Below are 47,827 nucleotides of genomic sequence, written 5' to 3'. Positions count from 1 at the left end.
TAACACCCGCAATCAGTCCCAAGTGGTCCAAGTTCTCGATCTGCAAGGGGGCGATCCTAACTCGTCTCCCTCAGCTTATCCCCACTCCCTTTAATTCCCAGAGCAACCTGCGGAATGTCGGCTGAACGCCATCCGAGCCCATCGGAAGCGACCCTCGATAGCCAAAGCGTCAAGAGTGCAGCAGGCGTCCATCAGCAGGTTGGCTTTGATGGGGGCAAACTGCTGACAGGACGCAAACGATTTTTAACGGTAGATACGTTGGGGCTGGTTTTGCGAGTGTTTGTGAGTGCGGCAACCTTGGGGGAACGCGAAGGGGGAAAACGTGTCCTCAAACGAGTCAAACGCATGGGGAAAAAGGTTTCCCGCTTAACCACCCTCTGGGTAGACGGAGGGTTCGATGGCGCACCGTTCCTGATGTGGGTGATGAATGTTTGTCGTTGGATTGTGCAAGTGGTCCTGCGGCCTGAGCAAACCAAAGGCTTTACGTTACTCAAAAAGAGATGGGTGGTCGAACGAACGTTCGGTTGGCTGATGGGATGTAGGCGCTTGGTCAGAGACTATGAATTATTGCCAGAGACATCAGAAACCTTGATTTACCTTGCCATGATCCGCATTATGGTCAGGCGACTGGCATAAAATTTGACGCCTCACATCTTTTCAAACACCCTCTTAGAGCTACACCTGATAAATGTTCGTGTAGAACCAAATAGCCAAATTCATAGATAATAAGTCTACTCAACGGACAGTCCATTAATCTGCTCAATCACCAACATACCAGTGATAGATAGCTTTATGAGTATTATCACTCAATTCTCAACAGTTAGTTAGGAAGCTGGAAAGACATGCTTAAAGCTTCATATTGTTTGGCTCAAATTTCGGCTAGTCCTACCCTCATGAACGCCTTAAATTGCTAAGGCCTACTAACGATACAGTGTCTGGGGCGGGGTGTGTGGAGGGCACTGCTTGGTATAGCCTATGTTTACCCGGAATACGTTAGGGTTGACCAACCGCTGAACCGATGAAGACGGCAGAGGCGATCGCTTAAGAACAAGGAGGGAGATTTGAAAGCAATAATATCTCACTGTCTAAATGGGCAGTTTGGCTGGCCATTCTGGTATATATCTAAATGGCACTCAAATTCAAATTTATCTATACCTTCTAAGATTAAATCCTCTTCTAGAGAATGCCAGAAGAATATGTTTTCCTCTTGCCAAGCTTCAATCTGACGAACTAGCTGATCATCTGGAAATCCCTCAGATTTGAGAAACCCTTGAAGTAAAAGTTTGTTATCTTTCCCCCTACCTACGATTTTATTTAGAGTAGAGACTGAGCTCTTTGATTTGATATCAAGCACATCTTCTTGATCTGTGTCTGGATCCATACCTGGTTCAAATTTCCGATTACGAAACAGCAGCCTTGAACTTTGAGAGCTATCAACGAGGAATTTGTCTAAAAGTGCTGTGGACATGCCGCCTCTTAGAGAGCTTACTTCGTGAAAATACTCCAACATTGCTTGAACAATTATGGTCAGTTTTTCTAATGGAGTAGATATCAACTCACGCTCCTCAAGATTCTCATAAAACGAAAATTGTAATTCATCTCTTTTGGCGTGAAAAAGATTTGTTCTTGCTGTCTTATAAATTTCCGTGCATGTCTGTTTAACAAAATTGGCAGAACTACTATCAAAATAATGATTAAGTAGTTCAGAGACTTTTGTCTCGTTCATCAATCTCGTGAACCCTCGCGTAATCCAATCAAACTCCGATTCTCGGCGCTCCTTTCCGTCTTTTTCGATTTTTTCTCTTGGATAGTGCAAACTTAGCAAGTACTCAAAAGCTAGATACATATTTCGATAAGCATCAAATAAATCATCTGTAGCTTTTGAAAGCCGAAAGTATCGAAAAGCCTCAGCATATTTTATTGAGGCTTGAGGTGAATTTATTATTTCCCCCTCAACTAATTGAGAAGGCTCGGCATATATTGAAGTCGTCAAAATCTCCTTAAAGAAGAATTTAACAACTTGGCTGCCTTCATTACTTTTCCACCAAATCAGATAGTGACTTAGATCTTTAATTAATAAGTGGGCTCTACCCTCAACTGAAATAATATCTAAACCTCTTTGTATCTGCGCATAGCCCAAGCTAGGGAGCTTCCGTTTAGGCACATTTTCAGAGAGTTTGATCACAGCATAGCTACTATTCTCATTAAGCTCAAAAATCGAACCATTTTCAATCAAAACAGTCCTAGAAATCGGGCTTTTCTTATTCAGCAGAAACGCAGCACCAAAATTAAAACCACTCTCAATAATCTCAATTCCGCCAAGTGTTGCCATATGTATCCCTAAATTTAAAGCTTCTCAATTCTAAGCTCACAAAAGAGAGGCACAAAGTAAGTCGTTAAAATCCATAATCTTCCCAAATATTGAGAAATTTCTGAGGCTCGATAACTTCGTAAGCCATTAAGGCACTAAGTATTCGTGGTCAGGAGACTAACTAAACCGCACTAAAAACCCTCTGCACCCAGCACCACAATTTTGATTTTGGTGAGCTGCGTTCTGAGCTGCGCCCAATTCCTGAACACCTCCAATCGCCCACGTCTAAGGCGTTCTGCTCTGCGAGGTACTGGGGTGTACTCATGGAATCGGCCACAAACCGATAGTTGAGCCGCAAGATTTCATTTCGGAGCTGCGATCGCCGCCCAATCTCTTGAAAGCCTTGAAACTCTCGGCGGGTGCGCTCAAAGTCGAGAACCGATAGCAACACCTCTTCGCGCAAACGGTTCGCCATCTCTCCCCGCTGCCGCTCCACCTCGGCCACCTTGACCTGAAGATCTGCGATCGCAATGGAGCGCTGCTGAGCTGAATCTACCGCTCTACGTGCACGGGCTCCCACTTGGCAAACACAATTATTTCGTTATCGTGGGGCCATGCAGGCTCTTTGCCATCAGCTAATTCATGCCCCTCAATTGGCTCATGCTCATCAGCTGCGGTTACCTTTTCCCATACTTTCAGATGAACCAAACCACCCTCGGCTTCAGACACTGCGTATGCTACGTGCAAGCCTTGGTCGATCATCTGTCTTAGGTAAGCAAGGCCAAAGTCAAGTGCCCCTTGTTCTTTCCACGGATGCTCTGTATCTCCTTGTTCCATTTCCAACCAATATAGAATGCGCCATCGATAGGACGGCAAGTTACAGAATCGAAACTTTGTACCGCACCAGTCAAAGAACTGAGAAACACTTCTCACCGTTTAGCAAAGTGTTGATGCAAGACAAGTGATGGTGTCCATTGCGGTTGCCCTTGATCCGCGTTAGCTTGTTCCATGTGGCTATTTTAGGCGTTGGGGTTGGTTGATGTTGTGGGCGATCGCTCACTCATTAACAAGACCACAGAACTAGATGAAGTTATCTTTTTTTCTGCTCATTTCCTTAGCCTAGTTCTCCAACATACTCCAGACAATATACCCTCTCAAAACCTCCCATACAGCAGAAGACCAAAAAGACAAAAAGCTTTTCAGCAATATGAACTCAACAAATATCAAAATAATACTTACAGACAGAAAAATTGAGAGTTCTATTTTTCTAGAAAAATGCTTGGCAAGTGCTTTGGTTGCAGACAAGGTAAAGATTGGAAAGCAAATAAGTAAGTTCCTAGACATCGTGCTCATTGCCATCATTTTCTCAGCTGCTTCCGCCGATTTTGGTAGCTTGTCAGAGACAATCAACAGCGCATATCGATAGTGCTCAACCTCAAGATTAGGAGTTATTCCTAAATTTTTACTCATCAAGGAACGAACGAGTTCTATGTCTGGAAAGTCTCTTATTATGCCTTCTAGTACACCCTCTCCAAAGTAGTAATAAAGCGGATAGATAATCAGCCCTGACAATCTGTGAACAATGATTCCAAATACGTAAGACAGAATTAGAAATAGGGTAAGCATTCCGAGGCCAATTCTGTCATTATCCAGACTCAAGCTTTCGGGAGAAAACAAAAATAATAAAGATATGCCAATCAAAAACCCTGGAATTATGTAAACAAGCGTGTCATACAGATTTGAAGGTAAGAGGCTATTCACTTTTCTCAACCTGGAGGATTGCAAGGCTTCAAGCGAAAGTATAAGCCAACATCCTACTGAAACTCGCATCTACCATCTCTATTTTCACCTGGTGTAGAGTAGTTAAAATTTCGCAATCTTTATCAATACTTGTGAGGTCAATACCCTGCGGCTAGAGCAAAGCGATCGTACCCACCAAGCTAATTTACGATAAGGGGAAATTAGCTTTCATAACACTCAAACAAAGCTGCTGGGTTCAATAAATTCTGCGTTGTTCAAAGCTGGCAGGATGTCCGAGGATGGCAAGCAGAGCTTAAGTGAACCTGCTCAACCGATCGCCCAGTACACCTCCACAACCATCCACAACAAAAAAGGAGCTGCTCGTAGGCAACTCCTTATCAATCATTAGAACCTAAACTAAGTTTTAGCGGATGTATTCTTTCAGTACGCTATTGCGGTTGGGGTGGCGCAGTTTCCGCAGAGCCTTCGCTTCAATTTGGCGAATCCGCTCACGGGTAACGTTAAAGATCTGGCCAATTTCTTCCAGAGTCTTCATACGGCCATCATCCAGGCCATAGCGCAGGCGCAGCACATCGCGCTCACGAGGGCTCAGGGTGCTGAGCACACTCTCCAAATCTTCTCGCAGCAAGTTCTTAGAGACTTGATCTTCAGGAGTTTCACCGTCGGACTCAATGAAGTCTCCCAAACGAGAATCTTCTTCTTTACCAATTGGGGTTTCGAGGGAAATGGGCAACTGAGCCGACTTCGCAATAAACCGCAGCTTCTCGATGGTCATCTCCATCCGAGTTGCAATTTCTTCTTCAGTAGGCTTGCGTCCCATTTCTTGAGACAGAAGTTTGGTGGTCTTCTTGATGCGAGAAATGGTTTCGTAAAGGTGAACGGGGAGGCGAATCGTACGAGACTGGTCGGCGATCGCCCGAGTAATGGCCTGACGAATCCACCACGTCGCATAAGTCGAGAACTTATATCCCTTCTCGTGGTCAAACTTTTCAGCAGCGCGAATCAAACCCAAACTGCCTTCCTGAATCAAGTCCTGAAAGGACAGACCGCGGTTCATATATTTTTTGGCGATCGACACCACCAGTCGCAGGTTGGACTGCACCATTTTGTCTTTTGCGCGGCGACCCAGGTGCAGGCGATGGCGGAAAGCTGGCAGCGCCATGTTTACAGCTTCAGCCCATTCACTATCGTGGGGATCACGAGCCAACTGATTGGATAGCTTTTCGCGAATCCGCTCTAGCTCGAGCAAATCGGCAATTTTTCGGGCCAGTTCAATCTCTTCATCCGCCCGCAAAAGGCGAATGCGGCCAATTTCTTGAAGATAAAGACGGATGGAGTCTTCTGTATAGTGCTTCTTTTTGGTTTGGGTTCGACGGCGAGAAGCACGACCTTTTGTCGCCTTGCCATCCTCTTCATCCTCTTCTTCAGGCTGAAAATCGAACATATCGTCTCGATCATCATTCGCCTCATCAAGAAGTTCAAATTCGCTCTCAACTGGCTCTATGGTCTCGAGTACGTCATTAGCCTGGGTCATGCCGCGCTCCTCATGCTCCTTCAAAATGAAAGTTAAACGTTCCGAACTAGTTCGGATGGCAATGGGTTGATCTGCTAGCCGACGCTTTGCAAGGAGATGATGTGGCCTTTTAAGGAACATCAATCCACTGCTTTGAGAGGCAGAAGCACCAATTATTTTAGGAGCCGCTATGCGTTCCGTTGGCTTGGTGCAGCGTCAGAAATGCTAGAAGCTCTCTAGAAGTCTCCCCGATTGTAGCCTTTCTGACAAAAACAAGGTGTCTAGATTCGGCTGATAATTTCAATCTGGCTGTTCTGATCGCGTTCTGCAGTTCAGCATCAAACGATCAGAATAATACTTTAGCCATTCTTTTGGGAGATCGCCACAGGTTCTTTGCAACTGAAAAACATCCCCCTCAATTTCGGTAGCCCCGTATGGGGGAATTACAAATAATTCAGTAACTGTCGCTACCTGCTATAGCCTAGCGAGCCCCTGAGGAAAAGCAGTCTAGAAAAATGGCTTAAGAAAAATAAGCCATCTTGCGGAATCTAAATTTTGGCTATTTGTGCAGAACGCAAAAATAACAAGGGCTGGGGTCGCTGAGTGGACTTCGGTCACGTCATATCGTTAGCGGAGTGTTCTATCAGGGTTGAACAAAGGGAACCGTATGAATGGGCATGAGTTGAACAGACTGCCCCGATGGAAGATGCGTTTGACCAATGGGAATGATCGCAAGAGCGTTTGTCTGTGCCAAATTTATGAGGTTTCCAGAGCTATGGCTTCCACCAGCGGGATCAAACCAATAGCCATCGGGCGTGAGCTGAAGCTTGCCCCAAATGCAGCTCTCTCGCTTGCCATCGGAACGAAGATCTTGACGCGATCGCCCTATCACCCGAGTAGGATGCCACCCATGGGATAAGCCCGATCGTTTGCGAATTGCAGGCTGCACAAATCGCCAAAAGGTCACCAGGGCAGACACAGGATTGCCTGGCAAGCCAAAATAAAGACAGGATGTATTCGATTCTGGTTGGGCTGGAGATGGCTGGGGAGTCTGTGCATCAAAGGTTGCAACGGTTAAGGGCTTTCCAGGTTTGATTGCAACTGAACGAATGTGGATGGTACCACCCAACGACTCTAAGACTGGCTCCACATAGTCATAGTCCCCAACGGATACCCCACCCGAAGACAAAACAATATCCGCCGTTGTACGAGCATGGGCGATCGCCATCGCTAGAGCATCCGGATCATCTCGCACAATTCCCATACAAAGCGGTACGGCCCCTAACTGCATCACTGCCGCTGCCAGGGCATATTGGTTAGAATCCACAATTTGGCCGGACTGTAGAGGCTGCTCTGGCTCTACAAGCTCATTGCCAGTCGAAAGAATTGCAACCCGTACCCGTCGAAAGACCTGGACTGAAGCACATTGAGCCGCAGCAAGTACCGCAACTTCTGAGGCTCCCAGCAGCGTCCCCATTGATAGCAACTCATCGCCTGCCTGATGAAATTCGCCTCGCCGCCGCACAAACTGACGCGGCTGTGGCGCAGACAACACAAAAACGCGATCGCCCTCTCGGCGCGTCACCTCCTGCATGACAACCGTATCGGCTCCCGACGGCATCATCGATCCGGTCAGAATGCGGGCAGCTTGTCCCGCTTGTACTGTCTGCTGTGGGGGCACCCCAGCTGGGATCTCTTCTATAATTTGCAGCTCAATGGGCTGGGTCTCGCTACACATGGCAACATCCTCAGCCCGCACCGCGTAGCCGTCCATGGCTGAGTTGTCCCAATGGGGAAAATCCAAAGGGCTGACAATGGGCCTTGCCAGCACGCGATCGCTTGCAGTGCGCAGGTTCACCCATTCAGCGTCCAACTCTCCCGGGGGACAAACCAAATCTAGAATGATGCGCTCTGCTTTGTCAGGTTGGATCATAGCTTTCAGCTCAACAAAGAATCTAATGAATCGTCGTTCTACGATTTGTCGTATTCGTATCGGTTTCTGCCCCCAATTATTGTCTAGGACGATGGCAACAGGAACTAGCCCCAAAGGTTCGTTTGATCTGCATTTTGAGAGCGATCGCCCAGATCAACAGGCCTTCAAGCCGAGCGTTACAATACAGGCAAGCAACTGAAGATGGACTAGACCTGCGATGCGTCCACAATTGGCTTCTACCCGCCTTCCAAAAGTGCCGATTCGGCGTCGAGGCTATGCCCTAGGACTCGACATCTTAACCATTGGCATCCTCAGTGCCTTTTTCGGCGGTAGTTTTTGGGCACAGGCCTTCGTGTTTGCGCTGGGTTGGTGGATGATGCGCGTTGCCCTAGTAGCAAACAATAAAGGACAAAGTTTCGGGCGATGGGCATTCAACATGCGCATTATTGAACGGCGGCAGCGCATCACACCAACCCTGCTAGAGCTGACAAAGCGAGAAACCATCTTAGGCATATGCGCCTTTTTAGCTTTTTGGGGCGTGCTGCACCTCAGCCCAACCTCAGCCTGGGTTCTTTTGCTCATGGTGCCGCTGGGGTTGGATATCGCCTCAGCCTACGCGAACGTTGAGCAGGGTATTGCATTTCACGATCGCTATAGCGATGTATCAGTCGTTCCGTCACAGCGAGGGTACTCACTGGATGTAAAGATCCGCCAATTGGTTGCCGAAGTTCAGGATCGTGTGAAAAAATAAGAGTTTGTGTCGATTTCTCAAGTTGAGACTTTAGAGCTATGGCTGCCAAAGGCGCTCGAATCATTATCACGCTGGAATGTACAGAGTGTCGTACGAACCCCGACAAGCGCTCAGCTGGGGTTTCGCGATACACCACGACCAAGAACCGTCGTAACACGACCAATCGGATCGAACTCAACAAGTTCTGCACCCATTGCAACAAGCACACGGTTCACAAAGAGATTAAATAACGCTCTCTTTGCCACCTTCGAATGAATCAAGTAGCACGGTTCGCTGACCCTCTGACAAGTGGCAGATTAGGTGACGATCTCATCTGTTGGCTTCCCAGGTGACAGCAGGCTAGTGGCTGCTCAATTGTCCATTGATTTAACATTTCAACCGTAACCATGACTTACTATCGTCGTCGCGTTTCTCCGCTCAAGCCTTCTGAACCGATCGATTACAAAGATGTTGAACTGCTCCGCAAGTTCATCACCGAGCGAGGCAAGATTCTTCCCCGTCGTATTACTGGGTTGACGGCTAAACAGCAGCGGGATCTCACCCAAGCCATTAAGCGGGCTCGAATTCTGGCGTTGCTGCCGTTCATCAATAAAGAAGGGTAAATACCGCGCTCTGTCATTATCAAGGCCGCGCTCATATGCTATCTTCAAGCGCGATTGCGTAAAGCTATGACGTTGATGGCGGCCTTGTTTTTTGCAGATCTCTTCTTTGTTAGAGCTTTTCTTTGAGGGTTGTTCGATCAACTGCCGAACTCGCATTTGATACACTGCGGTTCAGGTGCGCTCTCCAGATAAAAGCTTTTTCGTGGCGGCTTGTTCACGTCTGATGACTTCTTCACTGTGATAAATAGATGAATATCGGTGTAGCCGTGTTCATGATTGGGTTTGTTTCTTCACCTTTAGATCTCGTGTAGACGCTGATGGAAAAGGGAACACTGGTTGAATTTCGGCTACATGGCGAGCGTCGTTTGGCAGTTGTCGATCGACCCGAGGGAAAGCGCGACTGGATTGTGATCGATGAGCGCGGAAATTCTCACAAGCTACATCCGCGTGAGGTTACGTTTTCTGCCGCAGGCCAAGCGTTTAAGCCAACCGATATTCCAGGTTTTTTGAAGCAAGTTCAGCCACTTTTAGATCCCTCTAGTTTGGAAATTGCCTGGGAACTCCTGGTCGAAGACGGAGAGGCAGCAACTCCTCAGTCTATGGCGCTGCTCCTGTTTTCCAATCAGGAAACCTCAATGTGCTACGCAGCTCATTGTTTACTCTCCGATGACAAACTTTACTTTAAGCAGAAGGGCGATCGCTACGAACCTCGCTCAGCAGCTCAAGTCGAAGAACTCAAACATCAGCTCACGGTTGCAACTCAGCGTCAACAAGAATGGCAAACGTTTTTGACCCGAGTTGAGCAAGCATTAGCGGGAGAAACTGTAGATTGGCAAAGTAGCGATCGCCCTCGCTTAGAGTCATTGGATCGGTTTGCTACCTTAGGAGAGGAAGCCAGCCACCGCGCACCGGCTTTAGAACTTTTGGCCGCGCTCAAGCGCCCCGAAACTCCACAAGGAGCCTTCAATCTTCTGGTTGATCTCCACATTTGGAGTCCTCACGAGAACTTATTTCTCCGGCGAAGTCAGCTTCCAGTTCAGTTCCCTAGCCGAGTTTTAGACGTGGCACAAAGCTTAATTACCAATCCACCACCCGATTCCAGCTCCGATCGGCTAGATCTGTCCCATCTCAAGGTCTACACCATTGACGATGAGAGCACCCGAGAAATTGACGACGGTTTAAGCGTTGAGTTCTTGGAAGACGGCACTCAGCGCATCTGGATTCATATTGCCGACCCGACTCGGTGGCTGGCCCCAGGCGATACCCTCGACCTAGAAGCTCGGCGTCGCTGCACGACGGTGTATCTACCCACTGGCATGATTCCCATGTTTCCGCCAGATCTGGCAACCGGGCCTATGAGCTTGGTGCAGGGGCGAATGTGCTGCGCTCTCAGCTTTGGAGTAATTTTAGATGCTGCAGGTTCAATTCAGGAATATGTCATTCGGCCTGCGCTAGTAAAGCCAACCTATCGCCTCACCTACGAAGATGTCGATGAGATTTTAGACTTGGGGGTACAGGCCGAGCCAGAGCTAGAAGCCCTGAACCAGTGGGCAAAACTGCGATTTGACCTGCGCCAATCGCAAGGGGCCATCAGCATTCGCATGCCCGAATCATCCATTAAGGTGGAGGACGATGAGATTACCATTGACGTGCTGGATGATTCGGCGGCGCGGCAACTCGTTGCTGAAATGATGATCCTGGCTGGGGAAATTGCCGGTCGTTACGGCCAAGAGCAAGCGCTACCGCTGCCGTTTCGTGGGCAAACTCAGCCAGAGCTGCCTCCCGAAGATGAGCTGAAACGCCTACCCGCTGGCCCGGTTCGCGATTCGGCGATTCGGCGGTGTATGCCTCGCAGTGAAGTTGGGGTCACGCCTCTGCGCCACGCAAGCCTTGGTTTGAACACCTACACCCAGGTAACCTCTCCCATTCGCCGCTATGCCGACCTGCTGGCCCATTTTCAAATTAAGGCTCACTTGCGAGGCGATGAACCTCCTTTCTCTCAGCAGCAGCTCACAGATTTGCTCATGTCGGTGAGTGCGACCGCTTATGAGTCCACCTTGGTCGAGCGGCAAACCAACCGCTATTGGGGACTAGAGTTTTTGCGTCGTCATTCCGATACGGTGTGGCGGGCTCTGATGCTGCGATGGTTGCGAGAGCACGAGAGTTTGGGCCTTGTGCTATTAGAAGATTTAGGTTTGGAATTAGCTATGCGGTTTGATCGCTCTGTAGAACCGGGCGATCGCCTTGATATCCAGGTTGCGTATGTTGATCCACGTCAGGATGTCATCCAATTCCGCGAGATTTCCAGCACGATATCTCACGCGACCATCGGTTAGTCGGTTAGAGGATTGAACTATCAGGATTGAGGATGAATTAGGCTGACAGTGAAGCAGAGCCTTTCAAGCTAGGCACCTGGACGGTAAAGGTCGTCCAACCGTTGCTACTGTGAGCGGTGATCGTACCGTTGAGCTGTTCTACCAACCGCTGCACCAGCGCTAGCCCCAAGCCTGTACCACCGTGCTTGTAGCGATCAACCTGCAGCACGCGATAGAACTTCTCAAAAATGTGAGGTAAATCTGCATCGGGGATTTCAGCCTGGTTGCGCAGGCGAAAGGTCGTTTGCGACAGACCATCGCTCTCCGTTTGCGCAATGTCAAGCTCAATTCGCTTGCCTTTTGGGGTGTACTTGCACGCATTATTGAACAACTCGGCCAAAATGCGCTTGAGCAGGGTAGAGTCGGTCACTAACGGCAATAAATCGATGGGGCTGTGAATGGCGATCGCCTGCTGAAATGTTTGGGCGCGGGTACGGAACGGTTCTACTAGCGCCATCACCCACGGCTGCAGAGCGATCGCCTCCAACTCCAATGGGAAAGAGGCTTCCTCCAACCGTTGCAGATCGAGCAAATCGTTAATGAGTTCGGCCTCGCGAGCCAGTTCACTCTCTAGGATGGCCAAATACTGCTGCCGTTTCTCGTCACTGGCGGTCGTCTTCAGCATGTGTACAGCCATCTTGACATTGGAGATGGGGGTTCGCAGCTCATGAGAGACCGTACTCAAAAACTGATCTTTGAGCTGGTTCAGGCGCTCTAGCTCTTGTACCTGTACCTGGGCAGCCCGATACAACCGGGCCTGCCGAATGGCGATCGCGCACTGATTGGCCACCTGCTGCACCAAGCGAATTTCAAACTCGTTGAACACATAATCGGGATGATGGATCAGCCATAAATCGCCCAGCACCGTTTGCTCAATTCCTTCCGGCGAGTTTGGATCCACAAAAATTGGACAGGCCAGCATCGCAACCGGGCCACGCACCGGGTTGGGATACAGCGAGCAAAATTGGAAATAGCTGCCCTGCTTGAGCTGGCGATAAATATCGGGCGAGTCTTCCATTCGCGCCACCTTGCCATAGAAAGCGGGAATGGAGTGGGTGTACTCGTACAGGATGGTGGACGTGTTTTGGTCTAAGTCGTAAAGGGCAGCGTTGCAGCCGGCCAACCCCAGCACTAGGGTCAATTCTTGCACCGCCGCTTGCAAAATTTGGCTTTCGTCCAGCGAGTCGCGCACCTTGTCGGTAATGCGCTTGAGCATGGCATCGTATTTGAGCACCTGCTCCATTTGCTGAGTGCGGCTATGCACCTGCGCCTTGAGCGCATCGTTAAGCTGCTGCGCCTGCTGGTATAAATGCGACTGCTGGAGTGCGATCGCCACCTGATCGACAAGATGTTTGAGTAAATCAATCTCAAACGCTTGCCAATAATGAACCTGAGCGCACTGATGCACCGAGAAGACTCCCAACAATTGCTGATCGCGAAAGATGGGAATGGCGATCGCCGCCTGAACCTGCTGCTGCTGCCAAGATTCAATGAGCTCATTGGGAAACTCGGCCTGCGTCAGATCATTCACTATGAGCGACGACTCCGACTGATATCGCTCACGCAGGTATATCGCCGCCGAACGGCTCATATAGGCTCCTAGCAAGGGCGGATAGTCTGCACAAACCGCCTCAGCAATAGCGATCGCCCGCCCTTCTGCATCAAAACTATGGATCACAACGCGATCGGCCTGGAGAACCCGCTTCACCTCCGTAACCGCGTTGTACAAAATTTCGTCGGGGTCAAGCGATTGGCGAATATGGCGCACCACCACCCCAATGAGATGCTCTTGCTCTGCCCGCCGATGCAACGACAGCTCAGTCTGCTTGCGCCCGGTAATATCTTGCCACGCCCAGCGTAATCCCTCCATGGGCTGGCTGCCAGAGACACCAGCACTCACATTCACAGCCAAGTACAGCGTGCGATCGAGCGGCGTATTCAGCACCAGTTCAAATTCTGGAACCAGCTTGCCTTGCTGAATGTGCGCTAGTGCCGTCTGCACCATTGGTTGAGACTCAGGCTGAATCCAGTCTGCGATCGCAGTTCCCACCATAGCTGTCGGCAATACCCCCACCAGCGCAGCAGCCATCCGGTTCGCTTTTCGAATGAGACCACGATGATCGGTCACCAAGTAACCGATAGGCGCTTCGTCAAACAGGGCCTGTAGCTCAAGGCACTGGCGCTCTGTTTGCTCATAGCGCACCTGCAAATCTTGATAGCGATGATGGACTTCGGCAGCCGTTTCTTGCAGCGTCGTCAACGTACTGGCTAACGGTCCCAACGGAGCGATCGCAGGGCGCAGTTCGGATCCTCCCCCTTCAACCACTTGCGACTCGCACGACATGGGCGCGTCTAGATGTTGCGAACCTTGCTCATTCGTCGTCACAGCTTCGCCCCCAAACGTTAGGATGCTCGTTGTCCGTCACACAGAACAACCTGCGCCAAGCCAACCGCTCCAAATTAGCTACCCTTTTTGAATCGAAGTACAGCCGATCAATCCAGCTCATGATTTTAAGATTTGCTGGGGCGTCACATTCCTAAGCAAGAATCTGCTTCATGAGCATTGTCATGAAGATAACATCTCACTTCAGCGGATGTAAGCCATTCAGGGCTGCAAGACATTCCCTTCAGAATTCATCACAACCCAATTCAACCCTGTACATTCGAAACTGATGTAGAACACATCAAATTTAGCAGCTTAACCGTGGGGTATTGCGGCCATGCCAACTGAGGAACATCCGCTCTATACCGCCGACACCAAACTCATGAGCCAAACAACCGTTGAACAGAGATTCGGTTGCTAGCTGGCAACGCTTTCAACCAGTTCCCATTGGTGATTGTGAGCAACCGCTTCATTGACTCGATTAAACATCTGACGACAATGATTATCCGTCTTCAACGGAAGCTCTTCATTTTTGACAACCACATTCATCCGAACCTCATGTTCGGGCTTCACAGGCTTGTCGATTAAAACTTCAACAGTCACCAATTGAGCGTAAGAAACTCGCCCTGGTGTTTCTCGCGCAACCATATAGTCGTCGGCGTCGTAAATCACATCGCAGTGGCAAGCCTGCAACATTTCAAATAGCGATCCCCGAAACCGATCAACTGGTGTTGTCACGGTGAATAAGCTAGTGTATCGAGCCATAATTAACCCCGTACACGCATCAGTACAACTAGGACATCATAACGAAGGTAATTTTTTTGTGGCAGCTCTGAATTGCGAACCCGTCGTCTAAAACTTCAGCAAAGCCTTAGAAACTAAAAACTAGAGCGATCGCCAATTTCAAAGATTGGAATCGCTTATCAAAGACTTTATTCAAGCTTTGAGAAATAGATTTTCACGGTAACAATTCGCCAATCACGCCGCCATGCAACATAGCAGTTGATATCAGCTGAATTAGAGCTCCACTCCACTGTATCTACCCCACATTTCCTTATACATAGGCAATGTGAGCAGATCAGAACGTAATGCTATATACCAAATTTATGTAAAGGTTCTTTACTTAAATCATGCAAAGCATCTTTACTTGAGCTATATTCCCACGCTCCAAGAGATGATGCAACAAAATTCCTTGGGCAGAATGAATCGTTTTGTACGTCAAGTTTCACCCATGAGCCAGCACAGCAAAGCCATTAAATTCCCGTCGTCTGGGCAAGTTTTGGGCAAATTTATTGTTTTTGAAGGAGTTGAAGGGAGCGGCAAAACGACTCAATTGCACCACCTGTACAATTGGCTGCGGGAAAGTGAGGTATGGCAGCACCTGCGGCAGCAAGGCCATGTTGCGAATCTGGTGGTGACTCGCGAACCCGGCGGTACCGAGCTTTGTCAAGAAATACGCCAACTGCTGCTGCACCCAACGTCATCAGAAACGATGCAATCGCGTGCGGAACTGCTGCTGTATGCCGCCGATCGCGCACAACATGTCGAGGCAATGTTAAAGCCTGCTCTGGCTCAGGGAGATGTGGTTTTGTGCGATCGCTATACAGACTCCACCGTGGCCTACCAGGGCTATGGCCGACAGCTCGACTTGGGGCTAATTCATCAACTCAACCACATTGCCACCCACGGATTGGACAGTGACCTCACCTTATGGCTTGATATGGATGCCGAAGCGGGCTTGGCTCGGGCGCAAAAGCGCAGTACGGCCGATCGCATGGAGCAAAACAGCCTCGATTTCCATCGGCGGGTTCAACAAGGGTTTGCCGCATTAGCCCAGGAGTTTCCTCAGCGCATTGTCCGCATTGATGCCAATCGTAGCGAGGCCGAAGTTGCCAATGATATTCAAGCAACTGTGCAGCGCTGTTTCGACACATGGTATGCCCTTCCCGCGACCGATGAGCGCTAGGGGCCATTAACCCAGCAGCTCTGACCCAGCGGCCATACATCTGTTCCGAGGTCAAAGCGAGGGTGTATGCTGGTACCGCAATCAAAGCCATGAGCCATGCTTGAGTCTGCGTTTCAACCCATGATTGGTCAGCCCCAAGCTGTTGAGCTGTTGGTCAGTGCAGTACAGCGCGATCGCATTGCTCCGGGGTACTTGTTTGTGGGGCCAAGCGGCGTGGGGCGACAGTTGGCGGCTTCGTGTTTTGCCAGTGTGCTACTCGCGACCCACACCACAACCCATGAGCGCTTGCTATCTAGAGTGCGCGATCGCAACCATCCCGACTTACTGTGGATCGAACCCACCTATCTGCACCAGGGCAAGCGGCTGTCGGCTCGCGAAGCCGCTGAGGCTGGAGTCAAGCGCAAGGCCCCACCGCAAATTCGTCTGGAGCAAATTCGCGAAATTGCCCAGTTTTTGAGCCGTCCGCCGCTACAGGCGTCTCGCTCGGTCGTGGTGATTGAGGATGCTGAGACCATGGCCGAAGCGGCCGCCAACGGTCTCCTCAAAACCCTGGAAGAACCAGGGCAAGCAACGCTCATTCTGATTGCGCCCAGCCTGGAATCGATTTTGCCAACGCTGGTGTCGCGGTGTCAGCGCATTCCGTTTCAGCGGTTGAGCCAAACCGACATGGCCGCAGTGTTGCAGCGAGAGAATTATCTGGATGTGCTGGCCCATGCGGATGTGCTGGCATTGGCTCAGGGTAGCCCTGGCGGAGCGATCGCCCACTGGCAGCAGCTTCAGGCCATTGCTCCCGATTTTTTGGATGCGCTCAATCAACCGCCGCGATCGCTTCGCCAGGCGCTGGCGTTGGCTGGCCAAATCCACAAAACGTTAGATACCGAAGCCCAACTGTGGCTAGTGGACTATCTCCAGCACCGTTACTGGCAACTGCACAGGCAGCCCAGCCTGCTCCGTCCTTTAGAAATTGTGCGTCGTCAGCTGCGGGCCTATGTACAACCCCGTCTGGCGTGGGAAGTGGCGTTTATGGAAATCGTGGGCAGCAATTTATAAAACGCTACTTATTAAAGCGCTAACAATGTTGGCCATAAAAAGCTGGAAACGATACACCCAATCCGCACCATAGCCCGCTACAATACCCGCACGAATTGGTTATGAGTGGGTCAGCGGTATGCACGGGTACATTCCTCCCCAGCGTTTTTTTCCATATCTCAGCTGGACTCAAATTCAGCACATGCCAGATAAGGACAAAGTAGTTGTACTGCAACCCATTGGTGCGATCGAGCAGCATGGCCCCCACTTGCCGCTAGTGGTGGATGCAGCGATCGCCTCAGCGGTCGTAGGCAAAGCCTTGTCAGCGCTCGATGCCAACATTCCCGCCTATGCACTTCCCACCCTGCACTACGGCAAATCCAACGAGCATTGGCATTTTCCAGGCACCATTACCCTATCGGCTCAAACGCTCATTAGCCTGTTAATGGAAGTGGGAGAGAGCATTTACCGAGCGGGGTTTCGCAAATTTGCCATTGTGAATGCCCATGGAGGCCAACCGCAAGTGCTAGAAATCGTTGCCCGCGATCTGCACCAGCAATACAGCGACTTTATGGTGTTTCCGCTGTTTGTATGGCAGGCACCCCACAACGCCAGCCAGTACATGACCGCCCAAGAAAAAGAGTACGGAATTCATGCCGGCGATGCCGAAACCAGCGTGATGCTATCGCTGCTGCCCGACCAGGTTCGCATGGAAGAGGCCGTAACCGAATATCCCCAAGGACTACCCGAAAACAGCCTGCTGAGCATGGAAGGCAAGCTGCCTTTTGCCTGGATGACTCGTGACCTCAGCCGTAGCGGCGTGTTGGGCGATGCGACGGTTGCCACGCAAGAGAAGGGCGATCGCATCCTAGAATCGCTGGTGGATGGTTGGGTACAAGTCATCCACGATTTGTACACATTCAACCCCCCCCTTACCCAAGGCGCGAACGAGCGCGAACGCGAGGAACCTTAATAGATCATTACAGCGTAATCAACACTCCAGCCTAGCGGAGTATAAACCACACATGTTCTAGCTTTTACAGCCTGTTTTTAACCTGCTTCTACAACATTATGGAACGACTGGTTGCGCTACTTGGCTTGGCGGTTTTTATCGGAATTGCCTATCTCATTTCCATCGATCGTCGGTCGGTGCGATGGCAACCCGTATTGTGGGGACTGGCGCTTCAGCTCATTTTTGCGCTGTTAATTTTGCGTACGTCGATCGGTCTGGCCATTTTTCAGTGGCTTGGCGGGGTAGTCACCGCGTTTCTCGACTTCTCCGATGCAGGCGCATCCTTCGTCTTTGGAGAAAACTTCCGCGACTTCTTCTTTGCATTTAAGGTGCTACCGACGATTGTGTTTTTCTCGGCATTCATCAGCATGTTGTACTTCTTTGGCATTTTGCAAAAGGTGGTGCAAGGAGTGGCCTGGTTAATGATCCGCACGATGAAAACATCGGGGGCAGAATCGCTCTCGGCGGCGGGCAACATTTTTGTGGGGCAATCCGAAGCCCCTCTGCTGATTAAGCCCTATGTTTCAACGATGACCATGTCGGAACTGCATGCGGTCATGACCGGCGGATTCGCCACGATCGCAGGCGGCGTGTTAGCGGCTTATGTTTCGTTTGGGGTGCCAGCCGAGCACCTGATCGCCGCATCAGTCATGTCAGCTCCAGCCGCCCTCGCCATCTCCAAAATTATGTTTCCCGAAACGGAAGAGTCTCCGACGCGCGGCCAGGTGAAGCTAGAGGTAGAGCAAACTTCGGTGAATGTGGTAGATGCGATCGCCACTGGAGCCATTGATGGCTTACGCTTGGCACTCAACGTTGGCGCGATGATCATTGCCTTTTTGGGCTTGTTGGCCGTATTGAACGCGCTGCTGGGTTGGGTTGGCGGTTTGTTTGGCTTGCCCACGCTTTCGCTAGAGCTGATTTTGTCTTACCTGCTGGCTCCTGTGGCTTGGCTGATGGGCATTCCCTGGGCAGACTGCGGACAAGTTGGCACCCTACTCGGCAAAAAGACCATCCTCAACGAGTTCATCGCCTATTTGGATTTGCAGCAGCTGATCGAGAACAACACCATCTCCGAACGGGCGATCGTTATCACGACCTATGCTCTGTGTGGCTTTGCCAACATTGGCTCGATTGGCATCCAGATTGGTGGCATTGGCAGCATTGCCCCCGATCGCCAGCCCGATTTGGCCCGCCTTGGCGTTCGCGCCATGATTGCTGGAACCCTCGCCTGCTTTATGACGGCCTGCATTGCAGGCATGCTGCTGTAGCCTTCCCCATCATTCACAAAAAGCATGAGGAATAAGACTTCATTCTCCATCAGGCAGCCTCTCAATAGAGCCGACTTGCCGCCGCTCTATCGTTATCCAACCAAGGTTTCAATGGTTTGCTTTTTTGAGGCAAAAAATTCACAGATGTCGGGTAGAACCTGAACCTTCCCCTAGAATAGAGAAAGGAGTAGGTACATATACGGGGTACAGGTTATGGCTGCCGAAGAGACTCAGTCGTCTAGTGCGCTATCTGAGCGGGAGTTGCAAATTGTTGAGCTTGTTGCAGGCGGCTTAACCAATCAAGAAATTGCCGAAAAGCTAGAGATTAGCAAACGAACAGTCGATAACCACATCAGCAATATTTTGACGAAGACCACAACGGGCAATCGGGTGGCCTTGGTACGATGGGCGTTGCAATGGGGCAAAGTGTGCATTGATGAAGTGAACTGCTGCACACTACCCGCACCCGACGAGGCAGTTCTTGCCGAGCCAACCGTTGATGCAAACAGCACCGTTACCGAAACGAAGGCTCCCGCCAATCAAGCCACTGTCGAAGTTGAGGCTGTGGAAGAGGAAGTCGCCCCTCGATAAATTCTGTGCGATCGCCTGCTCCAGCGCTTCATCCATACAATAGACCTCCTGAATGAATGGCTTTTTGCAATGATTCATGCAGAAGGTCTATTGAATAGATCACTGTATTGATAAACCCTTTGCTCTGCAAGAGGTTCATCAATCTTTAGCCTCACGAACCTGGCGATCGCCCTCAATCTAGTCTGGCACCGACAACGTACCCTTACTTCCAGGCCGTGTATGGCTGACCAAACTGCACCAAACTGATGAGGGTCATGCGCGGCTCGGTTTGCGCTTGGGTGCGATCGCTCTCGGTGTTATAGCCCCAATCTGCCAAAAATAGCTGAACATCTTCCAGATCGGGCTGTGCCGCTACTCCTTGCAGCGTTTTAAGGCGATCTTCTACAAACCAAATGGTGGGGAATTTAGCCGCCTGTTGGCCAAACTGCTGCTTGAGATCTCGCAAGGTTTGTGGCTTGGGCTGTTTCACTTCTTTGCCAATGATGCGATCGCGAGGAAAGTCCACCCCCTGGCCCTGCAACAGCTCGCGGATAAAGCGCCCTTCCTTGGTACTAATGATGATGGGGTACACATCGCTGGCCAGAATTTGCTTCAGGCGATCGCCCACCCCAGGGTACAAGCGATGCAACGCCAGCCAACTCTCCACATCCTGCGAAATCCACTCATCCCGCAAGCCATCCACCGCTTGACCTAGGGCCGCCGCGCTCAATCCCTCTTTTGCCACCAGCTCCTTGGACAGGGCACTCCAGTGCTGCAAAATTTCCGCCTCGGAAATGCCAGCCAGCAGCGCATGTAGCACCAACGGCATTTCCCACCCCGTTTCCACCACCGGACGCAGCCGCCCAAACGCAGACTCTAAACCCTCGATGGGCAGCCCCTCGGGCACAGACCAAATGCGCCGATAGGCTCGCCATGCCGTTTGAAAATACTCTGCTAGCCCATCGCACAGCACTCCGTCGAAATCTAGCGCCAGAATTGTGGGTTGCTCCATCCGTGTCTCCTGCCAATCTGAGCTACACAGGACTTACGCAAGCCCCCTAAATCTGATGTGTTGATGTTGTGGGTAGGGTGCTTCGCACCCTACCCACAACACCAATGCGTAAGTCCAGCTACAGTCTACCGCAGACCTTTGGCCAACCCGGAAGCACGTTGGGCGATCCTCGGCCAACCATTGCCAATCAAGACCGATGCGCTTAAGGTTGAATTGATTTTTTAGGATTCACATAAAAACCAATGGAGCAGTCTACGCATGATTCCGTTCAGAATTCCACCCAGAATTCCGCCAATGCCACAGCCCGTCATTCAGTCCCTGCTCGGGCTGATGGTGCCATTGAGCTGGAGTTTCCTTCCCAGAATGAGTTGAACAAACGTGCTGTCGCCTTGGCTGAGTGCGATCGCCTGATTCAGCACTTTGCCCAAGAGGCCGCCCAGCACAAACGCCGCTTTACCCAGCTCAAAACGGCCTGCATTACGCTGGGATTAATCACAACGCTGCTATCCGGCATGACCCTCACCAAAAAAATTGGGGAATGGGAATGGACCGTTCCCGTTGTCAGCGGCCTAACCACACTCACCACAACCCTGCTCAGCCAAACCAATGCACAACGGTTGTGGGTTCAAGCACGCAACGCACAACAACGGCTAACAGCCGAAAAGTTTCTGTACTTGCAAGAGGCAAGTGCCTACGCTCAGCTCACGCCCGATGAACGCACCCGCTGCTTTTCAACTCAAGTGATCGATATCTGGACACAGGGCCATGAAGCCTGGAGCCAAGGCATCAGTGCGCCACCGGCACAGTAGGGCTAAAGGGGAATCAGAGAATCTTCTCAACCCAGCGCCCGTGCAGAACACACCTGCCCTACAGTAAAGTCCTAAGCACCCCGCAGCGCAATCCAAGACACCATAACTCCTAGAATGCAGCCAGCAATGACCTGAACAGGCGTATGGCCGAGCAGTTCTTTGAGACGCTCCTCATGCAGTTCAGCATCGTGAAATAGTTCATCCACAATTTGGTTGAGCACCCGAGCCTGTTTGCCTGCGGCCTGCCGCACGCCTGCTGCGTCGTACATAACAATGACGGCAAAAATAGAGGCGATCGCAAATTCGGGGCTTTCCCAGCCCATTCGCTGTCCTACGCCAGTTGCCAGCGCCGTGACTAACGCCGAGTGAGCACTGGGCATTCCTCCCGTTTCAACTAACGTACGAAAACTGACCTTCCCGTTTTTGGCAAACTCAAACACCAACTTCAGGACTTGGGCAATCAAGCAAGCAGCGATCGCCACCATCAAAATTTGATTATTAAACACGTTGGCTATGTTCTGCATGGTGGTATCCCCAGCGACAGCAAACGGGAGATGGAACCTAGTGCGTGCGGGCGGTAATGTAATCGGCGATCGCCATCAGCGGCAATGCGCCCTCCCCAAACGATTCGAGCTTGGACTTAGCATCGGCCACTAGCTGATTGGCTTGACGGCGCGACTCATCCAACCCCCAGAAGCTGGGATAGGTGGCCTTTTGAGCCTGAACATCTTTTCCAGCAGTTTTGCCCAGCTCCTCAGGGGTAGCCGTAATGTCCAGCACATCATCCACAATTTGAAAGGCCAGCCCGATATCTTGAGCATAGCCTGACAGCCGCTGCAAATCGGCATCACTGGCTCCTGCCAACATGGCCCCGCAGGTCACCGAGGCTTCGAGTAATGCACCCGTTTTATGGCGGTGAATCCAGGTCAACGTGTCCACCGTCACGTCTGGTTTTCCTTCTGATTCCAGATCGACTACCTGGCCCCCAACCAGCCCCGCAGCCCCAACCGCACGAGCCAAGTGAGCCACCACCTTAAGGACGCGATTGGCCGGTACAGCAGGCGTGTTGGCCGCAATGTACTCAAAAGCATAGGCCAGGAGACCATCTCCAGCCAGAATGGCAATATCTTCGCCATACACCTTATGGTTGGTGGGTTTACCCCGGCGAAAATCATCATTATCCATGGCGGGGAGATCGTCGTGGATCAGCGACATGGTGTGAATCATTTCTAAAGAGCAGGCGGTGGGCATGGCCATTTCAACGGTGCCACCCAGTAGCTCACAGGTTGCCAAACACAAAATGGGGCGCAGGCGCTTGCCTCCCGCCATCAAGGAATAGCGCATTGATTCATAAATTGTGGCGGGATATTCCACCGATACAGATTGATCCAGCGCGGCTTCGACTCGCTGCTGCTGTCCCGCCAAATACGCAGATAAATCAAACGTGGAAACTTCACTCGTGGAACCTTCGCTACCCGCCTGACTTTGCACTTGATTTTGCAGACCTGCCATCTCCTTCACCATGCCCAGAGCGCTGTACGCACCAATCCAAACAATCTGAATATGACCTGAATAGGACTTACGCACTTCATTCGAAAAACCAGGGGGTTGACTGACGGTTGGAGGCTAAGCGCTCCAACCATCAGTCAACTGCGTAAGTCCTGCATGACTTGAATACGCGATCGCAGCAATATTCAATCAATCGCCCTTAACTCTATCGCGGAATGGCACGCAATGGGCAACTGCTGAAGATCGATTCCCCCATGAGCGGTGAGCCTATCCCCAATGTTTGTCACCCCGCATGAGACCAATTCGTTACCCCGTGTGGGACAAACCCAAGCGTTGGCGATAGCTCCACACAGTGTTGTACAGCAGCATGGTGACCGTCATTGGGCCAATGCCGCCGGGCACAGGCGTAATCCACGAGGCAACTTCTTTGACTGCATCGTAGGCGACATCTCCCACCAGGCGACTCCCAGTTTCGGTCTCCACTCGGTTAATGCCTACATCCACCACTACGGCACCCGGTTTCACCATATCGACGGTAACAAACTCGGCTTTGCCAATCGCAGCAACGAGAAGATCGGCCTCGCGAGCGACTGCGGGCAAATCTACCGTGCGGGAATGGGCAATCGCCACGGTGGCATTCTCTTCGAGCAGCATGAGCGCTACCGGCTTGCCCACCAAAATGCTGCGGCCAATCACCACCGCCTTTTTGCCCGATAGGGGAATGTTGTGCTCTGCCAGCAGACGCATGACTCCGGCTGGGGTGCAGCTGCGCAGCCCGGGCTCACTGCGCACCAATCGTCCCAAATTGACTGGATGGAGCCCATCGGCATCCTTATCGGGATCGATGGCGTTGAGCAGGGCCACCGAATCCAAATGGGGCGGCAGGGGCAACTGCACCAAAATGCCATCCACTCGCTCATCTTGGTTGAGGGTGGCGATCGCCGCCATCAGCTCCTCTTGGGTCGTTTCGGTCGGAAAGTGGGTGCCGTAGGAAGCCATGCCAACCTTTTCACAGGCGCGCTCCTTGTTGCGCACGTAGGCAGCACTGGCCGGATTGTCGCCCACCATTAACACGGCCAGCCCTGGAGCACGATTCCCCTGAGCCACCAACTCGGATACCTGTTGTGCAAGCTCTTGCTGCATTTTTTGAGCGAGCGCCTTACCGTCCAAAATTTCTGCCATCTGGTTCTCCTTGCTGCCGCGATCGCGCAAACCCCTGTTCTGCATTTGCGCTGGTGCTAACGCCGTTTCAGTCATCAGTCAAATATTCTGTGTCATTTTGGAATCGACAATCGCTGCGCCAACCTCTCGGTCGTCGCTCGCCAAACTCATCGGTTTCAGCCAATCCAGAACGCACGTTTATCAGAATAATTCGGAACGTTCCCCCTGCACTCGAAATCCTTCAACTTCCCGCACTCAGGTTCGCAATTCATGCCCTCGGCCATACACTTGCGAGTTGGGTTTCCCAGGACTAAACCCTCCCAAGTCGCTTCACACAGATTGCAGATTTTGCTTCACGCAGATTGCAGATTGGGGAAAGTTGCAAGACGGGGCATAATGCCAGAAGTGTGTGCTGGTGGAGTGGTTAGAGATATGGGCGATCGCACAAGGGTTTCGCCGTCGCGGCGTTCACGCGAGCGGGTCGGGCGATCGTGGGTACCGTCGGTTGTGCTGGCGGGGGGCGTATTGCTGATGCTGTTGGTGGCATCTCCTTTACGTTGGCTGGGGCTCACGGTATTGGGGCAAACGATACCCATTCGCAGCGTGTTGGATACCCAGCTGCTGCTGGGGCGAGCGGTGCAGTTGCAGGGTCAGGTGGGCGATCGCGCTCCGTTGATGGATGGGCAAGTATACGAGCTGAGCGATTCCACGGGTGGCATTTGGGTCATTTCTCCAAACCTGGATTTGCAATCGGGAGAAATGGTCAAAATTCGAGGTCGGGTTCGACTTCAGTCCGTCATGATTGAAGAGCTAAAGCTGCAAGAGGTTTACATTGAAGAGCACGAGTTGCTAGAACGGCGATCGCTAGAGCAATCCCTGCTGCTTCCTGAATGACCTCCTTCAGGGATCACCAAGCTGAGCGAAGAGCAATGGGTGAATCCTCCTCTTTTTTCCAACGCCTGCACGTTATGACTTTGCCTCAATCTATCCCGCACGTGGCGATCGCCATTCTCACGCAAGATCACAAGTTTTTGATGCAGCTACGCGACGATATTCCCGGCATCGCCTATCCTGGGCAGTGGGCTTTTTTTGGCGGTCACATTGATCCCGGCGAATCGCCCGAGGTGGCCGTAGAGCGCGAGTTGCTTGAAGAAATTGGCTACCAGCTACCAAGCGTTGCCCTATTTCAGCGGATTGAATCGGCCGAGGTGGTGCGCCATGTGTTCCATGCACCGCTCACCGTACCGCTCACCGCACTCGATCTGCGCGAAGGCTGGGATCTTGGCCTCCTCACAATTGATGATGTGAAACGAGGCGAATGTTATTCTGCAAGAGCAGACCAAGTGCGTCCTTTGGGCGAGCCCCATCGGCGCATCCTGCTTGACTATTGGCGACAGCACATGGAATCTGCAGCATCCGGTTTATGACCGATTTTCATGAGTCAGCCCTGTTCGACTATCGCGTGCGAGTCAGCCCTCGCGCCAAAAACGTGAGTATTCACGTGTCGCACCATGGCGATGTAGAGGTGGTGATTCCCAACGGGTTTGATCCCAACCACGTGCCCGACATTGTGAAACGACGGCAGGATTGGATCATCAAAACTACAAAACGGCTAGAGCGCGATCGCCAAGCCATTGCTCCTGAGCCCATCTCCGCCTTGCCAGAGCGCATCCAGCTGCGATCGGTTGCAGAAGAATGGAACGTGATTTACCAGCCAGCAACTGGAGGCGAAACCATTGCTAGCAGCAGCCTTACCAGCGATCGCCAGCTCCAGCTCAAACTCTGGGGCGCAACCCATAGCCCCGATACCTGCAATCGAGTCTTGCTGCGCTGGCTTCGGCGCAAGGCGCAAATGAGCCTCACACCCTGGCTTCGCCAAGTCAGCCAAGAAGTCGCCCTGCCCCACAGCCGCACCACCATTCGCCACCAAAAAACTATTTGGGCCAGTTGCTCCAGCCGCAAAACCATTAGCCTGAACGCCAAACTCCTATTCTTGCCATCCGAGTTGGTGCGCTATGTCTTTATCCACGAGCTGTGTCACACCGTACACCTCAACCACTCCTCACGCTTTTGGGCACTGGTAGAAGAAAAGGAACCCAACTACCGCGCCCTCGATCAGGAATTGCGTAAAGGCTGGCGATATGTTCCGGGCTGGGCCGAGTAACTCAGTCCAAAATCCAGCAAGATGCAGCAACCCAGCGATCGCTGAGCTGCAAGTTTTAGCCTCATACGTTTGCTCCCCAAAGGATTGGTAAGCTACTCGGCAGCTGCCGATTCTGGCTCAGGACTGCGGCTCACAGGCACAGGCTCGGTGTCATACACCGGGGCTATCACCGGAGCGGGAGCAGGCTGCGATCGCACCTGAGGTTCTACCGGAACCGGGGCCTGCTGAATCATGGGGGGCGCGGGTGTCGGGGCCGGAGGGGGTGCAACCTCGGCCGATGGCGCGGGCACAACCACCGGGGCCGGGATCACTGGAGCCGCCGGAGCAGGTGGTTCAGCAACGGGAGCCGAGGGAGGCGACATGGCGGGAGATTCTCCCACAGGGGCGATCGCGGGACTGGGTACAGGTCTAGCCTCTGTTGGACTGGGAGCAACAGGCGTGGGCGCTGTTGTGCCCCAATCCACCTGCAAGCGGCTGGGACGCGGTGGGTTGGAAGTTGCGGGCGCTGGCGGGTTGGAAAGCCGGGGATCAGGCTGTGGACGGCTGGCCTCGGCAGGCAGGTTTGCCGGACGGGTCGCCGCTGGTTCAGTTGCTGCAGGTTGAGCGGCGGCATTGGCCCGCTGCTCTTGCAACGCCCGGGCACGAGCCGCCGCATTGATTTGCCCTTGCCAGCCCCGAATTTCGGCTTGAGCCCGCTGGTACAAAGCCCGCTCTGGACGAATGACCGATGCCGTACGAATGGCATCTCGCAGTTTGCCCTGACGAGCCAGCGATCGCGCCATCCGCAAAAACGGCTCATCCTCAATCGTTTGAATTTGGTTCGTCCACTCGTAAATCCAACCTTGGGCTTCTCCTCGCAAGGCACGTCCCATTGGCACCGTTTGGGCCAATGCAATTCCCTGGCGCAGAGCGGCCACCGTTCCAGGTTCCGCCAATCGGCGTGCCCGAGTCAGCACTGGGGCGTCTTCCAACCGTTCCAGCTCGTTACGCCAGTGCGCAATGAGGGTTTGCGCTTGGGCGCGGCGCAGGCGATTGGGAGCAATGGTTTGGGCTTGGGCGATCGCCAGCGTAAACGCCTCCTTTTGTCCCAGGGCGGCTGTCATTTGCGCCATTTGTAACTGCTTCAGATCCCCAATTTGTTGGGTCCAACTAGCAATACTGTCTTGAGCCTGGGCATAGACGCGACTGTCTTCGGGGATATGTTTGGCAGCCGCGATCGCCTCTCGCAGACTCAGCACATGCTGGGGAGAGGCATACCACGCAACCCGGGTAGAAAGGGCGAGCTTGCGCGCTTCGCTCAGGCGAATGAGGTGATCGGCATCCACTTTGCGTTGGGGATTGGCGGCCACAGCCTTGGCAATGGCGATCGCCTCATCCACCTTGGCTTCCTTCCAACGCTGGAGTCCCAGGGTCAGCAACGTATCGCTCCATTGGTTCACCAACGGTTGCAACTCCTTGCGGGCAAACGTATCGGCCTGCATTTGAGCCATCAGGGCGATCGCCTTTTGCAAATCCTCTGGCTTGCCCAATGCCGCCGCCTTCCGCACCTCAGGTTCCAATTTGCGAGCTTGCCGCTCATGCCAAAACCGACGCGACATTTCCACCGTTTTGGTAAACCGCCAATAGTCATGCGGCACATATTCCAGCTCGCGCACATGCGCCATGGCCGCGCTCCAGTTTTGTTGCTGCATTTCCTGCAGCGCCGCATTCATAATGCCTTCGCCCTTCGCCCATAACGCTTTCCAGGCTGCAACCGCTTCCTGAGCTTCGGCGTACTTGGGGGTCGATTGAGGAATTTTGTCAACCAGTTTAAGGGCACCTTCCAAATCGCTGGCCTGCACCTTTTGCCGTGCCATCAACAGCAATTGCCCCGACCAATCATTCATCAACCGCTGCGCTTCACGATAGAGCGGCTGTTCTGGAGTCCACTGCTTGAGCTGCTCCATACTGGCCAGCAGCTTGGGTAACTCTCCCGTGCGGGCGGCCTCTTCGGCACAATATAGCCGCTCCACTTCAGCCGACAGGGCCGTTAACCGATCGCACTCCGGCGCGGGAGGCAACGCCATCAACCACACGAACCCCGCCGCCGCCACACCACCGACCACTGCAAATAGGTTGATCCCCACCAGCAGCCAACGCCACGATTTGTCCAATCCACGTTGTCGAGACGCGGCTTCCTCGGGCGATAGCACTCCTTCCGGCAGTTGAGCAGCTAACGAATTGAACTCATCTCCAGCCAGCATTGACATGTCAATTTCCTCCCCTACACCAGTTCACACACGTTACGGTGACCACATTGAAGGGCGCGAATAGCCCACATGAGCGCGCAGCTTTCCACAGCCGTTCACAGACTCCTGCATTTGCAGAACCACAGCTATTGTGGACAGGAAAAATAGAGTTTCTATAAAAACTTCATCAACCCAACCCACCATCCAAAGCTTGCCTTCATCCTAGATAGCCGTTAATTAATAAAACAGGACCCAGCAGCACAATCTTGAAGTTTTTAGAGAAATTTAGCGATCGCGCCAAAAGCGTGAAACCACCCGGCTATGATGGATGGGATATTTTAAGAAAAGATAAAATTGCAACGGCTAATTGTCGTTGGCTCAATCGATCCGGAGTTAAATCTCAATTCTGAACCAATGCATGCTGTTGAATACATCTAGCCCTTGCCTCATACATGAGGGCTGGTTTTTGGAACTTCTTTGAACTTCTTTTTTGATGGGTCTAGGTTGCGATCGCGCCCGTTCACACGTAAAAAGTCAAGCATCCCAATCCATTCCCATCGCTTGTCCAACCTTCTTCGCGATTAGCTGTAGAAGACATATGTCTGCCTTGTTTTCATCTGCCTCTAGCTCGGTTGCCCATCATGCTGTGCCCACCAATGCACCCCTCACGCTGCAAGCCCAGCTTGAGGTGTATTACCAAGAGGCACAATCCATCATCTTGGCCCGACAAAATCCCATCTCTGGTTTGCTGCCCGCCAGCACCGCCATCAACAGCCACGGCAACTATACCGATGCCTGGGTTCGAGACAATGTGTACAGCATTTTGGCGGTGTGGGGCTTGGCGGTAGCCTACCGTCGGGCAGGCATTGACGACGGGCGCGGCTACGAGCTTGAGCAAAGTGTGGTCAAGCTTATGCGTGGCCTATTGTTTGCCATGATGCGCCAGTCGCCCAAAGTGGAAACCTTCAAGCAAACCCAAGATCCGCTTGATGCACTGCACGCCAAGTACGACCTTGCCACCGGCGACACTGTGGTTGGCGACGATGGTTGGGGGCACCTTCAGTTGGATGCCACCTCTATCTTTTTGCTCATGCTGGCGCAAATGACCGCATCTGGCCTGCAAATCATTTACACGCTGGATGAAGTCAACTTTATTCAAAATCTTGTCTACTACATTGGTCGCGCCTATCGCACCCCCGACTTTGGCATTTGGGAACGGGGTGAAAAAATTAACCATGGCAACCCCGAGCTGAATGCCAGCTCTGTCGGCATGGCCAAAGCCGCCTTAGAGGCGATCGCCGGACTGGATCTGTTTGGGGTACGCGGCAGCCAAGCCTCGGTGATTCACGTACTGCCCGACGAAATTGCTCGCGCCCGCATGACGTTGGAATCTCTGCTACCGCGTGAATCCAACTCCAAGGAGGTGGATGCGGCGCTTCTTAGCGTGATTGGGTTTCCGGCGTTTGCCGTTGAGGATTTGTCGCTGGTGGATCGCACCCGCCACAACATTGTGAGCAAGCTGCAAGGCAACTACGGCTGCAAGCGGTTCTTGCGCGATGGCCATCAAACCGTGTTAGAAGATGTCACGCGGCTGCACTACGAACCCAGCGAACTCACCCAGTTTGAGCACATCGAATGTGAGTGGCCGCTATTTTTCACCTACTTGCTGTTGGATGCTCTGTTTCGGGGCGATCGCGCAGCGGCTCAAGACTACCGTACCCGGCTCGATTCAGTCTTGGTTGAGCGCAACGGGTTGGGGTTGCTGCCTGAGCTATATGTTGTGCCAGAAGAGGCGATCGCCGCCGAAAAAGCCAATCCCCACAGCCAAACCCGAGTCCCCAACGACAACCTGCCGCTGGTGTGGGCTCAAAGCCTATACATGCTAGGTCGCCTAATTCAAGACAACCTGATCTCGCCAGAAGACCTCGATCCTTTGGGGCGCTATCGCCGCATTGGGCAGTACCCCAGACCCATCGTTCAAGTGGCACTTCTGGCCGAGGATGAAGAGCTACAGGCCGAACTCGCGACCTTTGGCATCGTCACCCAAACGCCTAAACAAGTTGCCCCCATTCAAGTGCGGCGATCGAGCGAACTATCGCAGGTCTACACCCAAATTGGCCGCAACGACAAGCTGGGCCTCAGCGGTCGCCCCATTCGCCGTCTGCGCAGTCTCACCACATCGCGCATCTTCCGGGTTCGAGGCGAATCCATCGTTTTTCTTCCCTCATTCCTCGACCAGCAGCAGTTTTATCTCACCTTCGACTACCACTTTTTAATCGCCCAAATTCGGGGTGAGCTGGCCTACACCTATCGCAACTGGAACCAGTTGGGTCGTCCTACCATGACCCTGCTGCTCACCCACGACATGATGCAAGAGCAAACTTCGCTGCTAGAACTCATTCGTGAAATGCAGGATGGACAATGCGGCGGTGCCCCAGTCAAGCTAGGCCGACTCCAGGAATTTTTGCTTACGGCTGGCTCAGAGCGATTCGACTTCATTCATGACTTCGAATTCACGCAGTCGCCCATGCAAAATGCCAGGCCCAAACCTTATGTGCTGACGTTTTCACCCAGTAGCAATCAAGAACTCACCCCTGCTCAAGAAACGACGCTGGAGCTAGAAACCGACCTACGGCAGTTGCTCAGCAATCTGCGCCAGTCTGATAACTTGTATGAGCAAATTGAAATTTTGGAAGCGCTGACCCGGCTGGAAGGATCGGACTTTGACACCGGGTTTGGTGGGCCAGGCAATTCTGTCACGGTAGGAGATTTGTTGGAAGAGGTGTACAACCACGCCAGCCAACTGCGGCTGTGGGCGGTGATTCGGCGGGCGGCAGGTCTGCTAGATAAGGTGGATGTGGGCCTGTCGGATGCGGTTACGGATATTGTGGTGCGGCAAAAGCAAATTGCCGTGGGCAAATCCTACAGCGAAGCCTCCCTCATGACCGATCCCATGTCCACGGTGGACATCATGCACAAAATTCGCGAGTTTGTTCGGCAAGATATTCGCGATCGCCCCCTCACGCAAGAGGTTCTGGTCTACCTCAGCATCTTGATCAAAACCGATCCCCACCTGTTCAAAGGCTTTTTGACCCTGCGAGTGGGGTATCTGATTTTGCTCATTGCGAGCGATTTAGCTCAGGAGTTGGAAGTTACCCAGGATGAAGCCTACGAACGACTCATGCATCTGAGCCCATTTGAGGTAAAAATGCGGCTATATCAGGTTTTGGCAGGGTACGAGACGCTTAACCAAAACCTATTCCTGCAAGAATCACTACGGGTGCGGCAACAGCAAAACATTCAGTGGGTAGTGCCCTCCTCCGTTGCCACAACCAGCCCCGGCGACAGCAGTGATGCCAGTGCAGACTCCAGCCCAGAATTGACCAGCAATTGGCTGCAAAAGCGGCAGCGCGATGGTGCACTCAACCGCGTCCCCAAGGATTTTTATCCCCATGTGTGGAAGGTGCTGAAGCATTGCAAAGGTTTGGTGATTGGCGATAAGCTCGATCGCCGCAATCGCCTAGACCGCGAACTCACCCTGGAAATGACCCCCGGTGAGAAAAAGTTTGCGCTCCTTGTAGAGCACATGCTCAACAAAATTCAAGCACCTGAGTACCGCCAGGTGAATATTGAAACCTTGATGGAGCTAGCAGCGATCGCCGAGCGCAACCCCGACTTACAAATTGAGGAATATATTGTGCTGGACGTGCTCATTGGCCATGCCGTGCGATTTGCTTGGCTAGAGCAGCATCCCCAAGATGGCGATCGCTACGACGAGCGCAAAGCCATGGCATGGCGCGCCTTTTATGAAACCTCACCCTACGACTGTGCCCGGTTTGTGGTGCAAGCACTCCGCTTCTTAACGGAGCTAGGCCAAGCTACAACCGCTGCTTAACCATCGTCAAGAAGAGCGATCGCCCCAGCACCAATTTCCAGTTTTCCTGAGATGTTGGTTAACCTGAGTTTTGGATAAGCTGAGGTGCCCATTTTTGCGTGCGCGTTGCGCACGCAAAAATGGGCTTTTCTGAAGTTTGGTTAATGTTCTGGCATGGGGATGTTGGTTGTAGACGGGCCGTAGAGCCACCCTTCTGCAACCAACATTCGCTCATGTGAAACACAACTAGTTTTTTGCCTAGCAGAGACTTTAAGAAATTCCACCATGGGTCAACAGCCCCCGCTCAACCCCCATTCATCAAAGACAAAACAAAAGTGAACCCACTCATGAGCAGATCCACTTTTGCGTCGGTTGATTGAGTTGAATGAAGATGGCTAGCGACCGCGCTTTTCGCGCTCTTGACGACGGCGATCGCGCCACTCAGCGTTTGTTAAATACGCCACGCCGCCCGTTACTGTGACCAGCAACGCCAGCGCTACAACAGCTAATACACTCAGTGCAGTTGTCTCAACGCTCATAGCTCAAGCTTAAAATCCGTTACGGCCCCAAACCACCATGGAGATGGAGAAGGAAAACAACACCAACAGCATGATCCAGCCCAAAGACAAAATATCCATATCAGCCCACTAACACAGCAAACGACAACAGTTCTACGCCTATCATACAGCGGTTCGCATCCGATTTAACCCCATTCGTTGGCAGGCAGCTAGCAGGTAAGAGGTCGGCAAAAATCCGAGCAACATCGCCCAAGCCGCACAACTCAGCAACCACCCTACTCAGTACCTCGACACCATTTAAAAATCAGAACCTAAAGCTCTGAGCCGCCCGCACAGCGAGCGGCTCAGAGCTTTAGAGTTTTATGTTGAATGATGGCTACTTGCTTGCCTAGATTTCATGATTGGTGTGCCTCCCTATCGCTAAAATAGGCATCTTGTGATTTGATCTGCAGTATTAATGTGGGCGAGTGAAGCGTTTTCGCTCGAAGTGAGGAGCCATGCGTCTGTCACGTCACTATCGCAAACGGTTTGCCACCTACCGGGGCGATCGCTTACTGCTCTATTTCACCGCGGCACTCTCCTTTCATATGGGAGTGGGATCGGCGTTATGGGTTGCCATTCAACCCGCTCCTAACGAGCCCGAGGCTGAACTCGCCAGCCAACCCATTGACTTCATTTACTTAGATGCGCCGTCTCAAGATGCGCCAGAGTCGGCCCGCCGCGCCGTCGTCAATGCACAGGCAGGAGGCGATCGCCAAGCCTTGCCTACCACGGCGGGTAGTCCTGCTGACCCGTCAAAACAAGTCAAACCAACTGCAACCAGCAAGTCTGTCACCCTCAAGCCCCCCTTTTTAGACGCGGAGCTTGTGCCCGCCAGCCATGCAGCGCCCGTCGTGCCGGAAGCCCTCCCCACAGACACGAAGCAGGTTCAGCCAGCATCTGCGGCAAAACCGCTAGTGGCTCCGCCAGCCGCAGCGATTGCACCCGCTGTTGACCCTGCACCCGCCCCAGAACCAGTAATAGCAACAGAACCAGCAACAACAGCAGAAAGCAACCTAGACTCCGAACCGTCGGAGCCGCCGCTGGCAACCACTGCGCCAACTTTTCCCTCTCTAGCACCCGTGTCTGAGTTGCCAGTTCTGGCCGCCGAACCCACACTTCCTACGCTCGTTCCGGTCGCAGAGCTGCCAGCGATCGCCACCGAGTCCAATTCCTCTTACTTACCCCCGGCTCCGCCCTTACCAGAAGTGGCTGTGGAGGATGGGCAAACGCAAGACAGCTCAATGCTGTCTGTCCCACCAACCCCTGAACCGATCTCAATTCCAGTTCCCTTACCAGACGTTGCGATCGCTCCAACCGCAGAATCCAATCCTGTTGACGTTGATTCTGCTGAATTCGAGATGTCTGCGCCTGCAACCGATGCTGCGGAGATTGCTCTCAATCGCAGCACCGAAGCCCCATCGTCCTCTGCCCCATTGCCCTCTGAGATCAACAAGGCACCCGATGAGGTAGAAGAGCTGGCAACCCCACTAGGAACTGGACTGGACGGAATACAAAATCCTAATCGAAGTGCGATCGCCCCGGCTGGAGTTGATGCCCAGCAAGACGAGACGTGGGGAGCCTACATTAATTCCCTGAATCAAGCCGTGTACGACGCTTGGGAAGATATTGATATTGACACCAGTTACCATCCCAAGGTGCGGCTTGTTCTGAATCGTCAGGGCGAACTGGTTGATTTAACGTTGGCGCAAGCCTCTGGCTCAGCGATCGCCGACCAAGCGGCACTCACCGCCGTCAGAACAGCGGCCCCCTTTGAGCCACTGCCAGAAGCGACAACCCATACTCAACTGGCGGTGACTCTCACATTCGACTACATTGTGGTTGATTCGCCCTCCGCAGGTGCGCCATCCGCAACCCCAGAAGACTAGCCGCAACTTCATCTAAATTCTGTTTAACCCACAATCCGTAACGAACGAGGACGAATCGTTGCGATCGCCATTACTTTTACATGACTGCTCTCATCATCGACTGCATGCAGCGCAGCAACCCGGTCTGGGTTGCCAAGTGGCACTGCCTCCGCTGGCAGCACCAGCGGACACGACAACGGCAGCAACGGCTGCCCAAGCGGTGCATCTTCGGCAACCGACGAGAAAATCGGCGCAGCCAGAGGGCATGGCTTCCAGTCAGACTGAACAGGTACACCTAATTGGCGGCAAAGCCCACCACGTCGTCCCTCAAGCTGGTAGTTGAGGCAATTACGACAAGCCGTAACACTGCAATTTCCATTTGTCATCAGGTGCTGGCAAGATGAGAGAGTAATTGAATTTCTTCACATCTATTGTGTTTCCTGTTTTTTTGAGCGCTGGACTGCTTTAACACTTCTGACACGTTTCCCATCTAGCTTTCAGCGATCCCAAATAAAAAACGAGGTTTAGATTCTCTTCAGGTTTTAGTTAATAAAGTCACATTTGAGCTAAATTCATAAACAGAGCTGATACATGCTAAAAGCTTTGCTTATATTGCCTCAAAGCACTTGGGGATCACTAAGAACCCATCGCGACCTAAGCAAGAATATGTTGATTCTTAGCCCAGCTTTTGTCTCGGCGATCGCACAAATCTCCGTAAAAACACGCTGACTCTGAGTAAAACAAGTATCAACCGATACAGTCGCCTAAGTCTCTTCCGGTCCTGGTTTTGGCTCGACAGGGCTGGAGGTTTGGGTGGACCATTGCTGTGAGGCACACAAGCCACAAACCGACCAGCGTTCTAGCTCGCCTTGGGGAGTAGGGCATTGGCAGGCTGGGCACAGGGGCAAATGATGCGATCGCGCCTGCATGGTTGCAGCCCAGTGTTGAAAGGCCGTTATCGAATCCCCGACCTCGGCAAGATCAGGAGCATTGGGCGATCGCGTCGGTTGAGGTTCATCGGCGATTGGTTCCACATAGCTTGGGTGCTGCTTCCACAACAGTGCCGAATCTGATAGCCCCTCTGGCTCAGCCGATTTGTTGGCATGCCATTGCGCATTCGAAAACCGAATATCTGTAATGGTGAAGGGCAGCTCTGCATTGAGCTTTTCCAAAATGTTCTGGCGCTCAAACATCAAATTTTGTGCCCAAGCCGAACTGGATGTTGCAACTTGCAAAACCTGGCGCTGTAGGGCAATCGGTCGGGTTTGCGCAGCCACAGCCGCTCCCACCACCCGACTCCAACACTCCCCCACACGCTGAAACTGGCGTCGGGCCAGCCAGGTATCCTGCTGTTCTAGCGCTCGAATGAGATGAGTGAGAGAGTCAAACTGCATGACGTGACAACACAAAACACCGCTTTTTCATTTTGCGCCCAATCCCCCGCAGGATGCAGCATTCCGATAAATTTTGCGATCGCCCAACGGGTTTGATCCAGTCTTGATTATGAGAACCTTCACCGGGCCAAAGCTGTCATACAAGCCACCCCATTCGCGCATCAAGCAAATGCCACACAAAAACTGACTCGCAGTGACTCTATACCAAGCAGTTCCTATGCGGTGATTCAATATTCAATCATGTCCAATTTGCATGGAGAGCTGGAAACTGACAAAGACCAATTCAAGTTCTATGGGCTCTGGCCACGCTTCGCACCCATCTTTAGACTTAGTTTTTTCGATTGATTGCAATGATAGAAGGCTGTGATCGGGCGCTCCATTCAAAATTATTCCTCTCGATGCTTCTGTTCGCTGTTTCTTAGCCTCTTCAAAATTTCCAATTAATCCACAGGCTAACGTAACAATTTCGCATCAAAAAACCGGAATGCGGGAGGGCAATTTGCACAAAAACGCAAAAAAACCGAACTTTCGTTTAAAAAGCTTGCATGATTGCCGCAATCCCTTGCTATTATTAGCAGTCAACATCCCAAACCTATTTTTTGGGCATGCATGAGTTATTCCTTAGATTTACTGAATTAAATTACTGCGGCAAACTAAGCAAATTTTCAGAGTGCATTGTGCAGTGAGTTTTTATCAGCGATGGGTGTTGTGCACCCCGTCAAATCCTCAAAGTCAATTCTTTCGTACGCCCCACACTTGTGATTAATAGGCAGGAGTTCTTGAACTATGCGCCGTCGTGCAGCCCTTGAGTTAGAGTCACCCGTATCTGCATCGCTACACCCTATGGTGCAGTCGACCCTTGGCTGCATGGATGCTGGGTTGGATGAAGAACTAGCCCGGTATCGGCGATCGCGCAGAGTTGCCCAGCTTCAGGAGCGCTCTGGCTTGGATCCTGCTTCCAAGAGCTACACAATTTCGCTCAATCCAAATCCCACCCGGTTTAAGGGAGAATCAACCGCATCCTCGCTGCATTTGCCCATGGTTCCAGCAAGTGGCATGGGAGATGATACGGCCCCGCCCATTGCCGTACAGGGCTTTACCGCCGAAACCGTAAGCCAACCTAAGGCAAAAGCTGTCGGCATCTCCTCCCTTCCTGACAACGAAGACCCCAGCGAATATCTAGAATCCTCTGAGCAGCTGCTCCGCAGCCTAAACCACGATGAACCTCGGCTTCGTCGCCCTCAACCCAGCATGCTATCAACCCTTATCACCCCTCTAGGCTTGGGTTCTATGATGCTGCTGCTGTTGACCAGCGTCACCTTTGGCTATGTGCTCATGAACCCAGCCACCCTTGCCGGGTTGAATTGGTTCCGAGCGGGCACATCGGAAGAAGCCACCGACCCCACAAGTTTGGACGAGACAGCTACCACTACCCAGCCCCAACCTCCAGGCTTAGGGCCAAACCTCTCTTCTCAAGAATTTCAAGATGTGAATTTGGGCACGTTAAGTACCCTGCCTGATCAAGATGGCGTTCGTCCTGGGTCTCCTTTGGCATCTCCGGGACAGCGGCCTGAAAGTGCAGGTACATCGGCAACTGGCTCTACATCCACCACACCAGAGCGCACCATTACCCGCATTGGCACCGAGGCAGAGCTGTCAACCGTTGAGCAGTTGGCTAATGGGCAGCGTCGGCCTGGAACACCCCCTGCAGCAGAATCTAACAATTCGTCTTCTCAGCAAGAGGTCGAAACTCCCCGTCCGCGCGCCAGCACCGCTCCGGCAACTCCTGCATCGCCAAGAACGAGCCCAGCTCCGGCTCCAGCGGCTTCGGCTCCGGCAGCGCGTCCTGCGGCACCCTCTCCAGCACCTGTCGCAGCATCTCCGGCTCCAGCAGCGTCTGCCCCTGCCTCTAGCCGCTCGAACAGCTCTGACCCGTACTACTATGTGGTAACCGACTATACGAGCGATCGCGCCCTGGATAATGCCCGTGACGTTGTGCCCGATGCCTTTGTGCGTAACGGCTCATCGGGGGCGTTGGTTCAGTTTGGCGCATTTACCGAATCAACCCGAGCCGAAACGTTGGTGCGAGAGCTACAACAGCAAGGAATTTCAGCACGGGTGTACAAGGCCGATTAAGCGTGTGAGGCTAATAATGGGAGAAGGAGTTTCCGGCTCTCATACTTCCTCACCCGATAGGGGGCCACTATGGCAAAGCTGGGGCTGCGATCGCGCCTATTTTTGTCTCACGTCACCGTCATGATTGTGGGACTGATGACCTTGACCGCCATCAGCAAATTTTCTGCACCCCGTTATTTTGTGGTGTACCTCGAAAATATTGAGGTTCGCGGCTTTAGCATGCGGCAGGTGCGCACCGAACTTGTGCGTGGGTTTGAGTTTGCCTGGAGTCGAGGAGCGTTGTGGTCAATGGTGATGGGCGCAACTGCCGCAGGTGGCCTCAGCTATTTGGTCTCCAAACGGATTGTGCAACCGCTCATTCAAATGGAGGAGATCACCCAAAACTTTGCCGCAGGCCACATGGAAGAGCGGGTGCCAACCAGTGAAATTCCCGAACTGAACCAATTGGCGTCTAGCTTTAACCGCATGGCCGCAGAGCTAAAAGGCGTGGAACTGCGGCGACGAGACCTCATGACCGACCTAACTCACGAACTCCGGACTCCTCTCACCATTGTGGAGGGGTACCTGGAAGGGTTGGCCGATAACACAATTGAGCCTTCTAGCGAGATCTACCACTTGCTTCTCAAAGAGGCAAACCGAATGAGGCGGTTGGTTAACGACCTGCAGGAACTCTCTAAAATTGAGGCAGGATACCTACCTATCGATGCCCACCCCACAGACCTGCAATCGGTCTTGACTTCGGTTGTGGAACGCTTCTCCGATCAACTAATTAATACAGACAATCTGGCGATCGCCCTCAAGTATCCGCCAGGTCTACCTTTAGTTTTGGCCGATGCAGGGCGAGTTGAGCAAATTTTGGTCAACCTCATGAGCAACGCCCTACGCTACACCGCCACAGGCACGGTTATCGTGAGTGCGTATCAAGTCGATAAGTGGGTATGGGTTTCGGTCTCCGATACGGGCTCGGGCATTGCCCCCGAAGATTTACCACAGATTTTTGAGCGGTTTTGGCGCGCCGACCGATCGCGCGATCGCCACTCAGGCGGTACTGGAGTTGGGCTCGCCATTTGCCGTCGATTGGTAGAACTGCAAGGCGGCACCATCGAGGTCGAAAGCGAACTTGGCGTTGGCAGTACTTTTCGCTTTAGCCTACCCACTGCTTAGCTTGATGTCATCAAAACTGCGAGTGATGAGTGTCGATCCCAGTCAGCGGATGTTAACAGCCTGAAACTCAATACCAGAGGCGTTCGTTAGCCCACTGCACTGGGCTTAGTCTACTCAGGTTAAAATTACAGACTGTCTGTCAACTCTGCTTTAAATAACTCATGACAGTCAGTAACGAGCTGCCCGTCACAAGTCATTCCATAACCAGTCCCAAGAAAAGAAACACCAGCATAAGCAATACTTGTTGCAGTTAAACCGCCAATAACATCCTGATCTTCAAGTAAATTATTAGATGTTGTGCGAGCTTCCAAGCTAATAATTGGAGTATTTTCTGGAATCCATCGCCATAAACCAATACCCTCTGAGCGTGCAAACTGCAATGCACTTTCATCAAAACCTGAAGGTGTTATCAATGTTCCCTTTGTTCGATTAGCTCCAATTTGGTTGAGCTTTGCATGAAATTCTTCTACATCATCTACAGGAACCTTTTTAGTGTAATTCTTGCACTCCCAAACCCAGATTAGGTATGGAATAGTTGCACCCTTACGAAAAACTTCAATAGATACATCGAATTTAATATTCTTTCTTTCGAGCCGAGGAATAATATCGCGGTTCATGCTTAACTTCAGCTTGTGCTGGAACTATACTTAAATCACCAGCATTGAGCAAAGTTACAACAAGATTGAGTACCTTCCGTTCGTATACAAGCCCTTTGCCCATTTCAACCAATACTCTTAAATTAATAATTTAGCTATCAACTCTAAACAAATAGCCTCAAATTTACTACCCTCATCAAGGACGAGCAAGCTAATATCAAGTCGGGTTAATCACCCATGATATGGATAGCCTTGCAATATCCCAAAAGCTTTGTTTGGCAAGAATTGTGCAACAACTCTTACTGTGGCCATTTTCCAAGACTTGATATAACGCTCTTCTGTCACTTTTGCTGGAGCAAACTCTGAAACCCGCTTGTGGCTCGATCGAACTCAAAGCGCTACAAATGATGGGTAATGTTAGGAAGGCAAGCTCAAAGGCCCGCAGGATGTGCGTTTGCAGATTTCGCTGAGTTTTTTTCACTCCCAGAGCGACAGAAGAGCGATAACTCCTACATAGTGAACACAGGTAGCCACTTCTTAGTATCCACGGCAACGTTGCGCGTATAGGACGAGCGGAACTTTGGGTTGCCCGCATTGTAGATACCCGCAGCCGACTCATATTCTCCTTTCTCAATCAGCGGAATCATGCGATTCATTTGAAAGAAGGCAGCTTTGGCGCGGAGTCCCTTGTAAGGATCGAACATCAGCTTGGGCTGGCCCACAAAGTCAATTCCCGTCAGTTTACCAACGGCCCGGTAATTGTCCTTCCAGGTAATTTGAGCCAAACCCGCCCCTGGAAATCCCGTTTTAGCAGCGCGATCGGTCGTATTCACCGCCCGTGGATTCCAACTCGACTCGCGCGAAATCGTTGCCGCCGCATAGGCCAATACCCGACCATCCACAATACCCTGATCGTGAAACGCTTGCACTAGCACCGTTAAATGGGGTTTGGAAGCAGGTTTCCATGGGTCTGGAACTAGAGCAAAGTTCACCTTAGGAGACGAAGTGTGCGGTGGTGCAGGCGGCGGCGAAGGCGGCAAAGCTGCTGTTGGCTCGTCGGGGCAACTGAGCGCTACAACGATGCCTGTCGGTGGATCGGGACTTTTGAACCAGCTAATGGGGAGCTGGAGCGATCGCTCGTGGGGTTTGTCGCGAGGATCTAGATCCACCTTATTCAAAAACTGGCTGCCCTCCATTAGGTAGAGCGCTTTAGACGTTAGCTTAAGCCACGGCATTGAGGGATCTCCAAAATATGGGTACGGGGCAAAAACAACTGCGGCAAAATCATGCAGTCAGCACTCCACAAGCCACACAAGCCGCTGAAGCACGACAGCCCAACCATCCACCACCATGAGCGACTGGTTAGCCCTGAAGACCGTCAGCCCCGTCAAGCAGGCCGAAAATGTCACAGTCTTGGGATGTTCAAATACAGGATGACGTTGAACTTTAGGCTTAAACGACCTCGGCCATACTAGGCTCTAGCACAATCGTCATGGCACCTGGGTCATCGTTGCCATCAAACCACTGAAACGGAACCTTGAGACGATATTCCGAAGCGTTAGCATTATGCACTTCTAGCGGAACCTGATCCAGCTCCTGTCCGCCATCCATCAAATACAGCACTTTCTTCTGCATATCGAGTCGGAGCCATGCCATGTTTGCACCCAAGAGAGAATTTTTTAGTACTGAACTAATAGCATTTTGAGCTGAGATTTGACAGGCCAATCCACATCATTTAAGGTTTTTGTCTTGGTTAGGTTCAAGCCTGAAAGATGCTGAGCCCCCTTGTTTATGAAGCAAGCTGATATGAAGCAAGCTGATATGCGTTGGGCTTGAAGCCGAGTTGCATTGGCCTAACCCACTGGAGAAGCACATTTTGGAGCGCACGAATGTTAGAAACACCCTTAGGCTGGGTTTTGCTGTTGTTGGTTGGAGTGGTAACGGGTACGCTGGCGGGGCTGTTGGGCATTGGTGGCGGGCTCATGATGGTGCCTGTCCTCACGCTGTTTAACGTGCCGCTGGTTCAGGCAACAGCAACCAGCCTGGTAGGTGTGTTTCTGAGTGCTGTGTCGGGTAGTGTGCGCAACTTGCGAGCTGGTGAGCTAAATTGGCGCATCTCGCTGCTGCTGGCGGTGTTTGGCATGGTTACTGCACAGGTTGGTGCTTGGATTGGCGATCGCATTTCGGAAGCGTGGCTATCGCTCTCCTTTGCACTGCTGCTGGTGATCACGATTTACCTCATGGACTTGAAGCGTCGGCTGGTAAAACAGCAGCTGCGAGCTGACATGACGACAGTCGTTGTACCTCCAGTGGCGATCGCCCCAGAAGATGAAGCAGCTCCAACGACATCCCCATCGACTGCAACATCCGAGCAACCAGCCCTGTTACCCATTGCCCAAATTGGCCTATTGGCTGGGGTATTGTCGGGCTTGTTTGGAGTTGGTGGCGGGGTCGTCATGGTGCCTCTGCAAATGTTGATGCTAGGCGAAGACATCAAATCGGCAGTGCGGACAAGTTTGGGTGCAATTGTGGCGATCGCCGTTTCTGGCCTAGCCCAGCACGCATGGAATGGTAACGTGCTGTGGATTCCTGGCATTTGCCTGGGTTTGGGCGGTATTTTGGGCGCTCAGTTTGGCACGCGCCTACTGCCCAAGCTCCCCGATCAAACCATCAACCTCATGTTTCGCCTATTTTTAGTGGGGCTTTCGGTGTACATGACCATTCGCGGCCTCGACCGCCTGTTCTAGCCCCCAGTGGCACAGGTCATGATGGGTCACTACTGGGCTGGGCTGACCGATTGCTGAGCCAACACACGAGTGAAATATTCCTGCTCGTCGATCAGATCGTGCTGCGTTTCAACGCGATCGACAAACACCAACCCATTGAGATGATCGAATTCGTGTTGGAAAATCCGCGCGACAAAATCATGGAATTCTTGGGTAACGCGATCGCCCTCTACGGTGGTGTATTCCACTTCAACCGAGGTGTACCGAGGCACCAACCCACGCACTCCCGGAACGCTAAGGCAGCCCTCCCAATCGCGCACCACGTCATCGCTATGGCGTACCACCTCTGGGTTAATCAGGGCGATCGGCTGTATCTGGGGCGCATGGGGATATCGAGCATTTGGACGAGAAGCCACCACCACCACCCGGTAAGAATGCCCAACCTGCGGTGCAGCAATGCCTACACCATTCGAGGCTTGTAACGTGACCAGCAACTCATTCACAAGCGATCGCACCCACGCATCTTGCCCATGGGGCACAGGGGCAGCAATCTGACGCAACACAGAATGGCCAAGCTGAGCAATCGGAAGTGGTTGAGTCATCATGTATGGCTTCTGAAACAAACGTGAGTGAAAAGAATAAGCGATGAAAAAATTGGGAGACTCAAGCCTTCAGCTTGATATCTCCCAATCTTAACGAGCAATTGATGCAGGTTAAACCCGTTGCAGGATGCACCTTCTCGGAACGAAGGTGCGGAGGGCAACCGTTAGAGCGCGCCATCAGTTTAAGCATCAAACCCCTGTCACACCCAAGGTTTTGCACCCGCTCTCATCAACTTATTCACGAAGCTAAGGGTCGTCTCCATGGGTTCAAGGGTGTATCTAGCTTTCAAATGGCATGGATGACAGCCCTAGTTCTGAGCTTGAGTGGGCAAGGGTTCTGGCCGAACCGACAAGCTAACTGTTTCGCCACTGCGGCGCAGTTCTACGGGCAGCGCATTGCCAATTTCGCTGCTCTCAACAATTTGCTGAACCTGCTCAGAAGAGGTGACTTTGCGATCGCCCAGTTGCACAATCACATCGCCTGTGCGGAAGCCAGCCTTCGCCGCCGGAGAGTCGGGCAACACCTCGACTACCAGCACGCCTTCATCCTCCTGCACACTAATTCGTGTATTGTTGCTACGACGCAGGTTTTCCTTAAGCTCGGGGGTAATGGTAGCCATCCGAACTCCCAAATAGGGATGCTCAACCCGGCCCGTTGCAATTAGCTCATCGGCAATTCGCTTCGCTGTATTAATCGGAATTGCAAAGCCCAAGCCCTGAGCATTGGCCCGAATAGCCGTATTCACCCCAATGACCTGACCACGCTCGTTGAGCAAGGGGCCACCCGAGTTACCCGGATTAATGGCCGCATCCGTTTGAATAAAGCTGGCCCGCTGGTCGGGAATGCCCACCTGGGCACTGCTGCGGCCTGTCGCGCTCACAATTCCAGCGGTCACGGTGTTATCCAACCCTAGGGGATTCCCAATGGCGATCGCCCATTCCCCAGGCCGCAGAGAATCGGAGTCTGCCAGGGTTACCGAGGGTAGGTCTTCTGCCTGAATGCGAACCACAGCCACATCAGTAAAGCGATCTTCACCCAGCACTTCGCCATCAAAGGTTCGGCCATCGCGCAGGGCGACAGTCACCCGATCGGCTCCATCTATCACATGGGCATTCGTAACGATCAGGCCGCTGGAATCAATGATGAACCCTGAACCTACGCCTCGCTCAACCCGAGACGATGGCCCTGGAGCAGGCACGCTATCTCCAAAAAAGCGCCGGAAAAATGGGTCGTTGAACATTTCGGGCACTTGCGTTGTGACCGTGCGGGATGCATTGATGCGAACCACCGCTGGCCCTACCTGCTCAACAGCTTGGGCAATAAAGTTAGGGTTGCTGGCCGAAAACAAAGCTCCCGTGGAGCCGCCCGCCGGCAACTGACTCACCGTTTGGGGCTGCGGCGAAGAAACAGCTTGCACATTGAGCAGGCGATCGCCCGCAACAAAGGAGCCAGCACCCAACAAAAACAGCGATAGATAAACCAGAGGTTGCTTGAAGGAAGATTGTTGATTAGTCATGTGCAATAGAATGCGATCGCAACAACGATGAAAAAAACGGAAGAACCGATGAGATGCAGCTAGACACAAATAGATACTTGTAGATACTTGGTGGATTTGGCCATATTGCTGGCGTTGGAGGTGTTCTTTGCCACCATCAATACTCAGTAGACCTAGTTCGTAGTTGTCTAGCTTTCAAGATTGAAAAGGCCACGCCTGAGTTCCACTTACTCTTTAGATGATACCTAATCTAGAAAGCTGATGTGTCGGACGGGTGGCGATCGCATCTCGGGTCTATGTATTCTCAACATTTCTCTCAGCGCTTGACCCAGCACCCCAATTTTTTTCGTCCTGTCGCCCAATATCTACTTTAAGAGGGATGCGATCGCCCGATCCAATTCTGTATCAGTAACTTACTGATCATTTATTTTGCTCGTCGTAAAACCAAAGCTACGGAGAAACGTCCCCTTTTGGCCGAGGATGTTGTCCAGAGCCAATAGCACAATCCAAGGGGCCAGCGCCCAAATGACACAGCATTGACATTCGAGCGTCACACATCACTCCCAAGTCTTTGTCCGAGCGGGCAATTTTTAGGTCAATTCAACACGCTTTTCCTTTTCTACCTTTCCTATTCAAACGCTGAAAGTGGCGCACTGCCATCGTTACAAAGACGCATGAATTGGAGTGATGGAAATGATAATTGGTGTGCCGAGTTTGTCATGCCAAGTACATCTATTCAACATTGAAATGACAAACCAAGTTGATATTGTATTTCTCACAGGTGAATGAATGCTGTAGAGGAGTTTGCAACCTCAATCCAGGCAGTGCTTGGATATCACCCCGAGGTTGCAGCCCCTCTTTTCTCTGTAAAGGCTGAACATGCTGATGTTGCGTTCATCCACTGGGGTGCCAAACCTTCAAGAAATATCAACATTCCAGCGCGTTCATCTCAAGAGTTTGTCCGCCGTGTCAACCAACGTGGGCCTCGCTTCAGTCAAGCTTTTGACACGTTTGTTCAACGCGCAGTTACAGCTCAACAATGCAAATTCAACGATATAAGTTTCTTTCAACCAAAAGGTATGCAGTTTTTCTCCTTTTGGCATCGTATTCAACAGTCACCTGACTGAACCGAACTAGGCCGTTTAGCGGATTTTCATCAATCGTTTTGTAAGCTTAAACGTACCCAAGCCAAACCCATCCATTCCTTCGTTCCAATAAACAAAAAAACGATTAAAGCCGTGCAATAATTTAGCCGGAATCGGCCAAAGTTTTACGATTTGGGCCAATTGCTGGCAGCTTGATCTAATACATAAGCCGCAACCGCTTCAATCTCTTCCTGAGTTAACCGATCGGCATAGGCCGACATGTTTCCTTTGCCATAAGTGACCAGTTGGGCGATCGCATCTACCGTGTCATAGCCATGGCGCTCTAGCGTTTTTTGCTTTAAGTTTTTGCCGCGCCGTACAATATTGCCACCATGGATATGGCAACCAGCACAGTGCGCCTCAAACACATGCGCCCCCGTCTGTAAACCCACTGGTAAGTCTGCTGGCAAATCCTCAGCCTGCACTGCGTTCACTGCCGAAAGCCACAGGAACAGCCCTACCACCCATGCCAATACCAATCGCATCATTGCTTTCATGAATCGTCGCAAACCTTTGATAATAAAATTTTAGAGCTGCTGCATTGTTGAGCGGTCTAATGAGCACTGTAAACGATGTAAAGGTTCGATGACACAGCCCCAAATACGGCTTTTGGGCATGGGCAAGGCTATACCAACTTTTCCTTTTTTCCTTCATTCACATTTCTGACTGATCCGCAGATTGAACTCATGACTCAACCCAACTATGCAGGTCGGTTGCGATCGCTCATGGAACAGGCTGGCATTTCCAGTCGGCGATCGCTTGCACAGGTTGCCCAAGTGAGTGAGTGGCAGGTGCGTCAATTAGCCCAGGGCAAAGCTGCCACAATGCGAGTTGAGTCGTTGCATCGCATTAGCCAAGCACTCCGCGTTGCTGTAGCAACCCTAATTCAGCAATTTGCTGAGCTGGAAGAGACGACTGTCTCTAGCAACACCCAAAGCACCGACAGCCACATCACCGCACTCCAGCAAGAATATCAACGGTTACAAACTCAGCTCGCGGAACAACGGCTGACCAATCAGCAGGAATTTCAGCAAGCGGCTTTGCAGATTTTGGAACCGCTCATGACCTACTTGCCCACGGCCTTGTACCGGGCTCAGCAAGACCCAAATCTTGCCGCAACGAAGCTAGTTCCGCTGCTGCGACCGATCGATCAACTGTTGGCTAGCTGGGGAATTGAGGCGATCGCCCCTGTGGGGGAAGAGCTACCCTACAATCCCCAACAGCACGAACTGCTGCGAGGTAGCGCAAATCCTGGCGATCGCGTCCGCGTCAGCAATGCTGGATACCAGCAAGGCGAAAAGCTGCTGTATCGAGCCAAGGTTAGCCCCATGAGCTAGCTCCCATAGGACTTACTTACGCACTGCACCGAAAAACGAAGGGGTTGACTGATGTTTGGAGCGCTAAGCGCTCCAAACATCAGTCAACTGTGTAAATCCTGTCCCAATCAGCGCATTTGGGTGATTGATCCAAACCTGCCAACGCTCAAATGCCATTAATCCCAGAAGCCAGCGTGGGGCTGCTCGGCTTCTTCCTCCATCATGGGGCCTACAACCTTCACAGCATGCTGACCACGAGCAAACACCTCTCGGCAGGGAAGCGTGAGCGTGGGGTTACTGGAATTGGCTCCGGTCATGTGAATCAGACTGCTTTCACTCAGCCCGAACACAACTTGGCGAATGTTACTCCAGTAAATCGCACCCGAGCACATCGCACAGGGCTCGGTGCTGGCATACAACGTGCAGGTGGCCAAAAAGTCGCGATCGTACTGCTTGGTGGCACGGCGCACCAGATTTGTTTCGGCATGGCCCGTTGCATCACGCTCCGTGTTGACGGTGTTTTCGGCCTCTAGCAAAATGTTGCCATCCGCATCGGCCAGTAACGATCCAAAGGGATGGTTGCCATGGTCACGCGC

At 52.1% G+C, this 47,827-nt stretch carries 44 protein-coding genes and 1 pseudogene (1 of these 45 only partly in view); 21 read left to right on the top strand and 24 right to left on the bottom strand.

Annotated elements, in window-relative coordinates; all coding sequences use genetic code 11:
- Positions 1-123: 123 nt before the first annotated feature.
- Positions 124-636, top strand: a pseudogene (locus ACQ4M4_RS04190) (transposase); the annotation flags it as partial.
- A 442-nt stretch (positions 637-1,078) separates the two neighbouring features.
- On the opposite strand, the gene ACQ4M4_RS04185 reads toward ACQ4M4_RS04190, so the two are convergent.
- From ACQ4M4_RS04185 to ACQ4M4_RS04160, 6 genes are all read right to left on the bottom strand, one after another.
- On the bottom strand, positions 1,079-2,332 hold the full coding sequence (locus ACQ4M4_RS04185; RefSeq protein WP_430683211.1) for a hypothetical protein: 1,254 nt from the start codon (positions 2,330-2,332) through the stop codon (positions 1,079-1,081).
- 160 nt (positions 2,333-2,492) lie between these two features.
- A complete protein-coding gene (locus ACQ4M4_RS04180; protein ID WP_430683210.1) occupies positions 2,493-2,891 on the bottom strand; it encodes a hypothetical protein in 399 nt (132 codons plus the stop codon).
- The gene (locus tag ACQ4M4_RS04175) at positions 2,864-3,148 is read right to left on the bottom strand and encodes a hypothetical protein (RefSeq protein WP_430683209.1); all 285 of its coding nucleotides are present in this window, start codon (positions 3,146-3,148) and stop codon (positions 2,864-2,866) included. The genes ACQ4M4_RS04180 and ACQ4M4_RS04175 overlap by 28 nt, the downstream gene beginning before the upstream one ends.
- Before the next feature lie 282 nt (positions 3,149-3,430).
- Positions 3,431-4,072, bottom strand: a complete 642-nt coding sequence (locus tag ACQ4M4_RS04170) for a hypothetical protein (RefSeq protein WP_430683208.1) — start codon at positions 4,070-4,072, stop codon at positions 3,431-3,433.
- Positions 4,073-4,475: 403 nt separating this feature from the next.
- Entirely contained in the window at positions 4,476-5,606 is a 1,131-nt protein-coding gene (gene rpoD, locus ACQ4M4_RS04165; protein ID WP_430683207.1) for an RNA polymerase sigma factor RpoD, read from the bottom strand.
- 622 nt (positions 5,607-6,228) lie between these two features.
- Positions 6,229-7,518: a molybdopterin molybdotransferase MoeA gene (locus tag ACQ4M4_RS04160; protein ID WP_430683206.1), complete on the bottom strand. Its 1,290-nt coding sequence runs from the start codon at positions 7,516-7,518 to the stop codon at positions 6,229-6,231.
- A 217-nt stretch (positions 7,519-7,735) separates the two neighbouring features.
- On the opposite strand from ACQ4M4_RS04160, the gene ACQ4M4_RS04155 reads away from it, so the two are divergent.
- From ACQ4M4_RS04155 to ACQ4M4_RS04140, 4 genes are all read left to right on the top strand, one after another.
- Complete coding sequence (locus ACQ4M4_RS04155; protein ID WP_430683205.1) at positions 7,736-8,269, top strand: RDD family protein; 534 nt, start codon at positions 7,736-7,738, stop codon at positions 8,267-8,269.
- Between the two features lie 38 nt (positions 8,270-8,307).
- A complete protein-coding gene (gene rpmG / locus ACQ4M4_RS04150) occupies positions 8,308-8,499 on the top strand; it encodes a 50S ribosomal protein L33 (RefSeq protein ID WP_430683204.1) in 192 nt (63 codons plus the stop codon).
- 156 nt (positions 8,500-8,655) lie between these two features.
- Complete coding sequence (gene rpsR / locus ACQ4M4_RS04145) at positions 8,656-8,871, top strand: 30S ribosomal protein S18 (protein WP_430683203.1); 216 nt, start codon at positions 8,656-8,658, stop codon at positions 8,869-8,871.
- A gap of 317 nt (positions 8,872-9,188) precedes the next feature.
- Positions 9,189-11,207: a ribonuclease catalytic domain-containing protein gene (locus ACQ4M4_RS04140; RefSeq protein WP_430683202.1), complete on the top strand. Its 2,019-nt coding sequence runs from the start codon at positions 9,189-9,191 to the stop codon at positions 11,205-11,207.
- Positions 11,208-11,244: 37 nt separating this feature from the next.
- Here ACQ4M4_RS04140 and ACQ4M4_RS04135 read toward each other — a convergent pair whose 3' ends face one another.
- Both ACQ4M4_RS04135 and ACQ4M4_RS04130 read right to left on the bottom strand, forming a co-directional pair.
- Complete coding sequence (locus ACQ4M4_RS04135) at positions 11,245-13,590, bottom strand: GAF domain-containing protein (protein WP_430683201.1); 2,346 nt, start codon at positions 13,588-13,590, stop codon at positions 11,245-11,247.
- A gap of 456 nt (positions 13,591-14,046) precedes the next feature.
- A complete protein-coding gene (locus ACQ4M4_RS04130; RefSeq protein ID WP_430683200.1) occupies positions 14,047-14,367 on the bottom strand; it encodes a hypothetical protein in 321 nt (106 codons plus the stop codon).
- A gap of 493 nt (positions 14,368-14,860) precedes the next feature.
- Between ACQ4M4_RS04130 and tmk the strand changes: the two genes are divergently transcribed.
- The 5 genes from tmk (at position 14,861) to ACQ4M4_RS04105 (ending at position 19,495) form a co-directional block, all read left to right on the top strand.
- Positions 14,861-15,595 carry a dTMP kinase gene (tmk, locus tag ACQ4M4_RS04125; RefSeq protein WP_430683199.1) on the top strand — a complete coding sequence of 245 codons (735 nt, stop codon included), beginning with the start codon at positions 14,861-14,863 and terminating at the stop codon, positions 15,593-15,595.
- A 96-nt stretch (positions 15,596-15,691) separates the two neighbouring features.
- Positions 15,692-16,645, top strand: coding sequence for a DNA polymerase III subunit delta' (locus tag ACQ4M4_RS04120; RefSeq protein WP_430683198.1), 954 nt, complete (start codon positions 15,692-15,694; stop codon positions 16,643-16,645).
- A gap of 118 nt (positions 16,646-16,763) precedes the next feature.
- Positions 16,764-17,597, top strand: a complete 834-nt coding sequence (locus tag ACQ4M4_RS04115; RefSeq protein WP_430683197.1) for a creatininase family protein — start codon at positions 16,764-16,766, stop codon at positions 17,595-17,597.
- Between the two features lie 98 nt (positions 17,598-17,695).
- Complete coding sequence (locus ACQ4M4_RS04110) at positions 17,696-18,904, top strand: NupC/NupG family nucleoside CNT transporter (protein ID WP_430683196.1); 1,209 nt, start codon at positions 17,696-17,698, stop codon at positions 18,902-18,904.
- A gap of 213 nt (positions 18,905-19,117) precedes the next feature.
- The gene (locus ACQ4M4_RS04105) at positions 19,118-19,495 is read left to right on the top strand and encodes a helix-turn-helix domain-containing protein (RefSeq protein WP_430683195.1); all 378 of its coding nucleotides are present in this window, start codon (positions 19,118-19,120) and stop codon (positions 19,493-19,495) included.
- Between the two features lie 202 nt (positions 19,496-19,697).
- Here the strand turns inward: ACQ4M4_RS04105 and ACQ4M4_RS04100 are convergent, their stop codons facing one another.
- Entirely contained in the window at positions 19,698-20,486 is a 789-nt protein-coding gene (locus tag ACQ4M4_RS04100; RefSeq protein WP_430683194.1) for an HAD family hydrolase, read from the bottom strand.
- Positions 20,487-20,728: 242 nt separating this feature from the next.
- On the opposite strand from ACQ4M4_RS04100, the gene ACQ4M4_RS04095 reads away from it, so the two are divergent.
- Positions 20,729-21,295 carry a DUF4231 domain-containing protein gene (locus ACQ4M4_RS04095; RefSeq protein ID WP_430683193.1) on the top strand — a complete coding sequence of 189 codons (567 nt, stop codon included), beginning with the start codon at positions 20,729-20,731 and terminating at the stop codon, positions 21,293-21,295.
- 71 nt (positions 21,296-21,366) lie between these two features.
- Here the strand turns inward: ACQ4M4_RS04095 and ACQ4M4_RS04090 are convergent, their stop codons facing one another.
- The 3 genes from ACQ4M4_RS04090 to folD form a co-directional block, all read right to left on the bottom strand.
- Positions 21,367-21,819 carry a divergent PAP2 family protein gene (locus tag ACQ4M4_RS04090; protein WP_430683192.1) on the bottom strand — a complete coding sequence of 151 codons (453 nt, stop codon included), beginning with the start codon at positions 21,817-21,819 and terminating at the stop codon, positions 21,367-21,369.
- A 37-nt stretch (positions 21,820-21,856) separates the two neighbouring features.
- Positions 21,857-22,882 (bottom strand): geranylgeranyl diphosphate synthase CrtE, encoded by a 1,026-nt coding sequence (crtE, locus tag ACQ4M4_RS04085; RefSeq protein ID WP_430683191.1) that lies wholly within the window; start codon positions 22,880-22,882, stop codon positions 21,857-21,859.
- A gap of 228 nt (positions 22,883-23,110) precedes the next feature.
- Complete coding sequence (folD, locus tag ACQ4M4_RS04080) at positions 23,111-24,061, bottom strand: bifunctional methylenetetrahydrofolate dehydrogenase/methenyltetrahydrofolate cyclohydrolase FolD (protein WP_430683190.1); 951 nt, start codon at positions 24,059-24,061, stop codon at positions 23,111-23,113.
- 300 nt (positions 24,062-24,361) lie between these two features.
- Between folD and ACQ4M4_RS04075 the strand changes: the two genes are divergently transcribed.
- From ACQ4M4_RS04075 to ACQ4M4_RS04065, 3 genes are all read left to right on the top strand, one after another.
- On the top strand, positions 24,362-24,859 hold the full coding sequence (locus ACQ4M4_RS04075) for a hypothetical protein (RefSeq protein WP_430683189.1): 498 nt from the start codon (positions 24,362-24,364) through the stop codon (positions 24,857-24,859).
- Between the two features lie 74 nt (positions 24,860-24,933).
- Positions 24,934-25,392, top strand: coding sequence for an NUDIX hydrolase (locus tag ACQ4M4_RS04070; protein WP_430683188.1), 459 nt, complete (start codon positions 24,934-24,936; stop codon positions 25,390-25,392).
- On the top strand, positions 25,389-26,129 hold the full coding sequence (locus ACQ4M4_RS04065; RefSeq protein WP_430683187.1) for a M48 family metallopeptidase: 741 nt from the start codon (positions 25,389-25,391) through the stop codon (positions 26,127-26,129). The genes ACQ4M4_RS04070 and ACQ4M4_RS04065 overlap by 4 nt, the downstream gene beginning before the upstream one ends.
- 92 nt (positions 26,130-26,221) lie before the next feature.
- On the opposite strand, the gene ACQ4M4_RS04060 is transcribed toward ACQ4M4_RS04065, so the two are convergent.
- Positions 26,222-28,378: a hypothetical protein gene (locus ACQ4M4_RS04060; protein WP_430683186.1), complete on the bottom strand. Its 2,157-nt coding sequence runs from the start codon at positions 28,376-28,378 to the stop codon at positions 26,222-26,224.
- Positions 28,379-28,955: 577 nt separating this feature from the next.
- Between ACQ4M4_RS04060 and ACQ4M4_RS04055 the strand changes: the two genes are divergently transcribed.
- Positions 28,956-32,252 (top strand): glycoside hydrolase family 15 protein, encoded by a 3,297-nt coding sequence (locus tag ACQ4M4_RS04055; protein ID WP_430683185.1) that lies wholly within the window; start codon positions 28,956-28,958, stop codon positions 32,250-32,252.
- Positions 32,253-32,626: 374 nt separating this feature from the next.
- Here the strand turns inward: ACQ4M4_RS04055 and ACQ4M4_RS04050 are convergent, their stop codons facing one another.
- Both ACQ4M4_RS04050 and petN read right to left on the bottom strand, forming a co-directional pair.
- Positions 32,627-32,770, bottom strand: a complete 144-nt coding sequence (locus ACQ4M4_RS04050) for a hypothetical protein (RefSeq protein ID WP_430683184.1) — start codon at positions 32,768-32,770, stop codon at positions 32,627-32,629.
- 9 nt (positions 32,771-32,779) lie between these two features.
- The gene (petN, locus tag ACQ4M4_RS04045; RefSeq protein WP_430683183.1) at positions 32,780-32,869 is read right to left on the bottom strand and encodes a cytochrome b6-f complex subunit PetN; all 90 of its coding nucleotides are present in this window, start codon (positions 32,867-32,869) and stop codon (positions 32,780-32,782) included.
- A 377-nt stretch (positions 32,870-33,246) separates the two neighbouring features.
- On the opposite strand from petN, the gene ACQ4M4_RS04040 reads away from it, so the two are divergent.
- Positions 33,247-34,677, top strand: coding sequence for a TonB family protein (locus tag ACQ4M4_RS04040; protein ID WP_430683182.1), 1,431 nt, complete (start codon positions 33,247-33,249; stop codon positions 34,675-34,677).
- 23 nt (positions 34,678-34,700) lie between these two features.
- Here ACQ4M4_RS04040 and ACQ4M4_RS04035 read toward each other — a convergent pair whose 3' ends face one another.
- Entirely contained in the window at positions 34,701-35,042 is a 342-nt protein-coding gene (locus ACQ4M4_RS04035) for a hypothetical protein (protein WP_430683181.1), read from the bottom strand.
- A 378-nt stretch (positions 35,043-35,420) separates the two neighbouring features.
- On the bottom strand, positions 35,421-36,050 hold the full coding sequence (locus tag ACQ4M4_RS04030; protein WP_430683180.1) for a DUF721 domain-containing protein: 630 nt from the start codon (positions 36,048-36,050) through the stop codon (positions 35,421-35,423).
- A gap of 786 nt (positions 36,051-36,836) precedes the next feature.
- On the opposite strand from ACQ4M4_RS04030, the gene ACQ4M4_RS04025 reads away from it, so the two are divergent.
- Entirely contained in the window at positions 36,837-38,186 is a 1,350-nt protein-coding gene (locus ACQ4M4_RS04025; protein WP_430683179.1) for a hypothetical protein, read from the top strand.
- Positions 38,187-38,255: 69 nt separating this feature from the next.
- The gene (locus ACQ4M4_RS04020) at positions 38,256-39,350 is read left to right on the top strand and encodes a sensor histidine kinase (RefSeq protein ID WP_430683178.1); all 1,095 of its coding nucleotides are present in this window, start codon (positions 38,256-38,258) and stop codon (positions 39,348-39,350) included.
- Positions 39,351-39,475: 125 nt separating this feature from the next.
- Here the strand turns inward: ACQ4M4_RS04020 and ACQ4M4_RS04015 are convergent, their stop codons facing one another.
- The 3 genes from ACQ4M4_RS04015 to ACQ4M4_RS04005 form a co-directional block, all read right to left on the bottom strand.
- On the bottom strand, positions 39,476-39,967 hold the full coding sequence (locus ACQ4M4_RS04015) for a restriction endonuclease (RefSeq protein WP_430683177.1): 492 nt from the start codon (positions 39,965-39,967) through the stop codon (positions 39,476-39,478).
- Positions 39,968-40,455: 488 nt separating this feature from the next.
- The gene (locus ACQ4M4_RS04010) at positions 40,456-41,181 is read right to left on the bottom strand and encodes a transglycosylase SLT domain-containing protein (protein ID WP_430683176.1); all 726 of its coding nucleotides are present in this window, start codon (positions 41,179-41,181) and stop codon (positions 40,456-40,458) included.
- A 217-nt stretch (positions 41,182-41,398) separates the two neighbouring features.
- Entirely contained in the window at positions 41,399-41,602 is a 204-nt protein-coding gene (locus ACQ4M4_RS04005) for a hypothetical protein (protein ID WP_430683175.1), read from the bottom strand.
- Positions 41,603-41,835: 233 nt separating this feature from the next.
- Between ACQ4M4_RS04005 and ACQ4M4_RS04000 the strand changes: the two genes are divergently transcribed.
- A complete protein-coding gene (locus ACQ4M4_RS04000) occupies positions 41,836-42,693 on the top strand; it encodes a sulfite exporter TauE/SafE family protein (RefSeq protein WP_430683174.1) in 858 nt (285 codons plus the stop codon).
- A gap of 29 nt (positions 42,694-42,722) precedes the next feature.
- Here ACQ4M4_RS04000 and def read toward each other — a convergent pair whose 3' ends face one another.
- Both def and ACQ4M4_RS03990 read right to left on the bottom strand, forming a co-directional pair.
- The gene (gene def / locus ACQ4M4_RS03995) at positions 42,723-43,277 is read right to left on the bottom strand and encodes a peptide deformylase (RefSeq protein ID WP_430683173.1); all 555 of its coding nucleotides are present in this window, start codon (positions 43,275-43,277) and stop codon (positions 42,723-42,725) included.
- 305 nt (positions 43,278-43,582) lie between these two features.
- A complete protein-coding gene (locus ACQ4M4_RS03990; RefSeq protein WP_430683172.1) occupies positions 43,583-44,791 on the bottom strand; it encodes an HhoA/HhoB/HtrA family serine endopeptidase in 1,209 nt (402 codons plus the stop codon).
- Positions 44,792-45,555: 764 nt separating this feature from the next.
- Between ACQ4M4_RS03990 and ACQ4M4_RS03985 the strand changes: the two genes are divergently transcribed.
- Positions 45,556-45,897 carry a hypothetical protein gene (locus ACQ4M4_RS03985; RefSeq protein WP_430683171.1) on the top strand — a complete coding sequence of 114 codons (342 nt, stop codon included), beginning with the start codon at positions 45,556-45,558 and terminating at the stop codon, positions 45,895-45,897.
- A 143-nt stretch (positions 45,898-46,040) separates the two neighbouring features.
- On the opposite strand, the gene ACQ4M4_RS03980 is transcribed toward ACQ4M4_RS03985, so the two are convergent.
- Positions 46,041-46,412, bottom strand: a complete 372-nt coding sequence (locus ACQ4M4_RS03980) for a c-type cytochrome (RefSeq protein WP_430683170.1) — start codon at positions 46,410-46,412, stop codon at positions 46,041-46,043.
- A 189-nt stretch (positions 46,413-46,601) separates the two neighbouring features.
- On the opposite strand from ACQ4M4_RS03980, the gene grpE reads away from it, so the two are divergent.
- Positions 46,602-47,252 (top strand): nucleotide exchange factor GrpE, encoded by a 651-nt coding sequence (grpE, locus tag ACQ4M4_RS03975; RefSeq protein ID WP_430683169.1) that lies wholly within the window; start codon positions 46,602-46,604, stop codon positions 47,250-47,252.
- A 155-nt stretch (positions 47,253-47,407) separates the two neighbouring features.
- Here the strand turns inward: grpE and ACQ4M4_RS03970 are convergent, their stop codons facing one another.
- On the bottom strand, positions 47,408-47,827 hold the 3' portion of the coding sequence (locus tag ACQ4M4_RS03970; RefSeq protein WP_430683168.1) for a nucleoside deaminase. The gene runs 54 nt beyond the window's last position; only the last 420 of its 474 coding nucleotides appear in the window; its start codon lies beyond the right edge, outside the window — the gene reads right to left on this strand; its stop codon occupies positions 47,408-47,410.

The sequence above is a fragment of the Leptolyngbya sp. AN02str genome (genome assembly GCF_050565595.1).
Classification (GTDB): Bacteria; Cyanobacteriota; Cyanobacteriia; order Elainellales; family Elainellaceae; genus Kaiparowitsia.
The sequence above is the reverse complement of the archived record's forward strand: the minus strand, read 5'-3'. Positions and strand labels throughout refer to the sequence as shown.

Coding starts and splice junctions, on each gene's coding strand:
- ACQ4M4_RS04185 (WP_430683211.1), bottom strand. CDS start 2,332: ATGGCAACACTTGGCGGAATTGAGATTATTGAGAGTGGTTTTAATTTT.
- ACQ4M4_RS04175 (WP_430683209.1), bottom strand. CDS start 3,148: ATGGAACAAGGAGATACAGAGCATCCGTGGAAAGAACAAGGGGCACTT.
- rpoD (WP_430683207.1), bottom strand. CDS start 5,606: ATGACCCAGGCTAATGACGTACTCGAGACCATAGAGCCAGTTGAGAGC.
- ACQ4M4_RS04160 (WP_430683206.1), bottom strand. CDS start 7,518: ATGATCCAACCTGACAAAGCAGAGCGCATCATTCTAGATTTGGTTTGT.
- ACQ4M4_RS04155 (WP_430683205.1), top strand. CDS start 7,736: ATGCGTCCACAATTGGCTTCTACCCGCCTTCCAAAAGTGCCGATTCGG.
- rpmG (WP_430683204.1), top strand. CDS start 8,308: ATGGCTGCCAAAGGCGCTCGAATCATTATCACGCTGGAATGTACAGAG.
- rpsR (WP_430683203.1), top strand. CDS start 8,656: ATGACTTACTATCGTCGTCGCGTTTCTCCGCTCAAGCCTTCTGAACCG.
- ACQ4M4_RS04140 (WP_430683202.1), top strand. CDS start 9,189: ATGGAAAAGGGAACACTGGTTGAATTTCGGCTACATGGCGAGCGTCGT.
- ACQ4M4_RS04135 (WP_430683201.1), bottom strand. CDS start 13,590: ATGTCGTGCGAGTCGCAAGTGGTTGAAGGGGGAGGATCCGAACTGCGC.
- tmk (WP_430683199.1), top strand. CDS start 14,861: ATGAGCCAGCACAGCAAAGCCATTAAATTCCCGTCGTCTGGGCAAGTT.
- ACQ4M4_RS04120 (WP_430683198.1), top strand. CDS start 15,692: ATGCTTGAGTCTGCGTTTCAACCCATGATTGGTCAGCCCCAAGCTGTT.
- ACQ4M4_RS04115 (WP_430683197.1), top strand. CDS start 16,764: ATGCACGGGTACATTCCTCCCCAGCGTTTTTTTCCATATCTCAGCTGG.
- ACQ4M4_RS04110 (WP_430683196.1), top strand. CDS start 17,696: ATGGAACGACTGGTTGCGCTACTTGGCTTGGCGGTTTTTATCGGAATT.
- ACQ4M4_RS04105 (WP_430683195.1), top strand. CDS start 19,118: ATGGCTGCCGAAGAGACTCAGTCGTCTAGTGCGCTATCTGAGCGGGAG.
- ACQ4M4_RS04100 (WP_430683194.1), bottom strand. CDS start 20,486: ATGGAGCAACCCACAATTCTGGCGCTAGATTTCGACGGAGTGCTGTGC.
- ACQ4M4_RS04095 (WP_430683193.1), top strand. CDS start 20,729: ATGGAGCAGTCTACGCATGATTCCGTTCAGAATTCCACCCAGAATTCC.
- ACQ4M4_RS04090 (WP_430683192.1), bottom strand. CDS start 21,819: ATGCAGAACATAGCCAACGTGTTTAATAATCAAATTTTGATGGTGGCG.
- folD (WP_430683190.1), bottom strand. CDS start 24,061: ATGACTGAAACGGCGTTAGCACCAGCGCAAATGCAGAACAGGGGTTTG.
- ACQ4M4_RS04075 (WP_430683189.1), top strand. CDS start 24,362: ATGCCAGAAGTGTGTGCTGGTGGAGTGGTTAGAGATATGGGCGATCGC.
- ACQ4M4_RS04070 (WP_430683188.1), top strand. CDS start 24,934: ATGACTTTGCCTCAATCTATCCCGCACGTGGCGATCGCCATTCTCACG.
- ACQ4M4_RS04065 (WP_430683187.1), top strand. CDS start 25,389: ATGACCGATTTTCATGAGTCAGCCCTGTTCGACTATCGCGTGCGAGTC.
- ACQ4M4_RS04060 (WP_430683186.1), bottom strand. CDS start 28,378: ATGTCAATGCTGGCTGGAGATGAGTTCAATTCGTTAGCTGCTCAACTG.
- ACQ4M4_RS04055 (WP_430683185.1), top strand. CDS start 28,956: ATGTCTGCCTTGTTTTCATCTGCCTCTAGCTCGGTTGCCCATCATGCT.
- ACQ4M4_RS04050 (WP_430683184.1), bottom strand. CDS start 32,770: ATGAGCGTTGAGACAACTGCACTGAGTGTATTAGCTGTTGTAGCGCTG.
- petN (WP_430683183.1), bottom strand. CDS start 32,869: ATGGATATTTTGTCTTTGGGCTGGATCATGCTGTTGGTGTTGTTTTCC.
- ACQ4M4_RS04040 (WP_430683182.1), top strand. CDS start 33,247: ATGCGTCTGTCACGTCACTATCGCAAACGGTTTGCCACCTACCGGGGC.
- ACQ4M4_RS04035 (WP_430683181.1), bottom strand. CDS start 35,042: ATGACAAATGGAAATTGCAGTGTTACGGCTTGTCGTAATTGCCTCAAC.
- ACQ4M4_RS04030 (WP_430683180.1), bottom strand. CDS start 36,050: ATGCAGTTTGACTCTCTCACTCATCTCATTCGAGCGCTAGAACAGCAG.
- ACQ4M4_RS04025 (WP_430683179.1), top strand. CDS start 36,837: ATGCGCCGTCGTGCAGCCCTTGAGTTAGAGTCACCCGTATCTGCATCG.
- ACQ4M4_RS04020 (WP_430683178.1), top strand. CDS start 38,256: ATGGCAAAGCTGGGGCTGCGATCGCGCCTATTTTTGTCTCACGTCACC.
- ACQ4M4_RS04015 (WP_430683177.1), bottom strand. CDS start 39,967: ATGAACCGCGATATTATTCCTCGGCTCGAAAGAAAGAATATTAAATTC.
- ACQ4M4_RS04010 (WP_430683176.1), bottom strand. CDS start 41,181: ATGCCGTGGCTTAAGCTAACGTCTAAAGCGCTCTACCTAATGGAGGGC.
- ACQ4M4_RS04005 (WP_430683175.1), bottom strand. CDS start 41,602: ATGGCATGGCTCCGACTCGATATGCAGAAGAAAGTGCTGTATTTGATG.
- ACQ4M4_RS04000 (WP_430683174.1), top strand. CDS start 41,836: ATGTTAGAAACACCCTTAGGCTGGGTTTTGCTGTTGTTGGTTGGAGTG.
- def (WP_430683173.1), bottom strand. CDS start 43,277: ATGATGACTCAACCACTTCCGATTGCTCAGCTTGGCCATTCTGTGTTG.
- ACQ4M4_RS03990 (WP_430683172.1), bottom strand. CDS start 44,791: ATGACTAATCAACAATCTTCCTTCAAGCAACCTCTGGTTTATCTATCG.
- ACQ4M4_RS03985 (WP_430683171.1), top strand. CDS start 45,556: ATGAATGCTGTAGAGGAGTTTGCAACCTCAATCCAGGCAGTGCTTGGA.
- ACQ4M4_RS03980 (WP_430683170.1), bottom strand. CDS start 46,412: ATGAAAGCAATGATGCGATTGGTATTGGCATGGGTGGTAGGGCTGTTC.
- grpE (WP_430683169.1), top strand. CDS start 46,602: ATGACTCAACCCAACTATGCAGGTCGGTTGCGATCGCTCATGGAACAG.